Source organism: Caballeronia sp. LP006 (assembly GCF_031450995.1).
Taxonomy (GTDB): Bacteria; Pseudomonadota; Gammaproteobacteria; order Burkholderiales; family Burkholderiaceae; genus Caballeronia.
On sequence record NZ_JARTVW010000006.1, the window covers coordinates 57,672 to 115,342 of the forward strand.

Below are 57,671 nucleotides of genomic sequence, written 5' to 3' on the forward strand. Positions count from 1 at the left end.
ACTCGTTCTGCCCATTGTCGAGTTCGACTCCTACAAACACGGGCCGCTTGAGCGTGCTGGCGCGTTCGGCCCAATCGTCAAAGTGGCCATAGCCGACCAGTCCCGGTCGCCCATGCCAGCTTCGACAGTCTCGGCCATCCGGTCGTGAACGGCCGTGAGCATCGGCAACGATCTGCCGGCCTGTTCGGCTGCTTCGGCGGCGAGACGAAGATCCTTCAAGCCAAGTGAGGCCTTGAAGCCTGGCTCGTATTGACCCGCGGCGATGTTCGCCGAATAGACCTGATACGAACGGCAGCCGAACAGTGTGTTCAGGATCAGATCAAAGAACTGATCCCGAGAAAGTCCATTGGCTTCGGTCAACACGACAGCTTCTGCCATCGCCTCGATTGCCATCGTGATCATCATGTTGCAGGCGATCTTTGCTGCATTCGCTGCCGGCGCATCAGCGCCCATGTCCCAGACGCGTTTGCTGACGACGTCGAGCATGGGCCGGACCTTCGTCAACGCATGCGGCGCGCCGGCGGCCAGCACGTTAAGTTCGCCCTTGGCGGCCACATCGGGACGGCCAAGCACGGGAGCCGACACATAATCGATACCCGCTGCTTCGTGTAACGCTACAAGTTCGCGCGCGAAGGCCACGGAAATCGTCGACATGACAACATGCACGAGCCCCGGCTTCGCCTGCTTTAGCACGCCAGGTTCGAGCAGGACCGAGCGGATCACGCTGTCGTCGGACAGCATCGTGAGCACGGCGTCGCTCTGAAATACATCGACGGGCGACGCCACCATCGTCACGCCTTCATCCGACCCACCCGAACGGTTCCACGCTCTAACCGTATGCCCCGCTTGCGCGAGATTGCGAGCCATCGCCCGGCCCATTGCGCCGAGGCCAATCATTCCGATATCCATCGCATTTCCCCTTTTGACTGTGGATGCAACCTCAGAGCACAACATCTTCACGCGCCGCTTCCGTCCTCAGCCTGAGCCATTCGAGCACCGGCACCAGAGCGTCGTCGGAGTTCATTTCGTAGATCAGGCCGTGCCCATTGCCGCGCACGTCGTGGTCAGCAAGATCCATCAACTCGGCCGATGCGCCGCACGCGTTGAGAAATGCGGCGGTCGGTGGGCTGGCGGCGGCGAACTCGGACGCCTCGGCTGTCACGATCAGAATAGGCAAGTCATCCAGCGCGGGCAGTGCGTACGTGCCGGGTGTCGCGTTGCGCAAGTCATCAGGGCTCGCTGCAGGCGGCTCGAAACTCAGCGGCGCGGCGGTGGGACCCCAGCGCATAGGCCCGATGTTGGGGATCTCGGCGAACGGAGGACCCATTGGCTCGATAGCAGCGATGGCCTTGACGAGATGAGGACGGCGGTCGGCTATGAGCCAGCCATCCGGACCGGACGCGGAATGCGTGATCAGGATCGCGGGCCCAATGCGGTCGAGCAACTCCGCGGTACGATCCGCGTCCATGGTTTCGGACGCTTCGAGGTCGGCCGGCAGCGGACCGTAGCCCGCGATGAACTCATCGATGGCCGACTCCTCGTCCGATGCAAATGGCCATTGCGTATGACGCGGGTCGTCTCCGGCGAAATAAATATGCCGCCCCCCTTCGTACGAAAACGGCGGTCCCATGGTCCCCATGACATCGACGTGATACGGCGAGCGCCCGTGCCCGGGCCGGTCAACGACCAGCACTGCATAGCCCGCTTCTACCAGCCGCTGCGCCCAGCCGGGACGCCCGTCTGGCGTGTCGAACCACTCGGTGCCCTGGAAACCGCCACCATGCATGAGAACGATCGGCCATTGACGTGTGACCTGTTCCGGTGCTTCCCATTCCACGTACATCGGTCCGCGCTGATATGTCTTGTCACCGAGGCTCACGCGTTCGCCTGGAATCCAGAAGTGGGCACGCCGAACGGTCCGCGAGCGAGTGGTCGTCCAGGGCGCAAATAGTTGAGTCATCAAGATCTCCTTAGAGCGAAACGGCACGCGCTCGTTGGGGCGCAATATCGGTGAATCGGAGCACGTCGGCCATGACAGCAGATGCTTCGGGCGAGCTGAAAGCCGCATCGACGGCACCCTGATCGCGGAATCTGCATTGGCAGATGGCCAGCGTTCCGGTCTGCCGGCCCGCAGGGAAAAAGGCAGTCACCTCTTCCAGGCCGTACTGGGACCAGCTAGTCATCACGAGAGGCAAGTGACGTTCAACGTACCAGGTGCGATCAAAGCGGGCGCCCGCTGATCCTGAATAGGTCACGTAGACCGTAACGGACGTTTCACTTTCACGTGTCATAGGGTTCTCCTGAATTTCATGCGCCAAAACCTCCGTCGATGGTGTGCATCGCGCCCGTGATGCCACGTGCGGGCGGCGAAGCGAGATACAGCACGAGACTCGCCACTTCTTCCGCGGTGCCGTGCCTGTGAATTGCCATCTCGTCGTGCATTTGCTGGGCGAGCGGGCCATCGGCTGGATTCATATCCGTATCGGTAGGTCCTGGCTGCACGACGTTGACCGTGATGCCGCGCGGACCGAAATCGCGGGCAAGTCCTCTCGCCAGTCCTTGCAAGGCAGACTTGCTCATGCCGTATGCGGTGATGCCGGCAAATGGCATGGTGTCGCCATGTACGGATCCGATTGCGATGATCCGTCCGCCGTTAATCATCTGGCGCGCAGCCTCGACCGAGCCGTGATATGCGCCGCGCACGTTGACGTCGATGAGCCGGTCAACCGCGTCCGGGTCGAGCGTCAGTGGGTCGCCTCCCCCGAGAAGCCCCGCGTTGTAGACGAAAACATCCAGCTCCCCTGCCTCACGAACGGATGCAAGGAGCCGGTCGCGATCCGCCGCATCGGCCTGGACGGCCACCGAGCCGGTTGACGCAGCGAGTGCTTCGGCTGCGCCGCGCGATCCCGCGTACGTGAAACGGACTGTCGCGCCGGCTGCGGCAAACGACGTCACGATCGCTGCTCCGATGCCTCGGCTGCCGCCCACGACCATGACCGATTTGCCACGAAACGGGGACCCGTCTGGAACCGTCATCACGCTCTCCTTGAATTAAATTAGTGGTCACTATATATTTATCAAAACGACGATGCAATGGATTTTTATAGTGACCACTACTTTAATTGCAGATACAAAGCCGGGCCGTGGCCGGCCTCGGGCGTTCGACCCTGAAGCGGCATTGGATGTCGGGCAGCGCTTGTTCCATGCAGCGGGCTACGATGGTGTCGGATTGAGCGCGCTGACAGTCGCGCTTGGCATCAAACCCCCCAGCTTTTATATGGCGTTTGGCAGCAAGGCGGCGTTCTTTGAGCGCGTCCTGGAGCGGTATGCGCGCACTGAAATTGCACTGGCGGATGTGCTGCAGGCGGGGCGGCCTCCGGCCGAAGCGCTCGCAGACCTGCTTGAGCGTGCAGCCCGGACCTATGCCCGCGATCCTGAGCGCCCGGGGTGCCTGGTACTGGAAGCGGCGCGCGGTAACGGTGAAAGCGAGAGCGCGGTGATGGCGCGCCGGACCGCGGAAGGCAGGCGTGCGCAGGTTAGAGTCTTTGTCGCTGCAACCCATCCGGAGGTCGCCGACGTGGTGACGGACTTTATATCGACGGTCATGTCGGGGATGTCTGCGAGTGCGCGCGAGGGCATGGGCGAATCGAGGCTCCTCGGGGTTTCTCGTGTCGCGGCGGAGAGCGTCGGCATTCTGCTTCGTTAACCGAATACGAAGTCTGGCTCGTGGGGCAGCTCCGGCTGCGCTTCAATTCTGTGCAAAGGAAGCATGCAATGGGGCCATTCGCTCACAGCGACTGGCCATAATCAGTTTGCAGGCGGTCGATTAAGAAAAGAGGGGTGAACGACTCAAACTGGCCGGTTTCCGACCCACGTCGAGCTAGCGCTCCCGTTTCGCGGCAAACTGTCGGAAGCAACCGGACCCCACCTCAAATCCCTTCTAGTTTGCGCGAACGGTTTAACCGTCATGGCGTGCTTTTCCAACGTTGGAAGTTGGCTGACAATAAGACAGCGTAAAAAGCGGCTCGTCGCGATCTTCCAAGCTTTTACGTCATCGTCGTCTATCCAGCTCGCTGCGAGTTCGCACGCCGCTCGTACGGCTGCACCAACCACGTCGATCACCGCCGGCGCGATACGCTGGACGTACGCACGCAGTGCGGTGAAGTCCTTGGCGGTATAGCCCCGCTCAAAAGTGAGCTTTTCCGGGGCGCGGGGCTTCGAGGCATCAAGCATCGCGCTCTGCCTCATCATCGCCTCTGCCGCGCTAGGCGCGCGCGGTAAATCGCGAACATCGGCGGCACGAGCGCTGGCAGGCCAAGTCGCGTCAAGGTCGTATGGGCTTGCCGCATGAACACCTCGCGCCACGTCCCGCAGAAAATCTCGAACGCCAGCCGCGCCTTCCGCAACTGGCCGGCGAGCCACACGTCTTCAAACTGCTCACCCCACAGCGCCTGCTGTACAAGCGTGACGGCACCGCATTCTGCAATGAAGTCCAGCACAGGCGAGAACCGCTGGTCCTCCACGATCGCACTACCGTAGCTTTGAGCCAGCGCGGTCAAGACCGCAAGCTCCACGCCGCTTGGCCGAACTGGTAAAGGTGGTGTAGCAGCTAGATCGGGAAAGCGACGTACTTGCCGCACGACGCCACAGCGTCACGCTGTCATCAAGCTGGAGGACCGTTCGAGCGATCTCTTTGTCCGAAAAGCCGTCGTTGCCTTGTGTCACCTGGCGCTAGCCTCTCGGGTAACTGATAAAAGCCCAATTCTACCCTCTAACGTTATCTCGATAAGACTGAGGTATCGGGCTTGGATAATTGATAGATTTCCACGATCAAAATCTTGCGACGACACCAGCAGCGGAGATTTTTTTGAATCGCTTCTGCTCGAGCTTGCAATTTCCTAATCCTTTTTTCGATGTTTGAGAGGGTCGTCATTTTCTCCCCTTAGGTCGACTGACGTTCCGCAATATGCCATATGTCTTTTCTGCAGGCTCGGAGACGCAGGCTAACGAACTCGCAACCATCGTTGGTCAGTTCCTCGTAACTTGAGGCGGGAGGGTCGAGTGACTTGACTACGCGCGTTATTGGGAAGCTCATAGGCGTTCCAATAGCCCTGCAGTCGAAGCAACGAACCAATGTCCAAGAGAAATCCGACGAAGTCGCAGCGCGCAGTAATGGAGTTGCTCAATCAGGGCTTACCGATTGAGCAGATTGCAAACAGTCTTGGCAAGAGCGTCTTGGCTGTGAAAAAGCAGCTAAACCGAATCAAACGCCGGGTCCGTGAAGGAAGGATCGATCCTTCTCCCCTCCCGATAGAGCGCGCCGCAAGCGAGCCGCGCATCTACCTTGCGGGCTTCGATGTATTTCGGCGCGACGCCAAGGAACACGGCGAGCGCTTGAAGCAGCTCTGTCGCGATCAAGACTTCGTTGGGCTCTATCCGCTGGACGGCAATGTCCCCTCCTCTTCTCTCTCACCGCAGGACGCTGCCCGCCACATCTATGCGGCGAATGTCCAGTTGATCCGTTCGGCGGATATCGTCATGGCTAACCTCGATGACTTTCGCGGCGCGGGCGAGCCGGACAGCGGCACTGCTTTCGAAGTGGGCTTCGCCGTGGCGCTCGGGAGACCCGTTTGGGGATATCGATCGAGCGAAGCGACGCTCGTTCAGCGTGTTCAAGCAGCGGCGACGATGGGAAGCGACGGCGCTTACTGCGCCGGCGGCCATCTCATTGAGGACTTCGGCCTGAGCGTCAATCTTATGCTGGCCTGCTCCGCTCGACTCGTTGTCGGCGGACCGGCTGCTTGCCTTGATGCCATCAGAAGCAAAGCAGATGAGGACACCCCGGGTCTTGGTTGCTCGGGATTGGCGAAGCGTTAGCTTCGCTGTATGGTTTGAGGTGAGCGAACTTCAGTATATCTATTTCTATGCCCGACGACGACCTGTGGCTTGCTGTCCCCGAGGACGCCTACGCGCAATGGCAACGTGAAGAAGCCACTGGCGCAGATCGCCGCGCCTTTGCCGACCAGTCGATCGTTCAACACCGGTCGATGTTCTCGCGGTTCAACGACTACCTGATCGCACATCATGCGAGCGTAGCGAGCTATGGGGCGGACCACCTCGACGGTTTCTTCGCTGATCTTGCGCAGAATTGCGCGCCCGGCACGACCACCCGCCTTCGCTATCTCAAGCTGATCGACCGGTTCACGCGGCACCTCGTCAACATCGAACTGCGTGCGGACAATCCCGCCGCGCAGATGCTCATCAACGAGAGTTGGCCAGAGGACGAGCCGACGCCAATCTATCTGTCGGCGCGAGACGATGCCCGGCTGCAGGCGGTATGTGTGTCGTCGGACGGCGCGACGTTCAAGGAGCTTCGGAACACGGCAATCGTGGCGCTTTTTCTCTCCTCCGGAGTGACGGCCGCCGAGTTGAGGCAACTGCGGGTCGGCGATCTGGATGTCAGCGATGCGCGGCCCACCGTCTTTATTGAAAAGCATGGCCCTCGCATCGCGCGTCGGGTGCCCATCGATGCTTTCGCGATCGACGCGGTCCGCGCCTACCATCAAGCGCGTCAAACCATCCAGTGCACGACGCAATGGTTGTTCATCGCGACCACTGCAGGGAAGCCGATGCTGCCTGACACGATGCTCAAATGCGTGCGCGCGGTGCTCAAGCGAGCCGGATTGACGGCGGCAGACGAGAGCCCACGCTTGCTCCGGAACACTTACGGTCGCCGACACATCGCCGCCGGGAAGACGAACGAGCAGGTAAGCTACCTGATGGGTTTGTCTAGCCATCGAACTGCTACGCGCCTACGGCAAACGGTCAATGTTGGCGAGTTATCTGAGACGCAAGCCTAACCACCCATGAGGCGGGATACGGCCACTTCCAGACACTGGCCCGGTGCTTTGTGCCGATATTGGAACGTCCGCACTGCCACTGCTTTCAGCCGCCAAGCCTTAGATATTGGCCTGATTGACTCGCTTCATCAGTTCCTCTGCGCTCTCCTTGCGTTCGCTGTACCTATCTACAAGGTACGGACCGATGTCGCGTGTCAACAACGTGAACTTGACTAACTCTTCCATAACATTAACAACGCGGTCGAAATACGCTGAAGGCTTCATGCGGCCGGCTTCGTCGAACTCCAGGAAGGCCTTGGCCACCGAAGACTGGTTGGGAACGGTCAGCATGCGCATCCAGCGTCCGAGCACGCGCATCTGGTTGACGGCGTTGAACGACTGCGATCCGCCGCTGACCTGCATCACGGCGAGCGTCTTACCCTGGGTCGGCCGCACCGCCCCGACCGAAAGCGGAATCCAATCGATCTGCGCCTTCATGATGCCGGTCATCGCACCGTGCCGCTCCGGCGAGCACCAGACCATACCTTCCGACCAAGCACCAGCTCGCGCAGCTCGGCCACCTTGGGATGGCTGTCCGGTGCATCGTCCGGCAGCGGCAGGCCGCTCGGATTGAACGTACGCACTTCGGCATACATGGCCCTAAGCAGGCGCGCGGCTTCTTCGCTCAGGAGGCGGCTGAACGAGCGCTCGCGCAGCGAACCATAGAGCAGCAGAATGCGCGGCGGATGGGGCGACGCGTTCGCAGGCCGCAGGCGATTAATATCGGGCGGGCGAAGCAGCTCGGGGTGCACCTGGGGGAGGTCAGTAGTAAGATTAGGCACGTTCGCTCTCTGTGATCGTTTCCAAATTCGTCAGACGCACTCATCCCAGTCCTTAGAGCGGTGCATACTGCGCACACGCTCCGCATGACGGGCATCTCGATCAACACTCGCACGACCGTCGCGAGCGCGGCCCCGGAGCTGAAGTCCAACAATCCGATTGCCGTGGCGACAGCCAGTTCGAAGAAGTTCAGCGCGCCAGTCAAGCCGATGGTCACGCAATGTTGCAGACTTATACATGGCCGCGTCCCGTTTGCCAAACGTCGTAAGTTCGAATAGACGCCCAAATAGCGTCTTGGTTTGAGAGCTAGGCAAGCTGCGTCCACTGATTTTTTCTGTGGGACACACCGATGTCTCAGACCGGTTAAGATTCGGCGCTTCTCGCGGTTACACGTTGCCACGTTTGCTGATCCCGCCAAGCTTGACCTTTGCCGCCGAAACCGTCTGCTGCGGTACAAGTCCTAGATAGGCGGCAAGTTCTCGTCCAGAGCGGAGCGCCTGGGCCCGTTCGATTACCGACGCTGCTCCAGTAGTTATTAGCACTATTTACTTCCTTCACGTGATTATCAGTGCACGCGCGCGCTGATGGGAATTTCGCACGATGCGAGCACAAGGCGGCCGAACCCGTCAACGGGTCGGCCAGCCGATGCGTCAGGGTGTCGAGTCTACTCAGTGGCGTTCATCGCAATGTTCGCCGTTGCGGCGCCCGACGTGCCGCCGATCTCATGCGCGATATGGCTCACACAGCGCAGCAGCGCGGGCGCGACTGTTTCGATGAGCGTCTCTTCGGGACACTGATGTGCCGCGCCGCTGCAATTCACGGAGTAACGCTCTCCCGAAGGTCCGATGAAGCCCGCCGCAATTGCGTTGAGGCCTAACTGCAATTCATTACCCGAAGTCGCAAAACCATTGCGATGCGTGTCTTCGATACCGCGCCGAAGTCCCATCGCGATGTGCGGCCAGTCGTCGCCGGATGCGATCTGCAGACTACCGATGAGCGACTCGCGATCCGCCTGTGACAGCACGGACAAGTACGCGCGCCCCATGGCGGTACAGGTCAGGTCCATCGTCTCGCCCACTTCGAGACGCAAGACGAGCACGGCCGAACGCGGACGGATGGCATCGATGACCACCATTTCCAACTGGTCCCGCACCGCCAGTTGCACCGACAGACCGGTCTCCTCGGCGAGCGCGATGAGGTAAGGGCGCGCCCGAGCACGAATATCGAAATTGCGAAAAAATCCGTTGCTGAATTCCAGAACCGAGGCGGTCAGCACGAAACGCTCGCTGTCGGGCAGCCGCAGCAGCAGGCCCGTGCCGACGAGCGTCGCGGTGATGCGCGACACGGTGGGTTTGGGAATGCCAGTCCATTCGGTCAGCTCTCGGTTGCTGACAGGGGCGTCGGCGGCAGCGATACGGCGTAGAACGTCAAGACCGCGCGCAAGCGCCGTGACTTCTTCGCCCTCTTTCTCTCTCGGTTTTTCCCGGTCTGATAGCCGGCTTTTTGATATGTGCATTCTTCGGTAATCTCATCTTTGAACTTCTTCAACACCAGTTAATTGCCTGCCGAGACGGACGCCTTTAAAGATAGATAACGTCATTCTGGTGGGCCCCGGATCAACTTAACAGCGTTTCCCATCATCAGCTGCCTGGCGATCCCGCTGCACGTTCAGCGTAAACTGTCCCCGCTTCGGTCAAACATATCTTCGGCGTGGTTCTGTTGCAACACGCTTGCGCCCAGATGCGCTTCCAGTTTCAAATTTGCCTGGTTGCGATCATCTTGCATATTTGTAACGCGTTCGCTACCGCTGTGAAGCTGCCCGTCCGAACCACATGCGGATCACGATCTTGATCGTTTAGGGTCTGCGGCGCAGACGTTATTGAGTCTATTAACCGTTCTGGACTGTTAAAACGTTCAGCAACAAGACAATGTCGACTGGCTTCACGAGGTGGTGGTCGATCCCTGCGGCCCGCGATTTTTGTCGGTCGTCGTGCTGGCCCCAACCGGTAATGGCGATCAATGTTAATGCAGCTAACGCCTTAGTTGCACGGATACGTCGGGCAAGCTCGTAACCATCCATGTCCGGCATGCCGACGTCTAACAGGACAGCGTCAACTTGCACTGTCTTTAATGCGTCCAACGCCGCAAGCCCACCGTGTACAGTGCGCGTCTGCGCACCCAACATACTCAAAAGCAAGGCAAGGCTTTCCGCCGCATCAACGTTGTCGTCAACGATGAGAAGTCTCTTGCCCACAAGCTTATTTTGATCAAACGGGGCATTTTCCGCAGCGCACGTTTGCAGGGAGGTGGGTGCATCAATCAGGGGTAGATGCACTATCAGCTCGCTACCTTTATCCAAACCGTCGCTGCGGGCTAAGACAGTACCGCCGTGCAGTTGAACAAGGCTTCGAACCAAGGTCAATCCGATGCCAAGGCCTCCTTGCGCATGCTTGCGGAATTTCTCTTCTTGACTAAACATGTCAAAAATTCGTGGCAGCATGTTCGCGGAGATGCCAATACCGTTATCCCGTACGGAGACAATCGCATACTTATTGTCTCGTGCGGTGGTAAGTTCGATGTGGCCACCGGCGTTAGTGTACTTAGCGGCATTATTTAGCAGATTGGCGAAAATCTGTGTGAGCCGTACCGGGTCCCCATGGACGGTTAGCGGTTCAGCTGAAAATCTGACGGTAAGTCGGTGTTGACCTCTGTCGATGGCGGGTCGACTGATCTCGATAGCGTTCGAAAGGATCGCGGGTAGATTTAGCTGCTCCTTGCGCAGTTCGATCTTGCCGCTGGTGATGCGCGAAACCTCGAGTAAGTCATCAACTAGCCGGACAATGTGAGCCATCTGGCGATTGAACATACGATGAACGTGCGAACGCGTTTCGGCATCAAGCGTATGTTCTAGAATGTTTAAGCCAGTTCGTATCGGCGCCAACGGGTTTCGAAGCTCGTGGGCGAGCACAGCAAGGAACTCGTTCTTCCGATGATCCGCTTCCTTCAGCGCTTGCTCGGCATCCTTTAAGTCGCTGATGTCTTGTACCACCGAGCAGGTCCCAACCAAATTTTGAGCTTCATCACGCAGCGGAGCCGCACTTACTCGCATCCAAATACGATGTCCTGGGACGCCAAGATAAAGCATCTCCTGGCCGGGTGTCACTGTCTCACCACGCAGCGCTCGTGCGCCAGGCCACTCGTGCGGTGGTATTGGGTCTCCATAGGCGTCCCATGCCTGCCAAAGTGTCGCCCGCTCCGGAAGCGTTGATGGGACGGCCGTCGGTATGTATCTTCGCATCAGCGCATTGCTGAGGATCCATCTTCCGGTTGCGTCGGTGAGCCCAACGCCCGCGGGCAATTGGTCAATAATGGCCTGCAGCCGGTCTTCGTCCAGACGCCGCGCAGCTTTCACCGCCTTCTGATCATGCGCGATGCGCTGTCGGGCCAGGACGAATTCCGTGGTTTCATTGAAGATGCACAAGGCCCCGGCTGCCTCCCCGTCGCTATCATAGATAGGGCTGCAAGAAACCGCGAAATATATTTGCTCGCCTGTTGAGCCGCGAGTGAAAGGAAGCTCATCGTCGCGTGAGCGGACGAGGCTGCGCTGCCTAAGAGTCGCGTGGATAACCGGTAAGACAGTATCCCGACAGCTAGTCCAGACATTTGCCGAGAGTGTTCCTACGAGAACGGCGGCTTCCATTCCGAGACATTCGCATAGTTCCCGGTTGGGTATAACGGTCAGGTCCTCGCCCCACATCACACAAGCTGGAAAGGAACAAGTGAGACAGCTTGCGACCGCCCCTTGCAAGCAAGCATCCCATTGCCCTATTGGACCCACAGAAGTTTGGGCCCAGTCAATGCCACGCAGGTGTTGCGCTACGCGGCACTCTTTACCTAACCAGATGGGCAAGGCCATGGCTAAAGAAGTCGGTGTTGGATGATTCAGGTTAACACGAATCAGGAACCAGCCGTTGCCTTCGCGAAAAGCCGCGCGCTTCGACATACAAGCCAACGACTCTGATACATGGCCTGACTCGCAATTTATGGAGAAATCGAAAGCATGCGAGTGCCTATATGTGGGCATCCATCGAAGCTTAGACGTATGCAATCGCACCTTAACGAGATGGAAAGATAAGGACTGCGGAAATGATTCGCATACGGTCGCTGCCACAGTCCGTGCCTTGGTATTGTTTCGCGTTGCCGTTTAATTTCCATCTTCAGGCGTACTTCCGCTTCTGTGCTTGGCGAAGGCAGTTGCGCTTACTCGACAGAGAAGGAAAAGCCTTCAGCATGAACATCTGCCAACATCAAACGTCTTCCTAAAGGCACCCTGTGTTCCTTAACGACTTAAATCAGCATAGCGTCAGATCCAGCGAAACGGACGCAGCCTTCACCGCTTGTCGCATCAAGTTTCCATGAAGGTCTGCAACCAGCGCGGGAGTCGAATAGAAAATTCCAACCGAAGGATGTAGAAGTTTTGTCCTATCCTCGTCTAAAGAACTTACGGTTCTAGGGGCGAGCTGCCTGAACGGCAGGACACCGGCGCGTCGGCGGCGGCTATCGCCGCATCGCGTTCACCGCCGCTAGCGTTTGCTGGCGATACTATAGGAGCTGGGTCATGAAAGCTGTTGTCTATCGTGGACCTCAACAAGTGGCAGTTGAAGACGTGCCAGAGCCTAAGATCGAGCGTCCCACCGACGCCATCGTCAAAATCACAAGCACCAACATCTGTGGCTCTGATCTTCACATGTACGAGGGCCGGACCGACTTCGAACAGGGCCGAATATTTGGTCACGAGAACCTGGGCGTGGTGCTGGAAGTGGGACCGGCGGTTGAGCGCCTCAAGCCTGGCGACTGGGTCTGCCTTCCGTTCAATATCAGTTGCGGACACTGCAAGAACTGCGAGCGCGGACTTACCGCCTTTTGTCTGAGTGCAAACCAACCCGGCATTGCCGGCGGTGCTTTTGGCTTTGCGGACATGGGGCCGTGGCAAGGTGGACAGGCCGAATTTCTGCGAGTGCCTTGGGCGGACTTCATGGCCTTGAAGCTTCCGCCGGACGCGCAGGAGAAGCAAGTTGACTATGTGATGTGTGCGGACATCTTCCCGACCGGCTGGCACGCAACTGAACTAGCCGGGATGCGGCCCGGCGACGCTGTGGTGATCTATGGCTCGGGACCCGTTGGGCTGATGGCGGCCCATTCGGCAATGATCAAGGGCGCCTGCAGCGTGATGGTGGTCGACTGCCATCCCGACCGACTGAAGCTAGCCGAATCGATCGGCGCAATTGCGATCGACTACTCGAAAGACGACCCGGTGCAGCGGGTGATGGACCTGACGCACGGAATGGGCGCGGACGTGGGATGCGAATGCGTCGGCTACCAGTGCCACGATCCCGCGCCAAAGCGCAAGGAGCGACCCAATCTCACCATGAACAATCTGGTCTCGTCGGTGAAGTTCACCGGTGGGATTGGCGTCGTGGGCGTGTTCGTGCCGGAGGACCCACACGCACAGGACGAACTGGAGAAAAAGGGGAAGATTGCGTTCGACTGGGGCAAGTGCTGGTTCAAAGGTCAGCACATCGCCACCGGACAATGCAACGTCAAGGCCTACAACCGCCAGCTGCGGGACCTGATTTACGCGGGTCGCGCAAAACCTTCGTTTATTGTTTCGCACGAGCTGGGGCTGGACGAAGCACCTGAGGCCTACGCCAACTTTGACGTGCGCAACCACGGCTGGACCAAAGTGGTCCTTCACCCCGGTACGTAAGAGAGCAGCCAGCGGGACACGACACATTCTGTCCATAAGGTCGGCGATATGTTCGACTGGTAATTGAATTGCTTCGGGGTGCGCGCATTACCTTGACACTTCCACCTGTTCTCATCACGGCAACGGGCAGAGGCGGCAAGCGAGGCTCAGTCATGCGAATAGCTCAGGTTTCGACACTTTACGAAAGCGTCCCACCAAAGGCGTATGGAGGCACCGAACGGGTCGTCTCGTATCTGACGGAGGAACTTGTCCAGCTTGGGCATGACGTCACGCTTTTCGCTAGCGCAGACTCGACCACCCGCGCGCGTCTGATCGCCTCTTGCCCGTGCGCACTGCGTCTCATTGAAGATACGACCGATCGGCAAGCGTGGCACTTCGCAATGTTGGAACAGGTGGTGCGCCAATCGCCCGATTTCGACTTGATTCACTATCATGTCGACTATTTACACTTCCCATTTTCCCGCCGTCTGGCTTGCCCTCACCTCACCACCTTGCACGGACGGCTGGACACGCCTGGTCTTGAACAGCTTTACCAGAAGTTTGCGGACATTCCGGTGATGTCGATCTCCGACGCACAACGTTGGCCCTTGCCTTGGTTGAACTGGCAGGCCACCGTCTACCACGGACTGCCCCACGATCTATACACATTCCGCGAACAGCCGGGCGACTATCTGGCCTTTCTTGGCCGGATTGCGACGGAGAAACGTCCAGACCGGGCAGTCGAGATCGCGCGCCGCGCCAACGTACCACTCGTCATTGCAGCCAAGGTCGATCGCGCTGATCAAGCCTATTTCGAGCAATCGATAAAAGAGCTGTTTTGCAGCCCACTCGTGAGTTTTCATGGCGAGGTCACCGAGCTGGGCAAGGACGATTTTTTAGGTCATGCGCGTGCGTTGCTATTTCCTATCGACTGGCCTGAGCCATTTGGGCTAGTGATGGTCGAGGCGCTTGCCTGTGGCACGCCTGTCATTGCGTTTCGAAACGGCTCCGTTACCGAAATCATCGACGACGGAATCACTGGATTCATTGTTGACACCATCGAAGAGGCCGTCGATGCCGTGGGTCGCACTGCGCAGTTGAACCGTCGGCGCTGCCGCCAGGCCTTCGAAGAGCGCTTCACCGCTGCCCAAATGGTGCGCAGGTATCTGGAGATTTATGAGAATGTATTGGCAAGCTAAAAGATGAACTAGGAGTACGCGTCTCATGCGACAAGCGCGGCTTATGCCTGATGACAAACCGATCGGTCATTCAGCCTTTAGACAAGCTCAAAGGGTTCGCGCGGTCGACTCAATCACGACCTACAATTAGTTATACGAATATTGTTGAGATGTCATTCCATGTGCATTAACGCGGACTTTCGAGCCCTATGAGCGTCTCGAACGGCGCAAACATCACGAACACTTGCTTGCGCCACATCGCATCGACTAATCCGCGTAACGGGCCACCGACCAACGAGGATTGATTATGACAAACGGCAACTTCGCTTCGAAACAAGGTGAATCATCGCAGAGCGGGCGCAGCTTGTCGGCCGCCTCGGCCAGTAGGTCGTCGCAGGGCCTTGGCTGGTTTCCTTTGACGCTGGGCGCGGCCTCGATCGTGGTCGGGCTCGGCGGTCGAAACAAGGGCGCTTTGGCGCTTGCACTTACGGCCTTGGCGGGCGTGGCCGCGGTGCGCAGCGGGAAGCTCGACCTTTTGAAGGCGGGCAGCGACAGGCCGGCCGGCGCTTCCAGCGACGAGCCGGAAGTGGAGCGCTCGATCACGATTGGCAAGACTGCCGATGAGCTTCGCGATTGTTGGCTCGACCCGCGCACGCTTCCGAAGATCATGGCAGGTTTCGCAAGCGTGCGTCCGACTGGAGACGGCCGCATGCACTGGAAGGTACAGGCTCCGCTCGGCCGCGCCTACGAATGGGACACCGAGACGGTGGACTTGCCTGGCAAGGGCGTCGGTTGGCGCTCGTTGTCCAACGCCGCCATTTATAGCGAGGGATCGGTCCGCTTCAGCCCCGCCCCGGCCGACCGTGGCACTGAAGCCACGCTGCACTTTCGTTTCGACCCGCCTGGTGGTGACGTCGGTGAGGCGTTACTGAATTTCCTGGGAACCACACCGCTGGATTTAGTCGCTGACAGGGCGCTGCGGCGTTTCAAGAGCCTGATTGAAACCGGTGAGATTCCGACCACTGGGCGCCAGCCTGCCGCTCGCCCCGACACGCGCTAAGGAGAAAAGACATGCGAGCACTCTACTGGAATGGCGTGAACGACCTGCGTGTCGGCACAGTGAACGACCCCGAAATCGTGAACCCGCACGACGCGATCCTGCGCGTGAGCCTTTCGACGACTTGCGGCTCGGACCTCCACTTCATCGATGGCTATATCCCCACCATGAAGGCCGGCGACGTGATTGGCCACGAGTTCATGGGCGTCATCGAAGAGGTCGGGCCCGCCGTGAAGCGCGCGACAAAGGGCCAGCGCGTCGTCGTTCCTTCATTCATTGTGTGCGGCCAATGCTGGTATTGCCAACATTCCCTTTACTCGTTGTGTGACAACACGCATCCCAAGCCTGAGCTCCAGGCGCCGCTGTTCGGAGGACAGAGCACCGCCGGGATCTACGGCTACACCCACGCCTTCGGGGGCTACGCGGGCGCGCACGCGCAATACGTACGCATACCGTTTGCCGACAATGACTGCTTCACGGTTCCCGACGGGGTAGCCGACGAGACGGCCCTGTTTCTCTCGGATGCCGCGCCCACGGGCTACATGGGCGCGGATTTTTGTGAGATCAGCCCGGGCGATACGGTCGCGGTCTGGGGTTGCGGCGGCGTGGGTCTGATGGCACAACAAAGCGCGCGGCTGATGGGCGCCGAGCGAGTAATCGCGATTGACCGATTTCCAGAGCGGCTGCAGATGGCCCGCGAGCACGCCGGCTCCGAGACGATTGATTACACCAGCGTCGACAGCGTGGTGGATGCGCTTAAGGAAATGACAGGCGGGCGAGGCCCTGATTCCTGCATCGACGCAGTTGGGATGGAGGCGCATGGCGTCGGACCGCAATATCCCTATGACCGAGTCAAGCAGGCGTTGCGCCTGCAGACAGATCGCGGTCAGGCACTGCGCGAGGCAATCATGGCCTGTCGTAAAGGCGGCACACTGTCAGTGCTCGGCGTCTACGGACTGATCGACAAGTTCCCGATGGGCGCCATCATGAACAAGGGCATGACGGTGCGCAGCGCGCAGCAGCACGGGCAAGCTTATATGGACCGGTTGCTTGGGCACGCACAGAAAGGTGAGCTCAATCCCGCCTACCTTGCCACGCATCGCTTCTCGCTGGAAGACGCACCACGTGGCTACGACATGTTCAAGCATAAAACGGATGGCTGCGTGCGTGCGGTGTTCGCGCCATGAAAGCCGCGTGTACCAAACCTGAGAGGCCCTTACACGGTGACGCACCGATGCTTTTTTGCCTGGGTGCAACCGTTTGGATTCAGAGTCGTGAACACTGACAGTTTCTTACCGAGCGACACTATTCGCCAACAAGACGTTGGTGAGTTGAAGCTTATCGACGCCTTGCCACAGATGGTTTGGACCGCGCGCCCGGATGGATCGGTCGATTACTTCAATGAACAATTCGCGGATTTCGCCGGCACAGCACCGATAGAGGACGGCCTTTGGGTCAGCTTCGTTCATCCCGCCGACAGGGACGATGCGCGAAGACAGTGGGCACGCGCTGTCGAGACAGGCGAGCCTTCCGAGGCGATTTTCCGCGCTCGCAACGCCGCGGGCGAGTATCGGTGGATACTCGCCCGTGCGAGGCCACTAAGGAACGCGGACAACATCATCATAAAATGGGTCGGAACCAATACGGATATCAACGACAGAGTAGTCGCGGAGGACGCGTTAAGAAACGCCAACCGTCGCAAAGATGAGTTCCTTGCGATGCTGGCCCACGAACTGCGAAATCCACTCGTGCCAATCGGTGCCAGTGCTGAAATGCTTTCGATGGATCCAAGGGTCGACGGCCGCGTGCTCAGAGCAAGCGAGATGATCGCACGTCAAGTCAAACACGTGACAGCGCTTGTGAACGATTTGCTTGATGTCTCACGGGTGACGCACGGCCGCGTTGCGCTCGAGTGGCGCACGGTGGATATGAAGGAGGTCGTCCATGACGCTGTAGAGCAAGTCAGGCCAACCTTTGCGAAGAAACGACATCAGTTGAACATTGTTTTCGGGGCCGATCCCGCGTGCGTTTGCGGCGACTACATTCGTTTGGTGCAAGTTGTTGGCAACTTGCTTAACAACGCAGCGAAATACACACCCGAGAACGGGCTCGTCAGCGTTGAGGTCGGGAGCACCGAGGATAACGTTGTCGTTCGAGTCATGGATAATGGTGTTGGAATGGAGCCCGAACTGCTGAGACGGGCCTTCGACCTTTTTGAGCAAGGCCAGCAAACTGCTGCGCGCAGCGAAGGCGGCTTGGGCATCGGTCTAGCTTTAGTGAAAAACCTTGTGCATCAACACAGAGGAACCGTGACCGCATCAAGCGAAGGTTTGGGTCGAGGTAGTGAGTTCGTCGTCCGGTTGCCCGCTGTCGCGGCAAGATCCGTGGCCAAGCAAGACGTGAATGACGAGACGTCGCGCCAACCTGCTTTCAAGCGACAGCGCATTCTCCTTGTCGACGACAACGTGGACGTTGCCGAATCGCTAGGCGCGGTGCTCCACATTTTGGGTCACGACGTAGCGATCGAGCATGAAGGAGCCGGCGCGATAGAGCGCGCTCGCAAGGAAAGTTTTGACACCTGCATTCTCGACATCGGGCTGCCGGGCATGGACGGCTACAGTCTTGCCCGTGAGCTTCATGTACTACCCGGCACCAAAAGCGCGGTATTTGTGGCTCACACGGGTTACGGCCAAAAAGAAGACCAGAAGTTGTCAGCCGAAGCCGGCTTTACTCATCATCTCGTCAAGCCGGCGCCGATTCATGAACTTGAAAAACTCCTTGCGGAGCATAAAGCGCATTGATTGTTTCCGCAGCCTAGCACAGCCGCGGAGAGGCATTGCAGTCGCTTGTCCAGACGTCATTCCCCGGACCGGTGAAGGCCAATACAATGGTCGGCCTAGAGCGGATCGATGCAAAGCAATTTTCTAACGCGGACACCTCTTAAACTAGCCAGCGATGCCTACCGGCAAGCGAACAACGCTCTGCCTGTTCGTGCGTACCGAAGCAAAAGCTGGCTGGACGACCATTTACACCCCCTCTTATCTTGGAGAAAATCAATGGAGCGCGCCGCTACGCTTCGCTTAAGCTTAATCCGCTCGCTCACGGATGACGAAATTTGCGGCTTTGACCATCAGGTAGAGCTGAAGCGTTTTTTGAGCTTGATACGCGCTAGTGGCATCCGAATGAATGCTGTCGCATTGACAGTGGCCGGTGCTGCGATCGACAGCGGGTTCACAGGAGAATTCGTCGTCCCCTTGGCTCAACCGATCGGACCGGTACTGGGACGAGCTGCATGTGCATGGCTGCAAGGACGCGCCGGACGAACTGTGCGCTTGGCCATCGGTAATCTCGAGTTCAATGTCGGCGCGCCCGAAGACCTTGATGCCCTCATTCAGCGGTTCGCGACTCGCACTCCCATAGCGGGTGATGACAATACATAGTTACTCGTATTAGCGAATCTCCATCTGAAGCGGCAGCGCACGTCGGCGCTTCGGTCAGTCGGTCCTGCGATGGAGCCGCAAACTCCATACGCGACGATCAAGTCAAAGACGGGTAGCCGCTTCTTGGGCTATCGATGAATACCGTAGAATATGGTCCCAGTTATGCGCTGTTAAATTTGCCTTTCTGGGTCCGGCAGAGTTTGAATCCGGAGACGTTGATATGTCGATTGGGAAACGACCAAAGCTAGTTCTTTATCCGACAAAACCAATGCCACCGACGCCTGGTTTGTCGGAGTGCGATTTCGCCATCTACGCGTCCTATCGTGGCACTCGAGCAAGTGGCTTTTACGGGACGTTGAAGGTGGTCCGCAAAACCGACGCAAAACTGCTGTTCCCGTTTGACGGCGCTTTGCCGATCGGCCCCTACGCAAGCAAGGACGACGCGATCTCGGCTGCCCAGCAGATCGGGCGCAGCATTGTCGAAGGTGATCTTACGAACCCCGAGCTCTAGCGCCGGGCGATTGACTTAACAAGCAATGGAACTTCCAATCAATCAACCTCCACTTCGCCTGACCAAGCGCGGAGTCGAATTCTCGGTGATGAGGAACAACCAGTCCATCGCCTGCGTCATGAAGATCGAAGCGTTGCAACAGTTTTTCTGGCTCGAGCCTTCAGCCGCCGACCAACGCATTTTGCGATGTTTCCTAGATGGTCGCGCTCGCATCTTTGCCGTTGCCGAACGAAAAACTCTAACTTGCAGCGACAACTCGATTCTCCTAACGGCTAAGGATTTTAGGAGACGTTGAGGTTTCGAGCGTCCGGTCTTGGTAACTCTTATTGACCGTAGGGCGTACGTCAATATTTGCTGTTTTTACCTTCGGTACTTTGGAGCCGGATCGAAGCCTTCGCTGCGGAGCTGCGGCAGAAAGAAGGCACTGCAGTCGGTGCATCACCGTCGACCGTCACTTATCTTGTTTGCACCGGAACAAGGCGTACGGGCTGTTCCTGGTCTTCGTTTTCCGAGATGCCGCGCAGGCCTAAGAGAAGTGAAGTTAAGGAGTCAAGGAACAGGCCTTTCTGACAATATGCGTCGAAATCGAAATCCTTTGAGTTCTTCTTGACGAATGCTTCATCAAGCGCGGTCAAGGCAATAACGATCGCAGAGGACGTTTGATGGGAACTTCTGATGACCTTCGCCACTGCGAATCCGTCTATGTGAGGCATCGAGATGTCCAGCAGCACCACGTCCGGCTTCCATACGCATGTTGCAGCGATAGCAGCAGCGCCGCCGTACACCGCGATGACCTTCTGCTGGTCTGACGCGAGGTAGGCGGCGAGTGCATCGGCCGCATTGCTGTTGTCATCGACCACAAGCACGCGCGTTGCTCTGCTCGTGACGGACACTGTGCGCGAGGTCCAGCGACGAGCTGTAGTTGAGCGCTGAAACATAAGGTATGCTTTCTTAACCTTCGAAGTCTTATGCTAAGTGAGCTGCATGTGCGGCGGGTGGTGCGCTGACGCAATTCGGCATCTCAGCATTTGAGCGCAGCAAGTTTACTTTTACCCACAGAACAGCTCTGCACCCGACTGCAGTATATGTTGCCTGCGGGCATGTGCGAAGCGAGATGTTATCTAAAAGGAAGGGGCGACGGTTACCGGGCAAGAGGCGAGCGTAAATCAAGAGCCTGGCGAATTGTCCGAGCTAGCTCATCTGCGCTATAGGGTTTGCTAAGCAACGTGACGCCCTCGTCCAAGCGGCCCTCATGAAAAATAATGTCACGCGTGTAACCTGATGCATAGACGACGGCGGCGCGGTGTGGGGGCTGACTGGCTAGTTGCGCCAGCTCGCTGCTTCGTATTGTACCGGGCATGACGACGTCGGTGAACAGAACGTCAATACGCGAGCATCGCTGGAGTACGGCCAATGCTGAGTCACCGTCATGGGCTGAAAGCACTTTGTAGCCAAGCTGCGCGAGCATGTCTATCGCGGCCAGACGGACATCCGGGTCGTCCTCTACAACCAGAATGGTCTCTCCACCGCGAGCGTGAGGACTTGCAATCACAGCCACGTCCTCTTCTGGGGCGTCGGTCGCCGGGAAATATAGCGATACGGTCGTTCCTTTGCCCACCGTAGTCTCGACATCGATGAATCCAGCGCTTTGTGAGACAAACCCAAATACCATGCTTAGCCCTAGCCCCGTGCCCTGGCCCTCGGGCTTCGTTGAAAAGAAAGGTTCGAATATGCGGGTGCGAATCGTGTCTGACATGCCGCAGCCGTTGTCTGAGACGGAGAGCTTGACGAACATACCCTTCGGCAAGGGCGGCCCAGACTTAAGCGCACGTTCGCCATCTTCGTTACTGACCTGAAGAACAATTTTTCCGACGTCTCGGATGGCGTCACGCGAGTTGATTACTAGGTTAAGTAAGGCGTTCTCAAGCTGGTTCCTGTCTACGTAGATGTTGCGCACTGGCAAATCAACGGACGTTGTGACTTCAATCGACTCAGGAAGCGCGTGCGCGGTCAACTCCAGCATCACTTCGACGAGCTTCGATGGATTGACGACTCGCGGAGCAAGCGGTTGTCTCCGAGCGAAAGCAAGCATTTGCGTCGCGAGCTTTGCGCCACGATTCACAGCATTGGTGACTACTTCTAAGCGCGACGCTACTTTACTGTCGCCGTCGAGCGTCCGATTCAACAACTGCACATTTGCCGAGATAATCTGCAACACATTGTTGAAGTCGTGGGCGATTCCGCCAGTGAGGTTTCCAATTGCCTCAAGCTTCTGCACTTGACGGAATTTCTCTTCGGCCTGCACGCGAGCAGACACCGCATCAGCGACTCTCTCTTCGAGCGTCTGCGTCAGCCGAAGCAACTTATCCTCAGCGAGCTTCCGTTCGCGTTCAGCGAGGACTTTCCCGGTGGTTTCGAACACGATACAAATAACGCCCGCCGGAGCACCGTTGTCCTCTGCCACTGGGCTGTAATGCAGGTCCATCCAAACCTCTTCTGGCACGCCACTCCGGTGCAGCGTCAGTTGTTTGTCTTTGTATGAAAGCGTGCCGCCCTTCAGGCAAGTGTCGACGACGTTGCGATTAAAATCGGCAACCTCAGGCCAGCCTTCCTCGACTGGTTTGCCAAGCAAAAACGGATGCCGGCCGCCAGCAAAAACAGAGTAGGCATCGTTATATATCATGGTTCCGGGCTCGCCCCACAGCATCACGAGTGGCAGAGGGGACGCCAGCACAAAACGCACGGCTGACTGAAGACTATTTGACCAATCTTTGATAGGACCGAGCGCAGTGTTCGTCCAATCAAATTCAGCAATGCGCGCAGAAAGCTCACCCTGCCAACCTTCACAACCATGTGACAGCACGGGCCATTTCGTCGTGGCGTTCATAGTTCGCTTTGCTCTATGCATTATAAGTGAACAGCGCTTTCGGAAGAAGCTTACGTGTTTCCAGCCCAGCGCTGCACGGTTTGGCCCCGATTTTATCAGCGACGTGGACATCTCTGATGCAGGCGGAATTGTGCCAGCTTCGTCCCGTAATCTTTCTAGGTCGCAGCGAGCGCTATCGATCGTCCAAAATGCGCTCCTAATAAATGTTACTTACGGAAACGCTACTTATTCGCATCCATATGGCATGCATCGAATCGCCAATTTAGAAGACTACATCACGAGGCCAACCGTTCTCTTGATCGACGCTGGCTACTATTCGCCGATCACACGGAGTTTGAGCCGCTGGAGCCTGACGCCCCTCAACATAGACGCGCGACTAGATTCATACACGGCCACCAATAGGCTGAGCCGCCACCAATCTACTTGTGCTGCGCGCCCTCGACGCTGTTGCGTGTCACCTCAATTATGAGACGCCAGACTTTGCGGACTAGCTGCTGCAGCGGGTGGACGGGTTCTAGCTTCGACATCCTTGTTACGACTGCGCATCAATTTCCGAGGGCATTTTGTCGAATTCACAGCCGAGCGTATTGATGTGGGTATTTAATACGGCGGCGCAAGTTGGCCAGAGATTGTGTCGACATTTTTGCGACGCAGTGAGTGTTTCCAGTCTCCCGTCCAAGGCTGTCAAAGGGGTAGCGACGCTTGAAGACGCCGCTCGACTTAAAGCATTACCGGCTGTTTCACGATACATCTGCGCGTGGGTCACTCGAATTTCCGACTTGGCGCTAGTCGGAGGCCGCACTGAACTGTTGTCTCTACACGGTGGTCTGGATGACCGGTCCGCTCCGCTACCAGCCCTTAGGTTCGCAATTGAACAACCGGCTGCTGTGGGTCGACATGACTCATTCGCTAACTCAAGATCCGGGACGCGACTTCCGGTCGAAGGCCGCGGCGAAGCGGCACTGTAAGTCAGCATCGGAGCGGAGATTTGAGTTACCTCGAGCCGAAAGCAACTCCGACAATCAATCTGACTTAAAAAATATTAGGATACCTAATAAACATTGATAATTGTTATTATGTCAACTTCCGTCCTACAATCGGAATGTGTTTCCTTCGGTCATGGGTATGACCGGTTCGATTTTTTGCAATCTGCTCTCGCCTGCCCGCAAGGCGAGACCTCTCCTGACTCGTGCCGTACTTCGCTTCGGCAACGGTAACAACACCGGTTGTCGCGCGGCAAGAGCTCCAGTGTCATGACCAACACTGTTGGAGAACGCGCACATTGCCTTCAACGCGACTTCCGCTTGCTCAAGGTTCGCCTGCGCGCCAGACTTGTCTTCAAGACATGACGCAGGCTCGCGAATCAGCACCGACTTGTGTTCTTTCCGCAGCAGAAAGTTGATGCATACAGCCGCGGCGTCTTCGTTCACAAAGTGCGAGCAGATCAACGTCCGGCTGCCCGAAGCGTATCTGACGACGTCGGTGACCAGAAAGGTCGAGCACTTGCAGCACTTGCGTGCGTCCCAAATATCGCCCCGCCACTTCAAGATTGTTGCGACGCTTGCCTTACCGACCTCTTTATTGGCTTGCTCCAACACCGACGCCGGCCTTCTTCTGTGCTTTCTGAAGATCTTCAGGATAACTCGGATCGTTTGCTCTCGAAGGATTGTAGCCCGCATCCTCAAGCTTCTTTAGCTCTGCATTCTTCTTAGCGCGTGCCTGTTTCCTCGCCGCTTTCCTTTGTGCTTTGGTCGTCGGCGCGGCTTGCGTTGCATTTGTGGCGGTTAAGCCAGTGTCTTGTGCCTGCGACGGCATTGCGACGGACGCACATACACCCGCTACGAGTAACGACAATGCCACCTTTACGATCTTCGCTTTCATCACTATGTCTCCGTTCAATGATCTGCTGCAATTTACAGATTATAGAGTCGCTAGCTCTTGAAATGAGCCTTGATCTATCAACGCAACGCGGCTTAATGAACCAATGGTCCGTGTCCAACCCGGCCTTGTGAACCAACCCCTCAAACGCCTATAGGTCGACAACGAGTCGCTGCGACTTGGCGCGCGAGCAGCACGGCGTGAATTGGTCGCCGCGCGCTTTCTCGTCATCGCTTAAAAGCCAGTCCCGGTGGTCGGGATCGCCGTCGAGGATGCCCATGAGGCACGTTCCGCATACCCCCTGCTCGCAAGACAACGGCACGTCAATTCCAGCGTCGATCAGCGCATTTGCCGCAGTCTGCCCTGGCGCAACGTGAATCACCCTCCCTGTACTGGCGATGACGATCTCAAAGGCCCGATCCGCCTCCCCTCCTTCCACTTGTACGTCCGCCGCTGCGGCAAATCGTTCGACATGTAGATTTTCGAGCGGCCAACCGCACGCGATCGCGCCTTGCACGACCCAGTCGATAAAACCAGTCGGTCCGCATATGTAAGCATGCGTGAGCGCGTCCGGCGCCCCTATGCACGTAGCGACCTCGAACCGCGACGAGTTAGTTACATCATCCGCGTGAATGTGGACATGTCCGGCAAATCGATCTTCATTAAGCCGCTCGGCGAAAGCAACATGTGCTGATGACCGCACGCAGTAGTGTAAATCGAATGACGCGTGCTGTTGTGAGAGCTGTTCCATCATGCTCAATAGCGGTGTCACGCCGATGCCGCCTGCAAAAAGCACGCTGCGCCGCGCGCTCTCATCGAGCGCGAAATGATTGCGCGGTGGACTGATCGTTACGATATCGCCTTCTTGCAAGCGATCGTGCACTGCGCTCGATCCGCCGCGAGACTGCGGATCGCGCAGCACAGCGATTTCATAACGGACCGAGCCGGGTGCATTACACAGTGAATACTGTCGAACGAGCCCTTCGCTGATGTGCAGATCAATGTGAGCGCCTGCCGAGAAATCGGGCAACGCATCGCCATCGACTGCCGCAAGTTCGAACGCGCAGATAGTGTGTCCTTGCTCGCTGCGCCGGACGATCCTTACCCGCAAAGCCGGCGCGCTCATGGACGCGCCACGCCGTCGCGTGCCAGGGCCGGGGTGATCGGAACGATCTTCTTTGCTAACGTCGCTTCTGCCGCGACTTGCGCAGCGAGTTTGCGACGCACTCTCAGCGCGCCAACGTCCGCCTGGCAAGACAGTTCGTGTTCGGTGGCGGCATGACGATCGACGTATGCCTCGATGGTATTCAGCACAATCACGTCCTCGTCGATCACCCGCTTCATCTGCGCCAGCACGCCGTAACTGAGGTCATCGTCGTCGAGCCGGAAATTTCGGGCAATCGCATTGAAATAGTGCGTGGTCGTCGAAGTCTCTGGCGTCACGCCGTGGATAAAGTTGAACGCGCGCGTCTGGCCTCCGCTAACGGGCACGATATAGCGACCGCCGGTTCGCACCAAGGCAGGCCCGAAATAATCCGACACGATGCGGTCTTCGCAGACCGTGCCGGCTAAATCAGGATGGAGGTGTGCCCCAAAACCTTCGAGCGGTCCCGTCGGCAGCTTCCGGTCGACCCGAAGAATCTCCCCATCCTCGGAGATCGTCGCGGGGATGGCCGCGAGCGATGTGCTGCCCGGCAGGCTCTTCGCATGCGCGAAACTGACGTGGCTCAGGTCCATCAGGTTTTCGAGCAACAGCGAAAAACGTGTGCCAAGCGGAGTGAGCACACCTGCATCGGCACGCCATCCATCTGCTCCGAGTCCGATGGAATTGATCGGCGGGATTCGGGTCTCGTCGGCGAGCGCCGGGTCGCCCATCCAGATCCACGTCCATTCCCAACGGTCGACCACCGGGAAGCGGCGGGTCGCGAACCGCGATGGCACTTTTGTTTGCGACGGTATGTCAACGCACGCGCCAGTGCAATCGAATGTGAAGCCGTGGTAACCACACTCGACACGATCGCCGACGAGCCGGCCTTCGCGAAGCGGATATAGGCGATGCGGGCACAAACCTGCTAGCGCGACCGGTTCGCCGGCTTCAGTACGGTAAAAGACGATAGGTTCATCGAGAATTCGCCGCTCGAACAAGGTGCGCCCGATTTCATTTCGCCACGCGGCCACATACCACTGATTGCGGGGATAAGGTTCGGGTTGGTTCAAGGGATACACGTCTCGCTCCTAATGGTTTGTATTGATGCAGCCACGCATCATTGTCATTGATGCCGACTATAGAATCGGTCATGCTCGGAGCGATATGCCTTATCCGCTGAGATAGCGGCTGAATCCTCCAGCGTGGCGTGCTTCCTAGTAGGCCCGCCCGCGTAATTCGGAGACTGATGTGGATCTGCTTGGCGAAGCGCTGTCGTCGATGAAATGCGATGGCCACGTGCTCGGTGTTTTTCGTCTGTTCGGGGACTGGGGTTTCGATATCGAAGGCGTATTGCCGGGCTACTACTACGTCGTGCTTGGTGGTAGCTGCTGGGTATCGTGGGACGGGCGCGATGGCATTCAACTCAACGCCGGCGATTCGTTGCTGGCGCCACGGGGCGGGCCGCTTAAGCTGTCGGCACACGCGAGTGCGCCGCGCGCGCCGATGCGCGATGTTTGGAGTTCGCACCACATGCCGCCTTATCAGCGAAGCACGCCACCCGCTGCACCAGTACGCCTTGATTACGTGGCCCCCGGCGGTGCTGCGTCGGCGGAGCCGGCCGCGAATCTACTTGCGGTCGCGTTTTCGTCCGGAGAGGAAGGCGAGCGCCTGCTGAAGGCACTACCCAGGCAGATCGTGACGCGCGCGTCGGATCAAGCGATCGCGCCATGGCTCCGCCCGGCCATCGAATTTATCGCGACCGAGGAATCCGCCGCGCGTCCTGGTTTCAGCGGACTCTCTGGCCGGCTCGTCGAACTCATTCTCGTCGGTCTGGTTCGGGCTTACGCGTTGAGCGACGCATCCCCACCATCAGGCTGGCTACGCGGACTGAGTGATGCCCGCATTGCACGCGCGCTCGAAGCCATGCACCGTGACCCAGCGGCATCTTGGCCCGTCGAACGAATGGCGCAGCAAGCCAGAATGTCTCGCTCCGCATTTGCAGCACGGTTCGCGGAACTCGTCGGCGAGCCGCCCGCGGAGTATCTGACTGCACTTAGGATGCATCTCGCTCGACGGTTAATCGAACGCTCCGACCTGCAAATCCAACAAATCGCGGCGCAAGTCGGCTACCAATCCGAGCGCGCATTTCGCGCCGCTTTTAGCAAACATACGGGCGACAGTCCGTCCGCCCGGCGGCGAGCAGCGCCGCAGCATTCGGACCCGACGCCCAGTAGCTGACAGACGCGTAGCTTGTTGGACACTCAGTCCACATTTCCCTCGGCGAACAATCGCCCAGCGTTGCCGATCGCACCACGCCAGCCCCCGAGTCGCAATGCGCCCCACAGCATCGCCTGGTTGCTGGTGACAACGGGCATACCGAGCGACCGCTCAAGTTCCGGCACTGCCTCGAACGCACGCACGTTGGCGCAGGATAGAAACACTGCCTGCGTGCCGTCATCGATATTCTGCAATACACGCTCGACGACTTCGGACGGCTCCATGCGCGCGGCAACCTTGGCATCAGTGAAGTTGAGCGACACCGAACGGTGTACGTCGAGGCCCGCATCGGACAGTGACTGCGCTTCGACACGCGAGAAGGTGTCGCCAAATGGGCAGACCTGCAGAATGCGCGCCGCGCCAACTGCACGGAGCGCATCCTTAACCGCTACCATCGTGTTGGTCGAGGGCACACCGAGGCGCGAGCTCATCCGTTCGGCCAGCCGTGTATCGCAATTCGGGCCGTAGGCAATGCTCGCGCCGGTACAGTTGAACGCAATCACGTCGGGCGACATGTCCTTCAGAAACTCCGCTTCTTCGGTTGCCTCGAGATACGCGCCCGTCAAACTTTCCTCGGTAACAATGCCGTTTTCCTTGCGCAGCCGCAGCCGATGGACGTGGTAAGCCACTTCGGGCGGGCAATACCTGCGGAAGTCGTCTTCCGCAATGGTATTTAATGATGGCACGATCATGCCGATGCGCAGACGCTTCATGATGCTCCTCCTCGACGAACTCAGAATTTGTGCATGATGCCGGCTTCGATCAGCGTCTGGATCCTGCTTGACGACGGACTCGCCGTATAGATTTGCGCGTAAGAGTTCGGCCCTGAGGCACGCTGGTGGATGCCGATCAAGAACAACTCGGTGCGCTTCGAAAGAAAATAATGTGAGGCTAGATCGATCTGGTTGTAATGCACCGAGCGTCCAATCGAGTAGTCCCCAAGCGTGTAGACGTACTGCAAACCCATTTCGAAGTCTGGCGTGAATAGTTTGTAGACCGAACCTTCAAAGTTTTGCAGACGCAGACCGCTCGAATCGAAATAGTTGTAGAGCACATTGGTGTAGTCGGCAATCACGTTAAAAAAGCCGAAGTCGTAAGTTCCGCCGACACCCATGATGCGCTGCTGGTTGACGCCCGAACCGCCCGGGCTCGTCACGAACGGCGAAGAAAATCCCCAGCCTGTGCTGTCAACAGCACCGGTGGTCAGGTTCGGCGTCGGTGAATTGGTGCGCCGGTTGAACTGCGTTAAGGCGGCGCCGACTTTGAGCGGACCGCTCATGTAAGTGACCGAACCGCTGAAGCCGTTATTGTTGGAGAACTGCGTCGTGTTCGAGAAGGCGTAGCTGCCTGCGACCGTGAGACCCTTGATTGTGGGTGAGGCGTAGCGCACCGCATTGTTGAAGCGGTTCGTGAAGAACATATTGTCGTTGTCACCGATATGCGCGCCGTAGCCTGAGAACGTGTTGGCCGCCGTCGCGAACCACAGCGATTTCGTCATTTCCTCGTACTGACGGCCGACCGTCATCGTCCCGAGTCGATCGTTAGACAGACCGACAAACGCTTGTCGTCCGAAGATGCCGCCGCCCAGCATCGCGCCGTTTGTGACATTGAAACCGTCCTCGAGCGTGAAGATTGCCTTGTTACCGCTCCCGAGGTCCTCGGACCCGAGAAGGCCCCAGCGCGGTGGCATCATTCCCGCGTTCGCGAGCGCGTACTGATGAGAGCCGCGCGAGTTGCTAACGTATTCTAAGGATGTCGATATCACGCCGTAGAGCGTGACGCTGCTCTGCGCGTGTGCGGGGCAGGCCAACGTAAAGGCGAGCACGGCTGCGCCCCCAAGTCGTTTGAGCGGGAAATTTTTCGTTTTCATGTCCAGTCTCCAGTGAGACGGCTTCGAAGCCGTCTTCGTATGCGGATATCAGTGCGCGTCGACATCTACGCGGTACGCGCTTTTCGGGCGCGCAGCCGCCCCGCCGGCGCGCGACGTTGCGCCGGATCAACTAGCGGTAGGAAAGGACGATGGCGCGGACCAAGAACTCAGCCGGTCCGCGCCTCATAAAAGATCAGTTCGGGTGCAATGCATGCGTCTCGGCGGAATCGCCGTTCCGGCGGTCCGACCGCGGGCGCAGCACCACCGGCGCGATTTGCAGAAGCGTCGCTAGCACGACAAGCATCACCCGGATCGACCAGCCGCCATCGTAGAACGTCGCAAAGATCGCGGGCGGCCCCAGCAGCACACCGAGGTAAGTTGCTTGGGACACAAGGCCACTTGTTGCGCCAAGCGTAGCCGGCGTCGGCGCTGCCGAAGGCAACAGCGTCCAGATCGTGCCGATTACCGTGCCGACGCCCGCAGAGAACGCGCATACCGCGATGCTCGCGCCAATCAGCGATGTCGCGGGCAAGTACAACACCACACCGCCTGCCAGCATCACCGTGCCGCCGACGAGCGCGAGGGTCCGTACGCCCGCCCCTGCTTTCAGCAAATGACCGACCGAAAGACATGCGATCGCAACGAAGACCTCGGCAAGCGTCCCAATGCCGGCGGCCGAAGCGATCGAAATCTGAAAGCGCGTGGCGAGATAGACGGTGAGCGCGGCCATCACTCCCGTTTGGATAAAGGCCGACGAACCCGAGGCGAGTGCGAGCTTGTACGGTGTGCGACTCCTCAGCACTAGCCAGATGTCGCTCAACCGGCGATCGTGTGTCGCGCCCTGCTTGGCCGGCAGGAGAAATGCAGCAAGCGTGAGCACGCCCATTAAGACCGCGTGTCCTCCGAAAGCCCACCGCCACATGTCGCCCCTTTGCGCAAGCGGCGCTACGATGCTCAACGTGAGACCGATGCCGACCGCCGTATGCGAAGTCCAGAGTCCGAGCGCGATGCTGCGCCGCGTCCCGCTCGTCGTACGCATGATGAGCGTGACCGCTCCGACGGTCAGCGACAAATAGCCCACGCCTTCGAGCAGACGGCTTATGAACAGCATCGTCAGTTCGTGCGAGAAGAACACCCCAATATTCCCCACGAAGGCAAATGCGGATCCTACGACGATCACCCGCTTGTCGCCGATGCGATCGACCAACCACCCCGCGAAGAGGGCGAAGATCGCCGTGATGAGCGATGGGATTGAGATGACCCAGCCTGACGTTGCATGCGACAGATGAAAGTACGCGGCGATGTCGCCGATCACCGGCACCGATTGAGTAACCAGCGACGTCGCTACCGTGCCGAAGATGTACAGCAAAATGATGCAGGGCCAGCTTCCTGCCTTGAGCATTATCGTCTCCTGAAGATAGGCCAATATGCTTTGGCTTCGATCATTGTGTCATTGTCAAAATGCGATTGAACCGCCCCTTCTCACGTGCCCCACTGCAATAGGCGCAGCAGGTTGCCGCCCATGATCCGTTCAACGTCCTCGGGTGCGAGCCATGAAAGGTGCTCGCTGAAGTGAGTCACGCACTGCCGATACGAATGGTGCAGCCGCGACAGATCGCTGCCCCAGATCACGCGGTGTGCGCCGAACGCATCGACCACCCGCCGAAGCGTCTCCGTCAACGAGTGAAAGGGAAACGGATCGAGCGCGTAGTCGCCCACGCCCACAGCCTTTACGCTGATGTTTGGATAGCGCGCAAGCGCGAGCAGCGCCGGCAAGTGTTCGAACGCACCTGGGCCTGAGGCCCCGCGCGGCACGCCGAGGTGGTCAACGACAAGGGGTAAATTTGGATGATTTTGCGCGATCTTGGCCGCCTGCTCCAGCGCGTTGGGCACCAGTAGCGCGGTTGGCATCGCCATCTCTTCGAGCACCGGCCACAGGGCTTCGTAGCGACCATCAGTGAGCGGCGCGAGCCGCTCTTTTGTGTTAAACAGAAAACGAATCCCGCGCATTCCGGGCTGATCGCACCACGTACGCATACGCTGCGCAGCGTCTTCGGGCGGCACGTCGAGAAGCCCCATCACCGCGAAACGCTGAGGCTGAGCTTGCGCAAGTGCGAGCGAATACGCGTTGCCCTGCGGATCCCATAGGGGCGGCACCAGCACCACGCGGTCGACGCCTGCCTGCTGCATCTCCGAGTCCAGCACTTCAGCGGTGATCGGCGTGCGCCGGTGGTGTCCCGTCGATTCACCGTTCGACCAAGCATGAACTTGAGCATCTACTATCTGCATTTTGGAATCTTCTGTGAGCGAAGTTTCGAACACGGCGGCTGGCTGCTTTTTATCGAACTGTGGCCAGTCTATGGCAGGGCGTTTTGCAGTTCCAATCGGAAACGCGTAGCCGCCATATGTTTTTGCTGTGCCGGTATCGCACTTCAGCCGCGTTGACTTTGCTCTGATTGGTCAAGCACCGGGGCGTCGTTCACTTCGGCCTGGTCGAAGGATTCGAGTGTCCTGCCACGCGCCTCGATGCCGATCGTCAGGTACGTTAGTCCGCACACGGCCAGACACGCGGCCAGGAACTGAAATGCCGGAACGATCACTGACACCGTGGCCGACGGCATCACGACGTTGCTCGATCCTGCGGTCAAAGCGAGCCCCAACGGTCCAAGAATCTTGCCGACCGAACCGGCGAGGCCGGCGAAGCCCGCGCCTGAACCGCGCAAGCGCGACGGCCACACCTCGGTCGAATAGGCGGCGCACACGGACAAGCTGCCATCGGCAAAGACGAACGCGACCAGGAGTGGCAGCCAGAACAACGACGGAGAGAACAAATCGCCGTGGCCGATATAACCGGCAAACACAAGCGCGATCGCCGACGCGAGCGCAAAGAAACCGCCGGTCTTGCGGCGACCGATCCGGTCCGCAAGCGCGGCCGCCGCGAGCCGAGACACGATGCCAAGCAGACTGAAGCCGATCATGACTTTCGACGCGGTCACCGGCGCGAGCGATTGAATCTGCGACATCAGCGTCGGCGCCCAAAGCACAATGCCGTAGTAGCCGGAAATGAGGCCAATATTGACGAGCGCCGTTGTGACTACGTTGCGCGGGCACTGGAAGATATCGAACCAGCTGCGGGTTGCAGCCGGTGGTGCAATGGCCCGGTCGAATTCAAACGAATCATCGCCACGCGCCCATGCGACAGCGCGGCGCGCGTCGTCGCGACGCCCATGCAGGCTGAGCCACCGGGGCGATTCCGGTACGCGCAATGCGCCGATCAGGGCGATGGCGGCGGGCGCTGCGCCGAGAACGAAGGTCCAGCGCCATCCTATCGCTGGAATCAGCCAGGCGCCACTTAACGCACCAAGAAGCAATCCGCCCGTCGTGATCGCAGATACCACGCCGGTCAGCATGCCGCGGCGCTTCGGCGGGGTGAATTCCTGCACCAGTGCGATCTGAATGAAATATCCCGCCGAACAAAAACCTATGACCACGCGCAGTACTGCCATGTATATCCAACCGCGCTCCGGCGTGAACGCCAGCGCAACGCTCGCTGCGCCCAGCACCAAGAGCGACGCGACGAACACCGGCTTCCGACCAAAGCGGTCAGCCAACGCGCCCCACACCGCCGCGCCGATGATCGCGCCCCCGCCCGACGCAAACAGCACCGCGCCCATAATGCCGTAGGTGAGCCCCCATGGCTTGATCAGGAACGCCATGATGAAGCCGATCAGATACGCGTCCCAAAACTCCAGCATGCTGCCGATGCCGACAAGCGCAATCAGCATCTTCTGGTTGGAAGTTATCTTTGTCTGATCCTGGAACGGGCTGCGCCCAGTGTGCTCGCCAAGCATGATTCATCTCCGTGAGTTCTCGTTCTTTCAAGACGCAGCGTTAGCTCATAAAGACAGCCTCAACCGCGTCGCACACTAGTTTTCGTTAGACCCCGCCGCAATCGCCGCGGCGTTTTCCCTGATGTTGCGAACGAATTCCGCCTGCACCTCATTCGGCGCCCAGTCGCGCCGCATGGTGATGCCGAACATTGGTCCTTTCCATGGCACGTCGACTCGCAATGGTGCGAGTAGTCCAAAACGCCGTTCGCTGAGGATCTCGGTCCAGCTGAGCACGGTGAGCATGTCCATGTCTGTCAAAACGATACGGATAGTCGACAGTGAATACGTTTCAATGCTCGCTGGCGGCGGCGTGCCCTCGGAAAACAAATTCTCATAGGCCTCGCGGCGTGGTGATCCTTTGGGCGGAAGAACCCACGGATATCCGCGCAACGATTCCACCGATAGCACCTGTTCGCGCGTGAGCGGATGATCGCGGCTGGCGACTACGAAGTACCGCTCGCGATACAACGGCTCCTCGATAAAGTCGAAGTCGCGACCCGGCTGCTTCAGCAACCCGATCATGAAATCAATATCGCCGCGCGATAGCTTATTGAGAAGCGTCTCATATATGCCGCTCAGCATCGTCACCCGCGTGTCCGGAAACTGTCGGCCAAGTGCGCGGATTGCGTTGACAACGAGGATGGTCGGGTCTAGAAGCAGCACGCCGACCGTCACTGATCGCTCTCTCGGATACTCGAACGCGCCCACCGCTTCGACCAGAGCCGCGATCTGATTCGACACGAGCTTCAGCCGCTGCGCGAACGCCGCGCCGGTCTCGGCGGTCATCACGCCCGACGGCGTGTGCCGATACAGCGCCACGCCAAGATTGTGTTCGAGCGTGCGCGCCGCGCGCTGCAACGACGCCTCGGTGATGCCGAGCTTGCGTGCCGCCGCGCGGAACGAGCCGCATTCCTCGATTGCGATGAGGCAACGCATTTGTGTACGCGTGATACCGCTTGCAAGCGCAAGCGGCGACACCTTGCGCGGGCTATTCAGAGCCGCCACGGCTTCTTCTGCACTCTGCAGCATGCGCCGCGCGCGCACCAGCGCCGCGACGCCCACTGGCGTCAGCCATGTGCCCGTCGTTGAACGCTCGAATAGCGTGACGCCAAGCGCCGTCTCGAAGGCCGCGATCGACGAGGTGGTGGTGGGTTGAGACCGCAACAACTCCTGTGATGCCTGCGTCACGTTCTCGTGCCGTGCGACGGCCTCAAATACGCGCAACTGCCATAAGCTCGGCAGTTCACGCATCGCGGGCGGATTGCTGTTTGCGTAAGCACCGGGTTCGATCTTTCCCATCTCGACCTTTCAACCTCTTGTGATCACGGACGGAAACGGCTCGCGCCCGTTTAGTCCACGGCGACCTGATTGGACAGCGTGCCGATCCGATCGATGGTGATCTCGCAGGTGTCGCCTGGCTTCATGAACAGCGGCGGCTGACGTGAGAAGCCGACGCCGCTGGGCGTACCCGTTGCGAGAATGTCGCCGGCCACGAGAGGCGCGATCGTGGACACATATTCGATGAATCGCGGAATTTTGTGAATCATCGCACTCACCGACTCGTCCTGCATCGTCTCGCCATTCAGCGTCGTAACGATGCGCAGCGCATCGACATCCTCGATTTCCTGTGCGGGCACAAGCCACGGACCAATCGCTCCGCTGCGCCAGAAGTTCTTTCCTGGCGTGATCTGGCGTGTATGAAATTGCCAGTCGCGCACGCTGCCCTCGTTCATGATGGTGTACGCGGCGACATGATCGAACGCATTCTCGGCGGCGACGCGGTAGCCGGGCTTGCCGATCACCACCACTAGCTCGCCTTCAAAATCAAACTGCTCCGATACGCCTGGATGACGTAGCGTCTGGCCGTGGCCGGTCAGCGAGTCGGCCGCGCGCGCGAACAGCGCAGGCTGCTTCGGCAGCTCCTGCACACGGCCCGCGCTTTGCACCTCGTTGTGGTGCTCGGCATAATTGAGTGCGAGGCACCAGATGTGTGCCGGGTTCGCGATAGGCGGCAAAAAGGTAATCGCTTCCAGGGCATGGTCGGCAGGCTCGCTGGCGAGCACGCCGACCTCGGCCGGAAAGCCCGCCGCAACCAGCGACTTCAGATCCGGGTAGCGATCGCTGATCCGGCGTCCCAGGTCGATCACTCCATCCTTCACGACGATGCCATAGCTCGTGCGTTCGCCGATTGAAAAGCTTGCATATTTCACGCTGAATCTCCGTTTGAGCGTTATCGAAGTGAATCAGACGAGGCCCGCGTAGGAGCCACCGTCGAGTTGAAGGTTTTGTCCCGAGATAAACCCGGCCTGCGCGCTGCATAGAAACGCGCATGCATCGCCAAATTCCATTGGCTCTCCGAGACGCTTCGCGGCGATGGTCGCCGCAATGCGCTGCTTCGCCTCCGCCACGCTGATTCCTTCCTTCTTCGACATCCGCTCGGCCATGTACTTTTGCCGGTCGGTATCGAAGCGCTCGGGCAACAGGTTATTGATCGTTACGTTGTCGACCACCGCATCGCGCTGCACCGATTTACTCAGGGCGGTCACCGCCGCGCGCACTGCGGCCGACAATCCCATTGTGGCGCTGGGCGACTTGACCATCGCCGAGGTAATGTTGACGATCCGGCCAAAGCGCCGGTTGCGCATGCCCGGCACGTATTGCTTGATCAAGAAGATGGGCGCGAGCATGTTGGCCTCGATCGCGGCGAGCCAGTCGTCGCGGCTCCAATCGGCAATCCTGCCGGGCTCGGGTCCCGCATTGTTGTTAATCAGGATGTCCGGCGCGGGGCAGGCGTCGATCAGCGCAGCGCGGCCCGGTTCGCTATTCAGGTCCGCGCATGCAATCGTGGGTCGGCGACCGGTTAGCGCCTCGATTTGCGCTGCAGCCTCATCCAAGGCGCTTTTCTCGCGCCCGTTGATCGTCACGTTGCAGCCTTCGCGGGCCAACGCCGTCGCGCAGGCGAAACCGAGTCCGCGCGACGACGCGCAGACGAGCGCGGTTTTGTTGTTGAGTCCCAGGTCCATCGTCGTTTCCTTGTCGAGGTCAGGCAAAATGCGCGCGTAACGCCGGATAGACGTCAAGCGTGTTGCCGCTGAATACATTGGCACGTGCCGCATCGTCCAGGTTCGGTGTCGCGGCCACATACCGGCGTGTGTCATCGTAGTGATGGCCGGTCCGGGGATCGACGCCCTTGACCGCACCGATCATCTCGGAGCCGAAGAGGATATTTCGGTGCGGCACCACACCGGTCAGCAGGTCAATGCCCGGCTGGTGATAAACGCATGTGTCGAAGAACACGTTTTTCATCAGGCCATCGTCGAGCTCGCCGTGCCCGAGGTCCTGCGACAGCCCGCGATAGCGTCCCCAGTGATAGGGCACCGCGCCGCCGCCGTGCGGAATCACGAAGCGCAGCGTCGGGAAGTCTTTGAACACTTGCGGGTTCTGCACGAACTGCATGAACGCGGTCGTGTCGCCATTCAGGTAATGCGCGCCCGTGTGATGGATGCACGCGTTGCATGAACCGCTCACGTGGATCATTGCGGGCACATCGAGTTCGACCATTTTCTCGTAGAGCGGGTAGTAGACGCGGTCAGTCAACGCCGCGGTCTTCCAGTAGCCGCCCGATGGGTCCGGGTTCAAATTGCAACCTACGAAGCCGAGTTCTCTCACACAGCGCTCCAATTCACGCACAGAGGCATCGAGGCTTTGTCCCGGCGACTGCGGCAACTGGCACACGCCTGCGAAATTGCGTGGATACAGCGCAACGACCCGCGCAATCAGATCGTTACAGACGCGCGACCACTCGATGCTTTTGTCGAGCGTGCCCAAGTGATGTCCCATCTGCCCTGCGATCGGTGAAAACAGCGTGAGATCGAGGCCGCGTTCGCGCTGAATTTTCAGCTGACCGTTTTCGATCGCGTTTCGCAGTTCATCGTCGCTGATAGAGAGCGGCTCGCCATAATGACCGCGTTCGCAAGTGAGTTGTCGCTCGCGCCAGGCGTGCAGCGTCCTGGGCACTGTCGTGAAGTGCCCGTGGCAATCGATAATCATTTTGATAGTCCCCTAGGGATCGTACTAGACGATTCAGTTTCGCCAGGCCACGATTGGCGTCGCCTGTTTGACGAAGCGTTCCGGCGGTCGCTCGCCGGTGTCGTAACTCATGCCTTCCCCGATCTGGATATCGTTGAAGCGGCTTTGCGCATTCATTTTTTCGTGAGAGATCCAGTGCTCGTGCATCTGCTCGAACGGGCTCATCCAGTAATTGAAGATCTGGCTGCCAAGCGCATGCCGACCGATGCCTCGCACGTGATCGTGCGACTGACGCGTCATGTGATCGAAGCCGAAGAATATGTCGTCAACGCCTTCAACCTGATATGAAACGTGGTGCATACCGGCTCGCGCACCGCGCAACAAAAAGATGACGTGATGGTCGACGAGCTCGTCGCCGAGATCGACGCGGCTGAAGCGGCCAATTACATTGTCACGTGAGCCGACGAAAAGCTCGTCCGTCGGCAGCAAGCCGAGGGTACGCTGGTACCAGTCGATCATGTCAGCCAGATTGGGTGTTGCATAAGCGGTATGCGCAATGCGCACCACGCGCGCCGCACCAAGCACGCGGCTTTCGCCGTCAGCGCCTCGCACGACGACACGCGGTTGCAGTGTCGGGACGCGCTCTTGTTCGGCCATGAATTCCAGCGTGAATCCGTTCGGATCGACAATGCGTACCCGCTTGCCGCCACCCGGCGCGTCGATCGACTCGATCCCCTGTGCGCCTGGCAGCTTCGCGACCTCATCGAGCAGCGATGGATCGCGCAACTGATAGCCGAAGCTGACGACGCCTGGTTCACCAAGTTCAGTCACATGCAGAAATGGCGAATCGCCAACCCCTCGCATGTACAGGCGCTTCTCGTCACGATGCGCGAGCGCCATACCGAAATCCTCGAGAAACGCCTGCATGCGGCCCAGATCCGGCGCACTTAAACGCACGTGTGTCATTCCCTGTATTGCTGATGTCATGATGTCCCCTCGATTTTTGTGCGGCGTGTCACGCGAGCTGGCCCGTTACATCGCCGTAAAGTTCTTCGATGCTGAAGCGGCGCGAAATTAGCTTCTGCTCAAACGCATAACGAATGGCAATGTCGAGCGCCGGTGCGAGCGCGTCAAAACCGATGGGTTGCAGGTCAGGTCCGGTCGCCGTGGGCATCTCGCCGCTCGCGGTGCGGCTTTCGCATAGCATACGGTACAGCTCTCGCACCACGCCGTCGCGCGTCGCCGCAATGGATTCGCGCACCACAACGACATGATTGATCGGCACGGCGTGCGTGCGCTCATACCACGCAAGCGCTGCCGCCTTTGCATCGGGAATCAACTGACGCACGCCAGGGTTGCCGGAGGGCTTGCCGCCCGAGATGATCGCGTCTACATCGCCCGCCAGCAGCATTGCTTCAAGGTCGCGCTTCTCCGGCATTTGCGTGACCCACTCCGGTTCGTTGTAATCCGCGACATGCGCACCCTCCTGACTGATCCACCGGACGTCGCGCAGATCGACATCGTACTCATCGGCGAGGATGCCGCGCACCCAGGCGGGCGTCGTCTGCGTATAGGCGCGCATGGCCACAGTCTTTCCAGCAAGTTCGCGGGGAGTGAGTGGGTCGTCAGCGCGGCACAGGATGCTCTTGTGATGGAAGTTACCGTTCATCACGAACGGCAACATCCGGTATGGTTTGCCGGCATCGAACGCCTGCAGGAAGGTCATGATCGCCAATTCTGCGACATCGAATTTAAGTTCGCGCACAACCTCCTTGAATGCCGTCTGCGCGGTGTCGACCGGTGCGAATTCGAGTTGCACGACCGGCGAAACAACGACGCCCTCTTTCAGCGCAGCGGTCTTTGGATAGCTGCCCATCATCGCGCTTAGCGTGGCCATGCGAGACTCCTGCTTTTCAATCGTTGTGCTGGTCATGCGAGCACCTTAGGTGTCGTGTTCGCCACGGTCGCGCGCTGGGGGTCAAGCACCACTTCATCGAGCGAGGGAAGGCTGTCGATGAGGCGTTGCCGATGAGCGTAGCGAATCAGCGCATCAAACGAGGCACGGTTTTCCTGAATGCCGTAGGGCAGCGGATCTCCGACGAACGTGGCAAGTTTGCTATAACGCGCGTCCTCCGGAGCGTCCGCTTCGCCGGACCGCACCCGCGCCAGATAGTTGCCTTTCGCTTCGCTGAACGCATCGAACAGCGTCGTCGGCAGATGCGGATGAGCATCCAAGACGTCGTTCCTCACGACGATCACTCCATGCAGCGGATAGATGCCGGTGCGCTCAAACCAGGCGCGCTCCGCGCTGGCGGCATCGTCCACGAGATCGACGAGTTCATCCTCGAGCCCTTCGGCTCCGCCCGCTAGCCCGGCGAAAACGGCATCGAGTTGACCCGCGCGCAGCAAATCGGAGAACGGCTTGTCCTTGTCGACGCAGAGCACGTTATGCGGTAACGCAAAGCCGGATACATTCTCCGCTTCCTGCGTGAGCCAGGTGACCTTGTCTGAGTCGAGACCGTATTCGTCGGCGAAGATGCCGCGCGTCCATACGGCGGCCGTCACGGAATATGTGCGCACGCCGACCGCACGGCCTTCGAGATCGCTGGGCTGCCGCACCAACGAATGTCGCAGACGCTGCACACCGCCGTGGCGAAAACGGCGCGTCATCGGAAGCGGCAATGCAGTGAGCGGCGCACCGGCTGCGCGCGCCATCAGATACGATGTCGGCGCCATTTCGCAAACGTCGTATGGTTGCGTTCGCGCCATCTCGCGATACACGTCGGGCATGCGCTTCACTTCGGTGAACGCCAGATCGAAACCATCCACGCGCACGGCGCCGCTCTTCAGATCCTGCACTTGACCATGAGGCCCAAGCACGATCGATAATGTTCTGCTCATGTGGATTCTCCCGTTCTATACACGCTCGGCGAGCGAACGGCCGGTATCGAGTGCCGAAAAATCGCGCCGTGGGTACGTCATCAGAAAACGGTAGCCCTGCTCGATCACGCTCGCGACGTTGCTCTTCGTCACATGCGGATGGCCCACCGGAATGTCGTGCGCTTTGCCGACTTCGAGCACGTGCTGCATCATCCGCAGCAACTCCGGGTTGTCGTACTCTCGTGGACAGCCGAGCTCCTGCGTGAGATCGCCCTCTCCGATCAGCAACACGCCGATGCCCGGCACCTCCTTGACGATCCGTTCGATGTTCTCGATCGCCTGCGTATCCTCGATCATCAGGATGGTCAGGACTTCGCCATCTGGCGCAAGCGGCCACACGTCGGCACGCTTGTAGTACTCCTGCTGCGACACGCCCCAATAGCGCGCGGCTGGCATCGGCGCATCGCCGCGCAGACCCGCCGGTTCATATCGAGGCGCGGTCTTCAGTCGCGGATAACGGCATGCGGAAACCGCGTTGTAAGCCTCTTCCGGCGTGCTGATCCGCGGCCAAACGATGCCGTATGCACCGAGATCGAGCGCTTGTTTTGCGAACCACAAATTCATCTCGCTGCCACTTGGCGGAATGCGCACGATTGGCGTCATCTGACACGCGACCGACCCCGCTTTGGCGATCTTTTCGCGCAATAACAGGAACTGCATTGCTTCACGCAGTGCGCGTATGTCCCATGGGTTATGTTCGAGCTCGAATACAACGCCGTCATTGGAAGACTGTGCGAACGCGACTGCGTTTTCTATCTCTGCCTGAAGAAATGACGTGAAGGCGATGCGCTTGCCAGTTTCCAGCGCACGGATCACACCGTTGAGTCGTTCTGCCATTGCCGTCTCGATATGTTATGGAAAACGTAGTGTCGGGTCTTCTCTCACAACATGGCCGTGCAAAATCCATCGCCGGCATCAGCGGGAAGTGGCTTCTCGGTCCATGTTTTACAACCATCAGTCGTGAAGAAGACTTGGCCGCCACGCGTGACAGTGATTACCCCGCGCGGATCGCTCAGATGAACGTTGAAACCGAGCATCGTGCTGCGCGGATCGACCGCAGCATCGGCCCGATACCAGGTCTTACCGACGTCGTCGCTGGCGTAGAGTGCCCCCGCTTCGCTTCGCGACGAAATACTGAAGCAAGCAAGCATCCTTTTTGGGTCGTCGCACACAACGCGGCAGTCTCGTGCATACGAGAAAGGTGCGTATTTGCCGACTTCGAGGTCGCGGAAAGTCTTACCCTTGTCGCGCGTTTCGAAGACGCCCATGCGGCAGATATAAAACGCGGCATCAGGGTCGGCCGGCGTTGTAGCGACTGCGTGGGCGTCGAACATACCCTCCGCTTCGTCGTCGGTTTCCAGCCGGCTCTTCAAGTGCGGTTCTTGCGCAAGCGTTGCGAGTCCTTCGTTTGCGCCACGCCACGTTTCGCCACCGTCCTCGCTTACGAGGAACCCGTTGATCTCAGCAACCGCATACATGGTGTCCGGATTCAAGGGGTGAAACGCAATCCGCATGACACGAGAGGATCCAAATGAAATCTTGAAGCGCTCCGGATATTCCGCCTTCAACTGGCGCCATGAATCGCCTCCATCGTCGCTACGATAAAAGCTTACCGGACCGGCGCCAGCGAAGACCGTGCGAGGTTGGTTCGGATGGAGAACCACAGTCCAGAATTGCACGTTCTCGTCGGTGACATTGAGTCGGTGCCAACTCTTGCCGCCGTCGCGACTGCGGAAAAGGCCCTTCCGGGCGGCAGCGTAAAGAACGTTAGCGTCCGTTGGGTCAGGTGTGATCGCCTGAACGGATGCATCGGATGGGATACCGGTGACCTGCTCCCAATCACCGCCAGGGTGAAGCGCGTAAATTGATCCCACAGTATTGGGACGATTTGCGGCCGTGCCAACCAGCATAAGATTCTGCATCGATGTCTCCAGAATTTTGTTGCCTTGACGAAGCGAGTGATACGAGTCTAAGCGTCAGGACTTGCGCATTGTTATTGAAAAGAGGCCCACGCAATAGATTTATGCTTAACAGCAGCATTGCTTCTTGGGCCCTTACCGCGCCTCTTTGGTGTAGGTGACTGTCGTGCCAAGGTACGTCTCCGGCATTCACGCGAGCATGAGTTGAAAACCGGCAACACCACCCAGGAGCGTAAGCGACTCGGCTGGGCCAGTTCCTCATTCGTGCGCGCGTGAGGCATGATGGTGATGTTGATGGCGTGCCGGAAATCATTTAGATCACAGGCGATCGTGGACATGATCCATCCAAATCTTCCAGATCTATCCGGTTAAGGTGTAGGCGGAGTGGCCGGCTTCAGTTTGTCGGCCACGTTCCAGGGCAGCAATTCGTCGATGCGTGAGATCTTGTGATCAGCGATGTGGGTCAGGACGTATTCGAGGTAGGCGCGCGGGTTGATCCCATTTAGCTTTGCCGACCCGATCAAGCTATACATCGCGGCGGCCCGCTCGCCCCCGCTGTCGGAGCCGACGAACAGATAGTTTTTGCGTCCGAGCGCGACACAGCGCAGCGCGTTCTCGGCAAGCACGTTGCTGATCTCGACTTGACCGTCTTCGCAGTAGAATACGAGCGCCGCCCAGTGGTTCAGCGAGTAGTTGATTGCTTTGGCGAGCGCGGACTTCGTCGACAGCGTCGCGAGTTTCGCCCTGATCGTCGCTTCGAACTTCGTGAGCAACGGCTTGGTCTTTTCCTGCCTCAAGCGCAGCCGCTCGTCAGGCGCCTTGCCCCGGATGTCGGCTTCGATACTGTAGAGCTCGCTGATCATCTCGAGCAGTTGCTGGGTATCTGGAGTCGGTGTGCGCGCGTGAACATCGTAGATGTACCTCCTCGCGTGATCCCAGCATGCCGCTTCGTGGATCTCGCCGCTCGCATACAATTGATCGAAACCGGCGTAAGCATCGGCCTGCAGGATCCCGCGGAATGCGGCGAGCCGGGTCTGGGGATGTACGCCTTTGCGATTCGACGAGAAGTCGAACCATACTGCAGCCGGCTCAGTCGAGCCCGAGCGGTGATCGTCACGCACGTAGACCCAGAAGCGACCGGTCACCGTCTTTCCGTTGCCTGGCGCGAGCACCGCAACCGGTGTGTCGTCGACGTGTACTTTGCCGGCGACCAGCACGTAGCGCTGGATTGCTTCAACAAGCGGCCCGCAGAGCTCGGCGATCTGCCCGATCCAGCGGCCCATGCTGGCGCGATCCAGCGTCACGCCGTCGCGTGCCGCAATCTCCGATTGGCGATACAGCGGTTGGTGATCGGCGAACTTCGATACCACAATGTCGGCCAGCAGGCTCGGATGCGCGATGCTGTGCTCGATCGGCAGGCTGGGCATCGCGGGCTGTTCGATGTGGCCGCAGTCAGGACAGCACAGCTTGTGACGGATCGTGCGGATCACTTTGAACGCAGCCGCCACGCGCGCGAGCTGTTCGGAGACATCCTCGCCGAGTCGCTGCATCGTTGTCGCACACTTGGGGCAAGCCGGATTCGGCGTGAGTTCGATTTCATCGCGTGGCAAGTGCGGCGGCAGCGGCTCTCGCGTGGGCGCTCGACCGGGCGGCGCTGTCGACGTCTTGTCTCGGTGTCCTCGCGTCTCGGCCGCGCCCTGACCGGCCGTCAGGTCTTCCAGCTGCGCCTCGAGTTTATCGATCTGCCGGGCCAGTTTCTCGGACTTGCTCCCGAAGTACATCCGTCTGAGCTTGTCGATCTGCGCCTTCAGGCGTTCGATTTCGTCGTCCCGTGCGGCGATCTCCCGCACCATGTTCTCGATCGACGCCTGCTGCTCGAGCACCAAAACCTGGAGCTCAGCGACGGTGGTGGGAAGCGGCGCATCTCTGGACATGCGTCGCAGTTTACGAGCCTCCGATCTGGTTTACAACATCAACAGAGCAGCGGTGCGTTGCGGGTGTCGCCAGTCGATGCCTTCGAGGAGCATCGACAGCTGTGCGCTCGTCAGATGGATCTTTCCACCGTCGGCCTGGGGCCAGATAAACCGGCCTCGCTCCAATCGTTTTGCGAGCAGCCAGAGGCCATCGTCGGTCGCCCAAAGCAGCTTCACGAGATCGCCGCGGCGGCCGCGGAAGATGAATACGTTGCCACCCAGCGGATTCTCTTCGAGCGCTGTCTGCACTTTCGCGGCCAGCCCCTGGAAGCCGCAGCGCATATCGGTCACGCCGGCCACGAGCCAAACGCGCGTACCTGCCGGCAGCGCGATCACTTCAGGCATTCCTGCAGGAACGCTTCAGCGCGCTCGGCAGACAGGCCGCGAATCCTCACACGCCGTTTGCCAATCTCCACCTCAATTTCGCACACGGGCGTCGGCATCGGTACGCCGCTCGGCGCTTGCGACGCCATTGCAGGCTCCGGCGGCTGCAGTACCAATGCCGAGTCGATCACCTCGACGCTCAGCAGATTCATGCTGGGCACGCTCGGCGCGGCTTCGAGTGCAGGGACGGCCAGCTTACCTTCACGGTATTGCTTGCGCCATCCGAACACCACATTGGCGTTGATGTCGTGCCGTCGCGCGACAATCGACACCGACATGCCGGGTTCCAATGTCTCCCCGATCACCTGCTGCTTGAATTCTTGCGCATACGTGCGACGGGGATGCGTACGGCCCGCTGCGTTCGACATAGCTGACTGTCTCCGTCAATCTGAACGCGCCCATCATGCATCGAGAAATTCAGTACTGTGAAACGGCCGTGCCGAGTCGCTTACCCAGGAGCTATGGGTGCTGCCCTCAACATGGCACCCAAACGAAGCTGGCTACTGCGGCCTTCAAATCAAAAGGGATCGTCGCTGGGATTTCTGTTGACGAATGGAGTCAACTTTGCGCTCGGATTTACGTTGCGGAGAAACGATGTCACGCGTGGACGAAGGAAATTGTAAAGGCGGGGTTCGCGTACCCGGATGCGCTCGGTGTCTCGGAACGTAATACCGCTCGATAGGTGCACAACCCGTGTGCAGGTGCCCGCAGTGGCGTTAGCGTCGAGACATAAATAAAGTGATGACTTTCTTATCGGCAAACGCCTTCACTGCTTCGTACCGATAGTCGGATTAACTCCCACTTGTTGTGGACAGTTGCGCGTTTCCCACTCTTTGAATATCCCACACTGGGTCTGCTGCAGCCCGGTCGCTGTTTGGGGACCAGCAGTCGCTGTGAATTCGAGGAACTGTCCATTTCCCGCCTGCGGCCAGGTAGGCAAAGATGATCCGTTCGGATTGCCTGTCTTAGCGAAATTCGTCCAGTACTCTTGCATTTGCGTCGATGTCTGGTAGTCCAACGCCGTCCAACTTTCAGCTGGCGTCACGGCGTTGAGCGTGCCGAAGACGTACGGTACTTCGGCGCCATGTGTCGCGCCGGCAGACGCCTGATTCGGCCACGCGTGATCGAACTGGTACTCGAACGTTGGATTTTTGGTGGCCGAATGCCAATCCGCTTCCATGATCGCCGCGCAGCGTTGCACGGTGTCCGTCCAGAACTGGGCGCCCGCATTGCCGTAGAGCTGGTCGGAAATGCCTGTACCGCCATTCGAAAGGCCATACGCTGCTAGTGCCACCGGCCCATAAGTCAGCCCATAGAAGGTTGAAACGTCCGCCACCAAATTCTCAGTGATGTAACCGGGAAACAAGAATTCCGGCATGATCTCGCGCGTTGTTTCCGACCATCAGCGGGATCGCCATTTCTTTCCCTTCAGAAAAGACTCGCCCGGGAATATCAGGTAACACCCAGCCGTCCACTGCTGTTAGACGCCCTGTGGTCGATCCCGGCAGCGTCGCCGTACCGGATGTCCATTTGCCGGCTCCCGCGACGACCTGATCTGCCGGCAGTGACCGCAGATACGAAAGCGTTGAGGCGCTTGCCCCTTGAGGCGCGGCGAGCGCTGTCGCAATGTTCGGTCCCATCGCCTCGGCCGTGGTCTTAGACATCGGCCCGCCGTACGATAAAACCTGCCCGCTCTCGCTTATAGCTCGGTGAAACAAGCCCGTCGAAAGAGGCGATGTCACGAGCAGCAGTACGTCAAAGCCCCCGGACGACTGACCAAACAAAGTGACGTTTGTAGGATCTCCACCGAATGCGCCGATGTTCTGCTGTATCCAACGCAACGCCATCAATTGATCAAGCAGCGCGTAGTTACCAGATGAATGATTCGTCGATTCGGCGTCAAGCGCGGGGTGCACGAGAAAGCCCATCACGCCAAGACGGTAATTTGCCGTCACGACAACCACGCCTTGTTTTGCCAACGCCGATCCGTCGAACTGAGGATTATTCGCCGACCCGCCCGTGTTCGATCCGCCATACAGCCAGAGCATCGCCGGATGTTTTCCAGTGATCGGCCATTCGGGTGTCCAGACATTGAGGTACAGACAGTCTTCGCTGCCACTTACATTGATACCGTCGAATGTTTGGACGCACGCTGAGCCATACGCAGTCGCGACTTTTGTGCCCTGCCACGACTGCGCAGGCTGGGGCGGAGTCCATCTCAATGAGCCAACCGGCGGTTGCGCGAACGGGATGCCTTCAAACACCGCGCCCGGGGCGCCCGACGGTCTCGCCCCTTGTAACGCGCCGTTGGCGATCTATACAGCAGGTGGGCCGCTGTCGTCCGAACCTGATGAGCAGGCCGCTGCTGCAGCTGCTGCAGCTGCGAAAAGTAGTGCTCCTGCAATCCGCGTGTTCATTGTCACCCGTCCTTGTTCAGCAGAATTTCAGTTTGCCTTGTGACTTGTCACCGAAGTCTGAGTGTCTCTGGAAGCTCTCTTGCTGCCGACATCTTCAAGTTTTATAGCCGGATGCCGCGACCCGGTGCGACGCGAAGGATCGCGCGCCTTTCGAAACGATTGCGGGGACCGCGCGCCGACAAAACGTTTAACATTGGATTCATGCGGGCGTTATTGCCAATGCGTCGCTCTGGAGAAGACGCCCGCTGCTTATGTCCCGAACGAGGTCCATGTTCCTGTTGGCGACTGCTGACTCACACCGGGCTTAGTCCAATCGCATACGCCGTCGGGAAAGGTGGAGTGAAGCTGCGCAAGTTCCGTTGCGGTGAACGTCACTTGGTAATCCTTATTATAAATTGGCTTCAGCTGGCACTTGAGTATGTCCATAGCGACTGAGTCGCCCGCAACCTGGCGCGGTGATGAATGCGGCGGGTCCAGTTGATTGCACTGTGTATTGCCCGTATATACCTGTGGTTCAGCGATCTTCGTTGCGTCATTTGCGGCGAAGCATGCATCGACCAGATCGGCCGGCTTCGCGCGAACAAGCCGGACATGGACAGAGTCTCCAGAAGTGTCAGCGCGAAGATTGGTCAGCTATTCATCCATTTGCGTCAGCGCATGTTGAACCACCGGACTGTCGTCGCTCATGTTGCCGTAGGTGTTGGCCTTTGTCAGCATGACCTGATTGTCGAAATTGCCGTTTGCCTTCTGCAACCGCGCCCGTACCGCGAAGCTTTGCGCTCGCTGATGGGTTTCCAGGCCGCCAGTCACGAGATCAACGTAGGAGCGATAGTCGATAATTGGCGTCGTCGCCAGGCCTTGAGACATGCTGAGCACCCGACCGGTCTTATATGCGACATCTAGTGCCGTCGGGTCAGCGACCGCGCGGGACGCGCTGTAACTCCCGTTGTTGTCAAAGCCGCCGATGTTTGCGTTGAGATCCAGAAATTGCGTCTTGGTGATTGCGCCGGCGTTGAGCGCCGCAAGGCCATATTGAACCCCTACGTTGTCGATCGTACGGCGCGCATAACCTGTGGCTGGATGTTTGCCGAACAAATTCACATTGTGATCAAAAAAGTCGCAGCGCACGCCCTTCGGGTTGCTTGTCGCATTGAACGTCTCCGAACTCGATAGGCCGGGACAATTCGCATCGATGGGCTTATGCATTGGCGCAATGGTGTTCGCAAAATCTTGTACGACGGTGCTGCTCGGTAGACCGGATGTCGCGACAATCTGAGCTTCGCTCCATCCGATGGCAGAGCCTTGCAAGTAATGCCAAAGAAGGTCGGAATCTGTGTATGGGAAAGTAAGCGACGCAGTCGGCTCACTGAAGCTGCATCCCACGATGATGCCGTCAAGCAGTCCCGGATAGTTGTCGGCCGTGGTGTGGGCTTCTTCTGCACCTGCCGAACACCCAAGCCCAATTGTGAAGTCCGGCGGTCCGTATGTCTTAATGAAACGCTCTCGAACCATCATGGTCGTTTCAGACGCTACGACATCGTTGCAGTTGTTGCCGAACACATTGAGCGTCGAACTGGCGATTGCATAGCCTTGGCGCAGTTCAAGATCTTCGAGCACGCCGTTACTGTTTCCGATACTCGTGCCTTGCGTGTACCAGCCGCCGACGCATCCGCCGCCGTACGTGTAAACAAGCCGTCCATTCCAGCTAGGCGGAGCATTTGTCGGCGACGGCGCTGTATCGGTGCTTGGGTTGAAAAGCACCGCCGTCTGATAGATCGCTCGATTGATCGTGCCCGTTTCAACACGCACGATGTAGGGCACGGCTTTGCCGCGCGTCGTCGTCGTTTGCACAAGGTCGGCCGGATAAGTCTTTGTTGAGGGAAGCGCTTTGAAACTACCATCCGTTGCGTGATAGACGTAATCGACTCTCGTCGCTACCGAGCAGTCGGCATCCAGCGCCGGCCCGAGCGTGGCGCCGGGAACGCCCGGCACCGGGAACTTCTGCGTTTGGCAAACAAAAGGTTGTTCCTGTGTTCCGGAAAAGACGGGCCCGGTCATTGAATGGTTCACAAGCGTTAGGTCGGCGCTCGGGCTACTGCCAACGCGTGCAACGATAGTGTTCGCGCCCGTTTGCAGTCCTTCCACGAGGCCTATCGACCGTCCGTTGCTCGCCGTGGCAAACGCGCTAGTCACGTCGTGCCCGTTAAGCGTCACGTTGATCGCACCGCCTGTTGCAGTGACGCCGATCAGCGCATTACCGCCGCTGACCATATCGGCGCGCGGTGTAGAAAGCACTTCGACACTGGGCGCGGGGGGATTGTCGTCTTTCCCACCGCATGAAACGATTGACGCGAGCAACATCGTGAAGCCCACGACGAGTAATGCCGTGTGATAAGGCATGTTTTTTTGTCTCCGTCCATTTTTATGATCGTGCGGCGGTCATGATTGCGATCAAGCAGGCGCTGGACGCCAGTGTATTGATTGTGGCGCTTCATTGCGCCATAGGAAAAGCGAGGTAGCCGATTGAATGTTGCTGCTTAACCATCGGACGCACGGTTCCGGTCGTAGGATGCCCGGAGCTATCGGTCTTCCTGCGTTACGTGATCAGCGACGTCGTCAAACGTCTTCCGAAACGAGCGGGACAAGGGCGCATTTCTCCGATGGCAGTTTTAGCGTTGCGTGCGTCAACCGGGAGCTGATTGAATCAGACACGTCCAGTCTAATTTTTATTTATTTTTACCCGCATACGTGATTTGCGCGGCGCCCGTCTCGTCCATATATCCGCGTTGTTCAAATCGAAGAAACACCGAGCGATTCCTCAGTTCAGCCTCAATAGATTGTTATTCAGGTCGATGGCATCGCTGCAAACGAACGATTGATAGCTTCGTCAGACCGCGGACGGTTATGCCTCTGCCCCGATGCGGTCGTGATGTCAATGGACTACGCTTACTTCTTGGTTCCCGAATCTCCATCGATCTCGGGCGCACCCCCAAGCGCAGTCGCGCCGTTCGGAGTAGCTTTAGAGGCGACGGCTATTTGTACGTGGGCCTCCGCTGCTTGCAGATTGGCGGGATAGGCAGGGTCGCTTTCTGAGGGCACATATCCGACGTGCTCTAGCTGACTTAATTCCGCCACGACACGAGCATGGCTAAGGTTGTCGGTACCGGCTGCTGCTAGGAGGGGGAAGCTCAGAAGGAGACAAAGCAAGGGTTTTGCGAGATTCATGGTTCGGCTGCTCAGTGGTGTAAGTGTTAACCATTCTAGGGTTTTCCCTGCTCCACGGGGTGAGGTTAAGCCTAAATCGATTGCGGCGAACCCGCAATCTATTGCGGCTGTGACCCGTTAAACAGGGCTGCTGCTTGTGTGATGTTCGCTCGCCGGTTGAGACTCTTGGCTATCCGCGGACGGCATTACACAAAACCTCCGCAGGACATGGACCGCGGAATCACCTGCTCGCCAAGCGTTCGCGAGAGGCAGTTGTCGGCGATCACCGATCTACTCGGGCGTACTACTTTTCATAGCTTCGCGTTCGTTGATAGCGAATGGCAGCCGAGAATCAAGTTTCGTCGCGGCTTTGTCGCGCGCTTGTTCGCGGTGAATGAGGGTTCGTGCGAATGGACGGCCGTAGAGCTGGCTCTGGGTCGCACGGCTGCGTTTAGTCGGCAATGTTGGAAGGTAGAGCCGCGGAGAAGCTACCTATTCAAGTGTGTATGTGACCTGCCCGCTTTTCTAAGACCACTGCGTTCTAGCAATAACGGCTTGGGTTGGATTTCTTTCTAAGCGCTGGCGGTACGCCAGCGGCGTGTCGTAGTTCAGACTTGAATGCGGTCGAACCTCGTTGTAATGCCGTCGCCACCCGTCAATCACGATCTTGGCTTCAATCCGATTGCGGAACCATTCCATGGCAAGACATTCGTCACGGAATTTACCGTTGAAGCTTTCGTTCGTGCCATTCGGACCTATCCGTAATTCTGTGGGCGAGGCATATTATGAGAGGTAAAAGTCATGGATATGCCGATGAAGAAGAAACGCACCGTCGCTTCTCAGGCAGCGGCCCGAGGGCCGCTGCCTGCCCTTCCGGAAGGTCTGCTGGATGACCTGGTCAAAGGCCCGATGACGCCCACCGAGGTCCAGGACCTGATGCTGGCGTTCAACAAGGCACTCATCGAGCGCGCGATGGGCGCCGAGATGAAGATGCATCTGGGCTACCTGGCGGGGCAGCCGAAACCCGACGGCCAGGGCAACGAACGTAACGGCGCCAGCGGCAAGACGCTCATCACCGATTATGGCCCGCTCAGGGTCGATCTGCCGCGTGATGGTGACGGCAGTTTTGAACCCATCCTGATTCCGAAACACGAGCGCCGTTTTACCGGTTTCGACGAGCGCATCATCGCCATGTACGCGCGCGGCATGAGTGTGCGCGAGATCCAGGCGTTTCTGGCCGAAGCCTATGGCACCGAGGTTTCGCCCGATTTCATCAGCTCGGTCACCGACGAAGTCATGGCTGAAGCGCTCGCCTGGCAAAGCCGTCCGCTTGAGCCGATGTACCCGGTGGTGTTCTTCGACGCGCTGCGTGTGAAGATCCGTGGCGACGGCGTGGTGAGCAACAAGGCGGTGTATCTGGCGCTGGGCATTCAGGCCGACGGCCAGCGCGATGTGCTCGGCCTGTGGATCGAACAGACCGAAGGTGCGAAGTTCTGGCTGAAAGTGTTCAACGAACTGAAGACCCGGGGCTGCCAGGACATCCTGATCGCGGTGGTCGACGGCCTGAAGGGACTGGCTGAGGCGATTGGCACGGCGTACCCGCGCACGGCCGTGCAGACCTGCATCGTGCATCTGATCCGCAACAGTCTGGAGTACGCCAGCTACAAGGACCGCAAGAGCGTGGCCGCAGCGCTGCGGCCGGTCTATGCCGCCGCGAGTGAACAGTCCGCGCAGCATGCCTTGGACGCCTTTGCCGAAGGCCCGTGGGGTGCGAAGTATCCGACTATCGTGCAGTCGTGGCGACGGGCGTGGGAGAACGTCACACCGTTCTTCGCGTTTCCGCCGGACATACGCCGTGTCGTCTACACCACAAACGCCATTGAGAGTCTGAACATGCAACTACGCAAGATCATCAAGACACGCGGCCACTTCCCCAATGACGAGGCCGCCATCAAGCTGCTGTGGCTGGCATTGCGCAACGTGCTGGCAAAGTCAGTACGCGCGGCGTTCGACTGGTCGTCCGCGATGAACCAGTTTGCCATCCTGTTTGGAGAGCGCTTTACCAACGCACGCGGGTGACTCCGCTAACCGCCTCGCACACAAAAATGCGGACAGGTTCTGCCATTCTGCCAAGGCTTGCCGGGATCGATTAACGCCGATTCGATCTTCTCCGATACCACCCGCTTGAGCAACGCTGCGCTGACGAATTCGGGGCCGTAGTACATGCAGAATGCCAGCCATCGGTGTAAGGAGCATCCTCCGGATTGTCTGTTCACCACCGGAGAGAACGAAATGGCTGAGGAACTCCCCTTGAATCTGGTTGCAATTGATGTCGGTCGCTACTGGAATGCTGTGCTGATCGAACCAGCAGGAGGCAAGAAGCAACGCTTCCGAATGGCCAACAGTGCAGCAGATTTTGAGCGGCTGCTGAGCTTCCTTCAAGCGCTACGCGGCAATTGCCGCGTAGCGCTTGAGCCCACGGGCGACTATCACCGACCGCTGGCCAACCGGCTGTTACGGGCCGGACATGATGTCGTCAGCATTAATTCGGTGGCGCAGGCTCGCTACCGCGAGGCGCTGTTCAACTCATGGGATAAGAACGATCCGAAGGACGCGCAGGTGATCCTGGAGATGCTTAGGCGTGGGCTGTACCAGCGGTACGTCGATCCGCAGCTCGCCGGTCATCACGATCTCCAAGAGCTGGCGAAGACCTACTACCAAGTGTCCCGCGCCAGGACCAAGGTGCAGCATTCGCTGATAAACCATTGCCTTCCGCTCTACTATCCCGAGATGCACCGCTACTGGTGCACGACGCGCAACGAGTGGTTCGTGCGTTTCATGCTTGAATTCCCGACGCCCACCCATGTGCGCTCATTGGACCGCGAAGCCTTCACGACCGCAGCGTGGGATCTAGTCGGCCGTAAGGTTGACAAGCGCGCCAAACTCCAGGAGATCTGGGAGTCTGCCGCACATACTGCTGCCTTGCCCCACGCTGCCGATTCGCTGGCCGTGGAGACATTCCGAATCACGCTGCAGCGATATCAGGATTTGAACGTTCTTCGTGCTGAAATCGAGGCGCGTGCCGAGTTAGCACTGCGTGATAACGCAGATTTTGCACATCTGAAGACACTTCCCGGAATTGTTCGGTGATCGCCATGACGATACTCGCCGAGGCTGGCGATATGCGTCGCTTTGGCCACCACCGGCAATTCCTGAAGTACTGCGGATTTGACCTTGCAAAAACGCAGTCGGGCGTGCAACGCGGGCGCGAGCAGCTTTCAAAACGAGGAAACGCGCGCTTGCGCCTGGCATTCTGGCTTGCTGGTGTAGCTGCCGTTCGCATGAGAGAGAACTCGTTTCGCTCGAAATACGAACGCTATATCCGCGCTGATCCGGGGAACGCTGACCTGAGGCGCAAAGCGCTGACGGCCGTCGCCGCCAAGATGGCGCGGGTGGCCTACAGTATGATCAAGAGGAACCAGCCGTATCGGCAATTCTTCGAATTCGGTTTACCCAGTGGATCGATCCCTCTCTCGGCTGCCGTAGGGGCGCAGACGACCCCGTAGACAATGCTCGGACCTTCCGCTGGGGCTTCTATGCTGTTTTAGGTACGGTGAAGATCACGCGCGTGCGCGATGAATCTTGTGTCCACTATGGTCAGCAAGTCCCCCCGATTATGCGGAAGACCACTGGTTGATTGCTCTTTGTAATCGCGGCGAACGGCATCGGCCGCGCGCCCGGATGCGCTTTACCTGTTTTGGCTGTTCTGCTTGACAGTTAGTACGTTGTCGCTTCGCATATAGCGTGGCGCGCCGTGAACGCTGATTAGCTTGCTCAGCACCTCAATGACTCTGGCCGATCGGATCGAGCCAGACACATCTATGGCCAAACATTCACGCGTGTACTCGTCGACCACCGTCAGACACTTCAGTTGCTGGCCGTTGGCACACGCGTCAAAGACGAAATCGTAACTCCATACGGCGTTGCGAGCGCTCGGAGCAAGCGGTCGAGGACGCGAACCGGCGAGGCGGCGTCGACGCCGTTTGCGAGGCACCTGAAGACCGGCTTGCGCCCACAATCGGCTGCACCGCTCCTTGCCGATGACGATCCCTTCGCGACCCAACATAATGCGGATGCGCCGCGAACCGAAGCGGGGATAATCACCCGAGAGGCGTCGCATCATCTCCACGATCGGGCCGTTCTTGCCCGGCATGATGCTGATGTAACCGAGATTGGCGCGACTGACGTGAATCAGCGCACACGCACGTCGTTGACTCAGCCCGCGCGAAATGGCATAGCGGGCTTGCTCGCGGCGTGCCTGTGCGCTTACCATTAATAGGATGGTCCGCTCCTCTCATAGGGGCATAATCGACGCTGACGCCGACCCTTTTTCGGAGGTGTGTCATGAGTCATTTGAGTTCCACCGCTGTCGCCCGCATGGGCATTGATATCGGGAAGTCTGTCTTCCATGTCGTCGGTCTGGACGCGAAAGGCAAGCCAGTATTCAAGGGCCGATTCAATCGTGAACGGCTGTTGGAGTTTCTCGCTCGCGCGTCTCCGACCATCGTTGGTATGGAAGCTTGTCCTGGTAGCAACTGGCTCGCACGCAAAGCGGCCGCCTACGGACATCAGATTCGCATCGTCCCCGCGCAGTTCGTCAAGCCCTTCGTCAAGTCCAACAAGACTGATATTGTCGATGCGGAGGCCATAGCCGAAGCGATTTCTCGTCCTACCATGCGCTTCACCCAGCCCAAGACCGAAGCTCAGCTCGATTTGCAGGCTCTCCATCGAGTCAGGCAACGCCTGGTGTCTTGCAAGACCGCTATCGTCAATCAGGCCCGCGCTTTCTTGCTGGAATATGGCATTACTATCGGCACAGGTCCCGCCTACTTTGTTCGCGATATGCCGCGCATTATCTCTGACGAGAACAATGGGCTGACGGTATCGATGCGACAAGTTTTGCAGGAGCAATGGCAAGAATATCGCTCCGTCGAAGCTCGGCTATTGCAATTGCGTCGTCAGATCGAAGCAATCGCTGGCGCCGACGACGTCGCAACGCGACTTACCTCGGTTCCGGGTATTGCACACCTCACCGCGACAGCCATTACAGCTTTCTCGGGCACCGGAGCACTGTTTAAATCCGGTCGCCATTTTGCAGCGTGGCTAGGACTCGTGCCTGGAGAATTTTCCACCGGCGGCAAACAACATCTGCTCGGAATTACGAAGCGTGGAAACCCCTATCTGCGCAGACTATTGATTCACGGCGCACGTGCTTGTGTTCTCCATCTCGACCGAACCAAAGATCACCTTGGAGTCTGGATCTCGCAGATGGAGGCGAAGGGAATCCATCGAAACAAAGTAATTGTTGCGCTTGCCAACAAACTCGCACGTATCGCGTGGACGATTCTCACACGCCAAGGAACGTTCTACTTGCGACAGCCCCAAGCGCGATGATCAGCCTACTCTCTTCAAAGTTTGCAGACGGTAATTGATGACGAAACAGTGCACTGGCGTTCGGTAAGCCCGGGACAAAAAACCGGCCTCTGAGGTCTGTCCATTTATTGGGAACCGACCGCGCATATCCCATCATGGCCTTGCTGCCAAAAGCAGCTGACTCGCGAGAGGCCGGATACATTTACGCAAACTGTCTCGCCTGAAAAACCCGCTTGCAAAACCGGAGCGGACCATACATTTTTTGCGGAAATCTCCCTCATGACCTCGATTTCCAGGTCGCGCTCCGCCACCAGCTTCTTTAGTCGGCTGTTCTCGAGCTCTAACGCCTTCAATCGCTTGACGTCGTCACTGACCATTTTGCCAAATCGCTTGCGCCACGCGTAAATCGACGCGTCGCTGACACCGTGTCGCTTTGCCACCTCGGCAATCGGCGCACTGTCCGCCTCCCGCAAGATCCGAACAATCTGCTCATCGCTGTATCGACTCTTCTTCATGACGCGCTCCGTATGGATGCGCCGTTATCGTAGATCAATTCGGTCTCAAGCTACCGGGGCAGGTCAGGCTCGAATCGCGCGACGCTGGACGCCGCGAAGGCGACATATCGAATCGACATGGCTACGTATGAAAAGACAATCTAGACAGCGTTTGAAGAAGTCGCGAATGCGCTGGCCGCGCGTGCGACCATCGGCGAGCAACTCGATGCCCAGATGCAAACCGTCGACGCCGATCAGCATGCATATGTTCTGTCGATGGCGCTGTATCGGCAGGGGAGCGAAAGTCTGCTCGACGCCTTGACGGAGCAGCGATTGCTGTTTGCGGCATAGCAATCGTTAGTGGCGACGCAGTTGTCCGCGCAGACGAGTCTAGTCGCGCTTATGCTGCGCTGGGCGGCGGCCTTGAGGAAAATCATCCGAGCCAAACAACGATTGGGAAATAACCCATCTAGGCCCAAACAGCGTACTCGTGGGCCTATTCATGATGCGCTGAGCGGTGCCCAGCTCATCAATCTTGGCACATTGCCAGTTCGGACACCGTTCGAATTTCCGCAGCAACGTGGGCTCCGCAGTGGCCTGCTGCAAAGCGACTTGTGTGAGTTACCGCATCGAGAACTGGATCAACTTTCCGACCTGCGTCTCATCGGTCATTTGTTGCTTTTAAATGATGTCCTCTTTCATAAGCGAAGGTCATCATTTCCCAGGACGCAGCAGATATGCCTTTGCAACCGGAGTCTGTTCTTTCGAACGCAATGGGCTTCCACAGTTTTTTGGTAAAGTGGACCTGGCTCATGTGCGGTTCATCTTCCTTCAACTACTGGACTTCGCATTTGTTCGGAAATTGCTTGGTGACTGACCAACCTCGCGGCGAAAGAATCGAGTAAAGTACGCGGCATCAGAAAAACCAAGTCCAAAGGCAATCTGTTCCACAGACATGTCGCCAAAAATAAGATTGCGCTTGGCCTCGGTGATGATGCGCGAATGAATCAGTTTAGTCGGACTTTGCTCCGCAGCCGACGAACAAGCTGCCCGTAGCTGCACGAGTGAGACCGCCATCATTGAAACATAATCTTGAAGAGGCAGATTCTCACGAAAGTGTTCGTCGATCAGTTTTCGAAAACGTTCTACAACACGAATGTCATTTCGCGTTCCAGACTCGGAGGTCGGTTCTTCAAGGCGGGCCTCGCGAAGCAGCGCAAGAAGCAGCATGGTCAACCGGGCCTCTGTACCAATAATGTGACCGACCGCATCTGATTCAGCTTCTTCTTTGAGCCGCTGAATCAGCAGATGTACTTCC

49 protein-coding genes and 8 pseudogenes (1 of these 57 only partly in view) are annotated in these 57,671 nt (G+C 58.5%); 15 read left to right on the forward strand and 42 right to left on the reverse strand.

Going from position 1 to position 57,671, the window contains the following annotated elements; translation table 11 throughout:
* Positions 1-30: 30 nt before the first annotated feature.
* From P9250_RS30765 to bdcA, 4 genes are read right to left on the reverse strand one after another with little or no spacing between them, the layout of a single operon-like run.
* Positions 31-909 (reverse strand): NAD(P)-dependent oxidoreductase, encoded by an 879-nt coding sequence (locus tag P9250_RS30765; RefSeq protein WP_310397040.1) that lies wholly within the window; start codon positions 907-909, stop codon positions 31-33.
* A gap of 31 nt (positions 910-940) precedes the next feature.
* Positions 941-1,960 (reverse strand): alpha/beta fold hydrolase, encoded by a 1,020-nt coding sequence (locus P9250_RS30770; RefSeq protein WP_310397041.1) that lies wholly within the window; start codon positions 1,958-1,960, stop codon positions 941-943.
* A gap of 10 nt (positions 1,961-1,970) precedes the next feature.
* Positions 1,971-2,291, reverse strand: a complete 321-nt coding sequence (locus P9250_RS30775; protein WP_310397043.1) for an EthD family reductase — start codon at positions 2,289-2,291, stop codon at positions 1,971-1,973.
* Between the two features lie 16 nt (positions 2,292-2,307).
* A complete protein-coding gene (gene bdcA / locus P9250_RS30780) occupies positions 2,308-3,036 on the reverse strand; it encodes an SDR family oxidoreductase (RefSeq protein WP_310397045.1) in 729 nt (242 codons plus the stop codon).
* Positions 3,037-3,106: 70 nt separating this feature from the next.
* Between bdcA and P9250_RS30785 the strand changes: the two genes are divergently transcribed.
* On the forward strand, positions 3,107-3,706 hold the full coding sequence (locus tag P9250_RS30785) for a TetR/AcrR family transcriptional regulator (RefSeq protein WP_310397047.1): 600 nt from the start codon (positions 3,107-3,109) through the stop codon (positions 3,704-3,706).
* A 143-nt stretch (positions 3,707-3,849) separates the two neighbouring features.
* Here the strand turns inward: P9250_RS30785 and P9250_RS30790 are convergent, their stop codons facing one another.
* Together P9250_RS30790 and P9250_RS30795 are read right to left on the reverse strand one after the other, a co-directional pair.
* Positions 3,850-4,233 carry a hypothetical protein gene (locus P9250_RS30790; RefSeq protein ID WP_310397049.1) on the reverse strand — a complete coding sequence of 128 codons (384 nt, stop codon included), beginning with the start codon at positions 4,231-4,233 and terminating at the stop codon, positions 3,850-3,852.
* Between the two features lie 14 nt (positions 4,234-4,247).
* Positions 4,248-4,559 (reverse strand): hypothetical protein, encoded by a 312-nt coding sequence (locus tag P9250_RS30795; RefSeq protein ID WP_310397052.1) that lies wholly within the window; start codon positions 4,557-4,559, stop codon positions 4,248-4,250.
* Between the two features lie 574 nt (positions 4,560-5,133).
* Between P9250_RS30795 and P9250_RS30800 the strand changes: the two genes are divergently transcribed.
* Together P9250_RS30800 and P9250_RS30805 are read left to right on the forward strand one after the other, a co-directional pair.
* Positions 5,134-5,877: a nucleoside 2-deoxyribosyltransferase gene (locus P9250_RS30800; RefSeq protein WP_310397054.1), complete on the forward strand. Its 744-nt coding sequence runs from the start codon at positions 5,134-5,136 to the stop codon at positions 5,875-5,877.
* Positions 5,878-5,924: 47 nt separating this feature from the next.
* Positions 5,925-6,860 carry a site-specific integrase gene (locus tag P9250_RS30805; protein ID WP_310397056.1) on the forward strand — a complete coding sequence of 312 codons (936 nt, stop codon included), beginning with the start codon at positions 5,925-5,927 and terminating at the stop codon, positions 6,858-6,860.
* Positions 6,861-6,959: 99 nt separating this feature from the next.
* Here the strand turns inward: P9250_RS30805 and arsH are convergent.
* The 5 genes and pseudogenes from arsH to P9250_RS30830 all read right to left on the reverse strand — a co-directional run bounded on the left by arsH (position 6,960) and on the right by P9250_RS30830 (position 11,763).
* A pseudogene (gene arsH / locus P9250_RS30810) lies at positions 6,960-7,681 on the reverse strand (arsenical resistance protein ArsH).
* Positions 7,682-7,711: 30 nt separating this feature from the next.
* Positions 7,712-7,884: pseudogene (locus P9250_RS30815) on the reverse strand (arsenical-resistance protein); the annotation flags it as partial.
* A gap of 187 nt (positions 7,885-8,071) precedes the next feature.
* Positions 8,072-8,218: pseudogene (locus tag P9250_RS30820) on the reverse strand (transposase); the annotation flags it as partial.
* A 125-nt stretch (positions 8,219-8,343) separates the two neighbouring features.
* On the reverse strand, positions 8,344-9,195 hold the full coding sequence (locus P9250_RS30825) for an IclR family transcriptional regulator (protein ID WP_310397057.1): 852 nt from the start codon (positions 9,193-9,195) through the stop codon (positions 8,344-8,346).
* Between the two features lie 372 nt (positions 9,196-9,567).
* Positions 9,568-11,763, reverse strand: a complete 2,196-nt coding sequence (locus P9250_RS30830) for an ATP-binding protein (protein ID WP_409014986.1) — start codon at positions 11,761-11,763, stop codon at positions 9,568-9,570.
* Between the two features lie 534 nt (positions 11,764-12,297).
* Here P9250_RS30830 and P9250_RS30835 point away from each other — a divergent pair.
* The 8 genes from P9250_RS30835 (at position 12,298) to P9250_RS30870 (ending at position 19,906) form a co-directional block, all read left to right on the forward strand.
* Entirely contained in the window at positions 12,298-13,446 is a 1,149-nt protein-coding gene (locus P9250_RS30835; protein WP_310397060.1) for a glutathione-independent formaldehyde dehydrogenase, read from the forward strand.
* A gap of 152 nt (positions 13,447-13,598) precedes the next feature.
* Complete coding sequence (locus P9250_RS30840) at positions 13,599-14,624, forward strand: glycosyltransferase family 4 protein (RefSeq protein WP_310397063.1); 1,026 nt, start codon at positions 13,599-13,601, stop codon at positions 14,622-14,624.
* Between the two features lie 286 nt (positions 14,625-14,910).
* The gene (locus P9250_RS30845) at positions 14,911-15,663 is read left to right on the forward strand and encodes an SRPBCC family protein (RefSeq protein WP_310397064.1); all 753 of its coding nucleotides are present in this window, start codon (positions 14,911-14,913) and stop codon (positions 15,661-15,663) included.
* 11 nt (positions 15,664-15,674) lie between these two features.
* Positions 15,675-16,847, forward strand: a complete 1,173-nt coding sequence (locus P9250_RS30850) for a zinc-dependent alcohol dehydrogenase (RefSeq protein WP_310397067.1) — start codon at positions 15,675-15,677, stop codon at positions 16,845-16,847.
* A gap of 87 nt (positions 16,848-16,934) precedes the next feature.
* Positions 16,935-18,461, forward strand: a complete 1,527-nt coding sequence (locus tag P9250_RS30855) for an ATP-binding protein (RefSeq protein ID WP_310397069.1) — start codon at positions 16,935-16,937, stop codon at positions 18,459-18,461.
* 108 nt (positions 18,462-18,569) lie between these two features.
* The gene (locus tag P9250_RS30860) at positions 18,570-19,100 is read left to right on the forward strand and encodes a hypothetical protein (RefSeq protein ID WP_310397071.1); all 531 of its coding nucleotides are present in this window, start codon (positions 18,570-18,572) and stop codon (positions 19,098-19,100) included.
* 220 nt (positions 19,101-19,320) lie between these two features.
* Complete coding sequence (locus P9250_RS30865) at positions 19,321-19,611, forward strand: DUF6723 family protein (RefSeq protein WP_310397074.1); 291 nt, start codon at positions 19,321-19,323, stop codon at positions 19,609-19,611.
* Positions 19,612-19,636: 25 nt separating this feature from the next.
* Entirely contained in the window at positions 19,637-19,906 is a 270-nt protein-coding gene (locus P9250_RS30870; protein ID WP_310397076.1) for a DUF1488 family protein, read from the forward strand.
* Positions 19,907-20,066: 160 nt separating this feature from the next.
* Here P9250_RS30870 and P9250_RS30875 read toward each other — a convergent pair whose 3' ends face one another.
* The 6 genes from P9250_RS30875 to P9250_RS30900 all read right to left on the reverse strand — a co-directional run bounded on the left by P9250_RS30875 (position 20,067) and on the right by P9250_RS30900 (position 26,593).
* The gene (locus P9250_RS30875) at positions 20,067-20,471 is read right to left on the reverse strand and encodes a response regulator (protein ID WP_310397077.1); all 405 of its coding nucleotides are present in this window, start codon (positions 20,469-20,471) and stop codon (positions 20,067-20,069) included.
* A 281-nt stretch (positions 20,472-20,752) separates the two neighbouring features.
* Positions 20,753-22,498: an ATP-binding protein gene (locus P9250_RS30880; RefSeq protein WP_310397079.1), complete on the reverse strand. Its 1,746-nt coding sequence runs from the start codon at positions 22,496-22,498 to the stop codon at positions 20,753-20,755.
* Positions 22,499-23,589: 1,091 nt separating this feature from the next.
* Complete coding sequence (locus tag P9250_RS30885) at positions 23,590-24,093, reverse strand: hypothetical protein (protein ID WP_310397081.1); 504 nt, start codon at positions 24,091-24,093, stop codon at positions 23,590-23,592.
* Positions 24,077-24,379, reverse strand: a complete 303-nt coding sequence (locus tag P9250_RS30890) for a DUF4148 domain-containing protein (RefSeq protein ID WP_310397083.1) — start codon at positions 24,377-24,379, stop codon at positions 24,077-24,079. Before P9250_RS30890 ends, P9250_RS30885 begins: the two co-directional genes overlap by 17 nt.
* A gap of 148 nt (positions 24,380-24,527) precedes the next feature.
* Positions 24,528-25,502, reverse strand: a complete 975-nt coding sequence (locus P9250_RS30895; RefSeq protein WP_310397085.1) for a PDR/VanB family oxidoreductase — start codon at positions 25,500-25,502, stop codon at positions 24,528-24,530.
* Positions 25,499-26,593, reverse strand: a complete 1,095-nt coding sequence (locus tag P9250_RS30900) for an aromatic ring-hydroxylating dioxygenase subunit alpha (RefSeq protein ID WP_310397087.1) — start codon at positions 26,591-26,593, stop codon at positions 25,499-25,501. Before P9250_RS30900 ends, P9250_RS30895 begins: the two co-directional genes overlap by 4 nt.
* Positions 26,594-26,771: 178 nt before the next feature.
* Here P9250_RS30900 and P9250_RS30905 point away from each other — a divergent pair, with 178 nt between their 5' ends.
* Positions 26,772-27,761 carry an AraC family transcriptional regulator gene (locus tag P9250_RS30905; RefSeq protein ID WP_310397089.1) on the forward strand — a complete coding sequence of 330 codons (990 nt, stop codon included), beginning with the start codon at positions 26,772-26,774 and terminating at the stop codon, positions 27,759-27,761.
* A 23-nt stretch (positions 27,762-27,784) separates the two neighbouring features.
* On the opposite strand, the gene P9250_RS30910 is transcribed toward P9250_RS30905, so the two are convergent.
* The 22 genes and pseudogenes from P9250_RS30910 to P9250_RS31015 all read right to left on the reverse strand — a co-directional run.
* Complete coding sequence (locus P9250_RS30910) at positions 27,785-28,513, reverse strand: hypothetical protein (RefSeq protein WP_310397090.1); 729 nt, start codon at positions 28,511-28,513, stop codon at positions 27,785-27,787.
* 20 nt (positions 28,514-28,533) lie between these two features.
* Positions 28,534-29,670 (reverse strand): porin, encoded by a 1,137-nt coding sequence (locus tag P9250_RS30915; RefSeq protein WP_310397092.1) that lies wholly within the window; start codon positions 29,668-29,670, stop codon positions 28,534-28,536.
* A 193-nt stretch (positions 29,671-29,863) separates the two neighbouring features.
* The gene (locus P9250_RS30920; protein WP_310397094.1) at positions 29,864-31,072 is read right to left on the reverse strand and encodes an MFS transporter; all 1,209 of its coding nucleotides are present in this window, start codon (positions 31,070-31,072) and stop codon (positions 29,864-29,866) included.
* 80 nt (positions 31,073-31,152) lie between these two features.
* Positions 31,153-31,992 (reverse strand): amidohydrolase family protein, encoded by an 840-nt coding sequence (locus P9250_RS30925; protein WP_310397096.1) that lies wholly within the window; start codon positions 31,990-31,992, stop codon positions 31,153-31,155.
* Positions 31,993-32,102: 110 nt separating this feature from the next.
* A complete protein-coding gene (locus tag P9250_RS30930) occupies positions 32,103-33,521 on the reverse strand; it encodes an MFS transporter (RefSeq protein WP_310397098.1) in 1,419 nt (472 codons plus the stop codon).
* A gap of 75 nt (positions 33,522-33,596) precedes the next feature.
* On the reverse strand, positions 33,597-34,859 hold the full coding sequence (locus P9250_RS30935) for a LysR family transcriptional regulator (RefSeq protein WP_310397100.1): 1,263 nt from the start codon (positions 34,857-34,859) through the stop codon (positions 33,597-33,599).
* A gap of 50 nt (positions 34,860-34,909) precedes the next feature.
* A complete protein-coding gene (locus tag P9250_RS30940) occupies positions 34,910-35,770 on the reverse strand; it encodes a fumarylacetoacetate hydrolase family protein (RefSeq protein ID WP_310397102.1) in 861 nt (286 codons plus the stop codon).
* Positions 35,771-35,803: 33 nt separating this feature from the next.
* On the reverse strand, positions 35,804-36,583 hold the full coding sequence (locus P9250_RS30945) for an SDR family oxidoreductase (RefSeq protein WP_310397104.1): 780 nt from the start codon (positions 36,581-36,583) through the stop codon (positions 35,804-35,806).
* A gap of 19 nt (positions 36,584-36,602) precedes the next feature.
* The gene (locus P9250_RS30950) at positions 36,603-37,610 is read right to left on the reverse strand and encodes an amidohydrolase family protein (RefSeq protein ID WP_310397106.1); all 1,008 of its coding nucleotides are present in this window, start codon (positions 37,608-37,610) and stop codon (positions 36,603-36,605) included.
* A 33-nt stretch (positions 37,611-37,643) separates the two neighbouring features.
* Positions 37,644-38,576: a VOC family protein gene (locus P9250_RS30955; protein ID WP_310397108.1), complete on the reverse strand. Its 933-nt coding sequence runs from the start codon at positions 38,574-38,576 to the stop codon at positions 37,644-37,646.
* A gap of 28 nt (positions 38,577-38,604) precedes the next feature.
* Complete coding sequence (locus tag P9250_RS30960) at positions 38,605-39,486, reverse strand: phosphate ABC transporter substrate-binding protein (protein WP_310397110.1); 882 nt, start codon at positions 39,484-39,486, stop codon at positions 38,605-38,607.
* A gap of 32 nt (positions 39,487-39,518) precedes the next feature.
* On the reverse strand, positions 39,519-40,490 hold the full coding sequence (locus P9250_RS30965; protein WP_310397112.1) for an ABC transporter substrate-binding protein: 972 nt from the start codon (positions 40,488-40,490) through the stop codon (positions 39,519-39,521).
* A gap of 15 nt (positions 40,491-40,505) precedes the next feature.
* On the reverse strand, positions 40,506-41,366 hold the full coding sequence (locus tag P9250_RS30970; protein ID WP_310397114.1) for an aldolase/citrate lyase family protein: 861 nt from the start codon (positions 41,364-41,366) through the stop codon (positions 40,506-40,508).
* Positions 41,367-41,410: 44 nt separating this feature from the next.
* Complete coding sequence (locus P9250_RS30975) at positions 41,411-42,451, reverse strand: hypothetical protein (protein ID WP_310397117.1); 1,041 nt, start codon at positions 42,449-42,451, stop codon at positions 41,411-41,413.
* Between the two features lie 365 nt (positions 42,452-42,816).
* The gene (tnpC, locus tag P9250_RS30980) at positions 42,817-44,382 is read right to left on the reverse strand and encodes an IS66 family transposase (protein WP_310397120.1); all 1,566 of its coding nucleotides are present in this window, start codon (positions 44,380-44,382) and stop codon (positions 42,817-42,819) included.
* A gap of 30 nt (positions 44,383-44,412) precedes the next feature.
* Positions 44,413-44,766, reverse strand: coding sequence for an IS66 family insertion sequence element accessory protein TnpB (tnpB, locus tag P9250_RS30985; protein ID WP_409014990.1), 354 nt, complete (start codon positions 44,764-44,766; stop codon positions 44,413-44,415).
* Positions 44,754-45,173 carry an IS66-like element accessory protein TnpA gene (tnpA, locus tag P9250_RS30990; RefSeq protein WP_310397123.1) on the reverse strand — a complete coding sequence of 140 codons (420 nt, stop codon included), beginning with the start codon at positions 45,171-45,173 and terminating at the stop codon, positions 44,754-44,756. The genes tnpB and tnpA overlap by 13 nt, the downstream gene beginning before the upstream one ends.
* Positions 45,174-45,571: 398 nt before the next feature.
* On the reverse strand, positions 45,572-46,183 hold the full coding sequence (locus tag P9250_RS30995) for a carboxylesterase family protein (RefSeq protein ID WP_310397125.1): 612 nt from the start codon (positions 46,181-46,183) through the stop codon (positions 45,572-45,574).
* Positions 46,149-47,069 carry a carboxylesterase family protein gene (locus tag P9250_RS31000; protein WP_310397126.1) on the reverse strand — a complete coding sequence of 307 codons (921 nt, stop codon included), beginning with the start codon at positions 47,067-47,069 and terminating at the stop codon, positions 46,149-46,151. The genes P9250_RS30995 and P9250_RS31000 overlap by 35 nt, the downstream gene beginning before the upstream one ends.
* Positions 47,070-47,471: 402 nt before the next feature.
* A pseudogene (locus P9250_RS31005) lies at positions 47,472-49,622 on the reverse strand (DUF6351 family protein).
* 546 nt (positions 49,623-50,168) lie between these two features.
* Entirely contained in the window at positions 50,169-50,447 is a 279-nt protein-coding gene (locus P9250_RS31010) for a DUF4148 domain-containing protein (protein WP_310397127.1), read from the reverse strand.
* A gap of 504 nt (positions 50,448-50,951) precedes the next feature.
* A pseudogene (locus P9250_RS31015) lies at positions 50,952-51,176 on the reverse strand (transposase); the annotation flags it as partial.
* Positions 51,177-51,233: 57 nt separating this feature from the next.
* Between P9250_RS31015 and P9250_RS31020 the strand changes: the two are divergent.
* Both P9250_RS31020 and P9250_RS31025 read left to right on the forward strand, forming a co-directional pair.
* Entirely contained in the window at positions 51,234-52,505 is a 1,272-nt protein-coding gene (locus P9250_RS31020) for an IS256 family transposase (RefSeq protein ID WP_409015004.1), read from the forward strand.
* A 213-nt stretch (positions 52,506-52,718) separates the two neighbouring features.
* Positions 52,719-53,992, forward strand: a pseudogene (locus tag P9250_RS31025) (IS110 family transposase).
* 218 nt (positions 53,993-54,210) lie between these two features.
* On the opposite strand, the pseudogene P9250_RS31030 reads toward P9250_RS31025, so the two are convergent.
* A pseudogene (locus P9250_RS31030) lies at positions 54,211-54,759 on the reverse strand (DDE-type integrase/transposase/recombinase); the annotation flags it as partial.
* 71 nt (positions 54,760-54,830) lie between these two features.
* Between P9250_RS31030 and P9250_RS31035 the strand changes: the two are divergent.
* Positions 54,831-55,880, forward strand: a complete 1,050-nt coding sequence (locus tag P9250_RS31035) for an IS110 family transposase (RefSeq protein WP_310397130.1) — start codon at positions 54,831-54,833, stop codon at positions 55,878-55,880.
* 221 nt (positions 55,881-56,101) lie between these two features.
* On the opposite strand, the pseudogene P9250_RS31040 reads toward P9250_RS31035, so the two are convergent.
* Positions 56,102-56,374, reverse strand: a pseudogene (locus P9250_RS31040) (transposase); the annotation flags it as partial.
* Positions 56,375-57,184: 810 nt separating this feature from the next.
* Positions 57,185-57,671, reverse strand: partial view of a helix-turn-helix domain-containing protein gene (locus P9250_RS31045; RefSeq protein ID WP_310397132.1) — the 3' portion only. The gene runs 437 nt beyond the window's last position; 487 of the gene's 924 nt are visible here — the last part of the coding sequence; the start codon falls outside the window, past its right edge; its stop codon occupies positions 57,185-57,187.

Coding starts and splice junctions, on each gene's coding strand:
- P9250_RS30835 (WP_310397060.1), top strand. CDS start 12,298: ATGAAAGCTGTTGTCTATCGTGGACCTCAACAAGTGGCAGTTGAAGAC.
- P9250_RS30975 (WP_310397117.1), bottom strand. CDS start 42,451: ATGCAGAATCTTATGCTGGTTGGCACGGCCGCAAATCGTCCCAATACT.
- P9250_RS30860 (WP_310397071.1), top strand. CDS start 18,570: ATGCAAAGCAATTTTCTAACGCGGACACCTCTTAAACTAGCCAGCGAT.
- P9250_RS30765 (WP_310397040.1), bottom strand. CDS start 909: ATGGATATCGGAATGATTGGCCTCGGCGCAATGGGCCGGGCGATGGCT.
- P9250_RS30840 (WP_310397063.1), top strand. CDS start 13,599: ATGCGAATAGCTCAGGTTTCGACACTTTACGAAAGCGTCCCACCAAAG.
- tnpA (WP_310397123.1), bottom strand. CDS start 45,173: ATGTCGAACGCAGCGGGCCGTACGCATCCCCGTCGCACGTATGCGCAA.
- P9250_RS30865 (WP_310397074.1), top strand. CDS start 19,321: ATGTCGATTGGGAAACGACCAAAGCTAGTTCTTTATCCGACAAAACCA.
- P9250_RS30950 (WP_310397106.1), bottom strand. CDS start 37,610: ATGATTATCGATTGCCACGGGCACTTCACGACAGTGCCCAGGACGCTG.
- P9250_RS30960 (WP_310397110.1), bottom strand. CDS start 39,486: ATGGCCACGCTAAGCGCGATGATGGGCAGCTATCCAAAGACCGCTGCG.
- P9250_RS30850 (WP_310397067.1), top strand. CDS start 15,675: ATGCGAGCACTCTACTGGAATGGCGTGAACGACCTGCGTGTCGGCACA.
- P9250_RS30970 (WP_310397114.1), bottom strand. CDS start 41,366: ATGGCAGAACGACTCAACGGTGTGATCCGTGCGCTGGAAACTGGCAAG.
- P9250_RS30910 (WP_310397090.1), bottom strand. CDS start 28,513: ATGAAGCGTCTGCGCATCGGCATGATCGTGCCATCATTAAATACCATT.
- P9250_RS30955 (WP_310397108.1), bottom strand. CDS start 38,576: ATGACATCAGCAATACAGGGAATGACACACGTGCGTTTAAGTGCGCCG.
- P9250_RS30830 (WP_409014986.1), bottom strand. CDS start 11,763: ATGCCCACATATAGGCACTCGCATGCTTTCGATTTCTCCATAAATTGC.
- P9250_RS30845 (WP_310397064.1), top strand. CDS start 14,911: ATGACAAACGGCAACTTCGCTTCGAAACAAGGTGAATCATCGCAGAGC.
- tnpC (WP_310397120.1), bottom strand. CDS start 44,382: ATGTCCAGAGATGCGCCGCTTCCCACCACCGTCGCTGAGCTCCAGGTT.
- P9250_RS30805 (WP_310397056.1), top strand. CDS start 5,925: ATGCCCGACGACGACCTGTGGCTTGCTGTCCCCGAGGACGCCTACGCG.
- P9250_RS30920 (WP_310397094.1), bottom strand. CDS start 31,072: ATGCTCAAGGCAGGAAGCTGGCCCTGCATCATTTTGCTGTACATCTTC.
- P9250_RS30870 (WP_310397076.1), top strand. CDS start 19,637: ATGGAACTTCCAATCAATCAACCTCCACTTCGCCTGACCAAGCGCGGA.
- P9250_RS31020 (WP_409015004.1), top strand. CDS start 51,234: ATGCCGATGAAGAAGAAACGCACCGTCGCTTCTCAGGCAGCGGCCCGA.
- P9250_RS30915 (WP_310397092.1), bottom strand. CDS start 29,670: ATGAAAACGAAAAATTTCCCGCTCAAACGACTTGGGGGCGCAGCCGTG.
- P9250_RS30895 (WP_310397085.1), bottom strand. CDS start 25,502: ATGAGCGCGCCGGCTTTGCGGGTAAGGATCGTCCGGCGCAGCGAGCAA.
- P9250_RS30965 (WP_310397112.1), bottom strand. CDS start 40,490: ATGAGCAGAACATTATCGATCGTGCTTGGGCCTCATGGTCAAGTGCAG.
- P9250_RS30945 (WP_310397104.1), bottom strand. CDS start 36,583: ATGGACCTGGGACTCAACAACAAAACCGCGCTCGTCTGCGCGTCGTCG.
- P9250_RS30775 (WP_310397043.1), bottom strand. CDS start 2,291: ATGACACGTGAAAGTGAAACGTCCGTTACGGTCTACGTGACCTATTCA.
- P9250_RS30995 (WP_310397125.1), bottom strand. CDS start 46,183: ATGCCGGAATTCTTGTTTCCCGGTTACATCACTGAGAATTTGGTGGCG.
- bdcA (WP_310397045.1), bottom strand. CDS start 3,036: ATGACGGTTCCAGACGGGTCCCCGTTTCGTGGCAAATCGGTCATGGTC.
- P9250_RS31010 (WP_310397127.1), bottom strand. CDS start 50,447: ATGAATCTCGCAAAACCCTTGCTTTGTCTCCTTCTGAGCTTCCCCCTC.
- P9250_RS30880 (WP_310397079.1), bottom strand. CDS start 22,498: ATGAACGCCACGACGAAATGGCCCGTGCTGTCACATGGTTGTGAAGGT.
- P9250_RS30930 (WP_310397098.1), bottom strand. CDS start 33,521: ATGCTTGGCGAGCACACTGGGCGCAGCCCGTTCCAGGATCAGACAAAG.
- P9250_RS30935 (WP_310397100.1), bottom strand. CDS start 34,859: ATGGGAAAGATCGAACCCGGTGCTTACGCAAACAGCAATCCGCCCGCG.
- P9250_RS31035 (WP_310397130.1), top strand. CDS start 54,831: ATGAGTCATTTGAGTTCCACCGCTGTCGCCCGCATGGGCATTGATATC.
- tnpB (WP_409014990.1), bottom strand. CDS start 44,766: ATGCCTGAAGTGATCGCGCTGCCGGCAGGTACGCGCGTTTGGCTCGTG.
- P9250_RS30890 (WP_310397083.1), bottom strand. CDS start 24,379: ATGAAAGCGAAGATCGTAAAGGTGGCATTGTCGTTACTCGTAGCGGGT.
- P9250_RS30825 (WP_310397057.1), bottom strand. CDS start 9,195: ATGCACATATCAAAAAGCCGGCTATCAGACCGGGAAAAACCGAGAGAG.
- P9250_RS30790 (WP_310397049.1), bottom strand. CDS start 4,233: ATGCTTGATGCCTCGAAGCCCCGCGCCCCGGAAAAGCTCACTTTTGAG.
- P9250_RS30770 (WP_310397041.1), bottom strand. CDS start 1,960: ATGACTCAACTATTTGCGCCCTGGACGACCACTCGCTCGCGGACCGTT.
- P9250_RS30800 (WP_310397054.1), top strand. CDS start 5,134: ATGTCCAAGAGAAATCCGACGAAGTCGCAGCGCGCAGTAATGGAGTTG.